This window comes from Streptomyces sp. NPDC050842, assembly GCF_044456565.1.
In the GTDB taxonomy this organism is placed as follows: domain Bacteria; phylum Actinomycetota; class Actinomycetes; order Streptomycetales; family Streptomycetaceae; genus Streptomyces.
The window spans coordinates 557229-613231 of record NZ_JBITGA010000005.1 but is presented as its reverse complement, the minus strand read 5'-3'; the positions used below and the strand labels follow the sequence as shown (position 1 = coordinate 613231).

General features: G+C 71.9%; 55 protein-coding genes and 1 tRNA gene (2 of these 56 cut by a window edge). 26 read left to right on the top strand and 30 right to left on the bottom strand.

From position 1 onward, the window contains the following. From ACIBG6_RS19920 to ssd, 7 genes are all read right to left on the bottom strand, one after another. Positions 1–155, bottom strand: partial view of an Rv3654c family TadE-like protein gene (locus tag ACIBG6_RS19920; RefSeq protein ID WP_399224030.1) — the 5' end (the start) only. The gene continues 157 nt to the left of window position 1, outside the view; only the first 155 of its 312 coding nucleotides appear in the window; the start codon lies at positions 153–155; its stop codon lies off the left edge, out of view. 29 nt (positions 156–184) lie between these two features. Then, the gene (locus tag ACIBG6_RS19915; protein ID WP_399223885.1) at positions 185–556 is read right to left on the bottom strand and encodes a TadE family type IV pilus minor pilin; all 372 of its coding nucleotides are present in this window, start codon (positions 554–556) and stop codon (positions 185–187) included. Then, on the bottom strand, positions 543–752 hold the full coding sequence (locus ACIBG6_RS19910; protein WP_399224029.1) for a DUF4244 domain-containing protein: 210 nt from the start codon (positions 750–752) through the stop codon (positions 543–545). Before ACIBG6_RS19910 ends, ACIBG6_RS19915 begins: the two co-directional genes overlap by 14 nt. A gap of 65 nt (positions 753–817) precedes the next feature. Next, a complete protein-coding gene (locus tag ACIBG6_RS19905; protein ID WP_399223884.1) occupies positions 818–1603 on the bottom strand; it encodes a type II secretion system F family protein in 786 nt (261 codons plus the stop codon). Beyond that, positions 1600–2493 carry a type II secretion system F family protein gene (locus ACIBG6_RS19900; RefSeq protein ID WP_399223883.1) on the bottom strand — a complete coding sequence of 298 codons (894 nt, stop codon included), beginning with the start codon at positions 2491–2493 and terminating at the stop codon, positions 1600–1602. The genes ACIBG6_RS19905 and ACIBG6_RS19900 overlap by 4 nt, the downstream gene beginning before the upstream one ends. Next, positions 2487–3674, bottom strand: coding sequence for a TadA family conjugal transfer-associated ATPase (locus tag ACIBG6_RS19895; RefSeq protein WP_399223882.1), 1188 nt, complete (start codon positions 3672–3674; stop codon positions 2487–2489). The genes ACIBG6_RS19900 and ACIBG6_RS19895 overlap by 7 nt, the downstream gene beginning before the upstream one ends. Next, positions 3671–4894 (bottom strand): septum site-determining protein Ssd, encoded by a 1224-nt coding sequence (gene ssd / locus ACIBG6_RS19890; RefSeq protein ID WP_399223881.1) that lies wholly within the window; start codon positions 4892–4894, stop codon positions 3671–3673. The genes ACIBG6_RS19895 and ssd overlap by 4 nt, the downstream gene beginning before the upstream one ends. 421 nt (positions 4895–5315) lie before the next feature. On the opposite strand from ssd, the gene ACIBG6_RS19885 reads away from it, so the two are divergent. Then, positions 5316–6167, top strand: a complete 852-nt coding sequence (locus tag ACIBG6_RS19885) for an HAD family hydrolase (protein WP_399223880.1) — start codon at positions 5316–5318, stop codon at positions 6165–6167. Between the two features lie 395 nt (positions 6168–6562). Here ACIBG6_RS19885 and ACIBG6_RS19880 read toward each other — a convergent pair whose 3' ends face one another. Beyond that, the gene (locus ACIBG6_RS19880; RefSeq protein WP_399223879.1) at positions 6563–7489 is read right to left on the bottom strand and encodes an oxidoreductase; all 927 of its coding nucleotides are present in this window, start codon (positions 7487–7489) and stop codon (positions 6563–6565) included. 102 nt (positions 7490–7591) lie between these two features. Here ACIBG6_RS19880 and ACIBG6_RS19875 point away from each other — a divergent pair, with 102 nt between their 5' ends. After that, positions 7592–8578: an ATP-binding protein gene (locus tag ACIBG6_RS19875; RefSeq protein ID WP_399223878.1), complete on the top strand. Its 987-nt coding sequence runs from the start codon at positions 7592–7594 to the stop codon at positions 8576–8578. Between the two features lie 184 nt (positions 8579–8762). Here ACIBG6_RS19875 and ACIBG6_RS19870 read toward each other — a convergent pair whose 3' ends face one another. After that, entirely contained in the window at positions 8763–10079 is a 1317-nt protein-coding gene (locus ACIBG6_RS19870; RefSeq protein ID WP_399223877.1) for a hypothetical protein, read from the bottom strand. A gap of 326 nt (positions 10080–10405) precedes the next feature. Here ACIBG6_RS19870 and ACIBG6_RS19865 point away from each other — a divergent pair, with 326 nt between their 5' ends. The 6 genes from ACIBG6_RS19865 to ACIBG6_RS19840 all read left to right on the top strand — a co-directional run bounded on the left by ACIBG6_RS19865 (position 10406) and on the right by ACIBG6_RS19840 (position 18534). Then, positions 10406–12883 (top strand): SulP family inorganic anion transporter, encoded by a 2478-nt coding sequence (locus tag ACIBG6_RS19865; RefSeq protein ID WP_399223876.1) that lies wholly within the window; start codon positions 10406–10408, stop codon positions 12881–12883. A gap of 229 nt (positions 12884–13112) precedes the next feature. After that, positions 13113–15068, top strand: coding sequence for an acetate--CoA ligase (acs, locus tag ACIBG6_RS19860; RefSeq protein WP_399223875.1), 1956 nt, complete (start codon positions 13113–13115; stop codon positions 15066–15068). 239 nt (positions 15069–15307) lie between these two features. Further along, a complete protein-coding gene (gene nhaA / locus ACIBG6_RS19855; RefSeq protein WP_399223874.1) occupies positions 15308–16711 on the top strand; it encodes a Na+/H+ antiporter NhaA in 1404 nt (467 codons plus the stop codon). A 75-nt stretch (positions 16712–16786) separates the two neighbouring features. Continuing rightward, positions 16787–17272, top strand: coding sequence for a phage holin family protein (locus ACIBG6_RS19850; protein WP_399223873.1), 486 nt, complete (start codon positions 16787–16789; stop codon positions 17270–17272). After that, a complete protein-coding gene (locus tag ACIBG6_RS19845; protein WP_399223872.1) occupies positions 17269–18204 on the top strand; it encodes an alpha/beta fold hydrolase in 936 nt (311 codons plus the stop codon). Before ACIBG6_RS19850 ends, ACIBG6_RS19845 begins: the two co-directional genes overlap by 4 nt. 135 nt (positions 18205–18339) lie before the next feature. Next, the gene (locus ACIBG6_RS19840) at positions 18340–18534 is read left to right on the top strand and encodes a hypothetical protein (RefSeq protein ID WP_399223871.1); all 195 of its coding nucleotides are present in this window, start codon (positions 18340–18342) and stop codon (positions 18532–18534) included. A gap of 48 nt (positions 18535–18582) precedes the next feature. On the opposite strand, the gene ACIBG6_RS19835 is transcribed toward ACIBG6_RS19840, so the two are convergent. The 3 genes from ACIBG6_RS19835 to nth all read right to left on the bottom strand — a co-directional run bounded on the left by ACIBG6_RS19835 (position 18583) and on the right by nth (position 21499). Next, positions 18583–19782: a MarP family serine protease gene (locus tag ACIBG6_RS19835; protein ID WP_399223870.1), complete on the bottom strand. Its 1200-nt coding sequence runs from the start codon at positions 19780–19782 to the stop codon at positions 18583–18585. A gap of 47 nt (positions 19783–19829) precedes the next feature. Next, positions 19830–20564 (bottom strand): NUDIX hydrolase, encoded by a 735-nt coding sequence (locus ACIBG6_RS19830; RefSeq protein ID WP_399223869.1) that lies wholly within the window; start codon positions 20562–20564, stop codon positions 19830–19832. Positions 20565–20677: 113 nt separating this feature from the next. Continuing rightward, positions 20678–21499 (bottom strand): endonuclease III, encoded by an 822-nt coding sequence (gene nth / locus ACIBG6_RS19825; protein ID WP_399223868.1) that lies wholly within the window; start codon positions 21497–21499, stop codon positions 20678–20680. Positions 21500–21781: 282 nt separating this feature from the next. On the opposite strand from nth, the gene ACIBG6_RS19820 reads away from it, so the two are divergent. After that, the gene (locus ACIBG6_RS19820; protein WP_015034542.1) at positions 21782–22456 is read left to right on the top strand and encodes a Crp/Fnr family transcriptional regulator; all 675 of its coding nucleotides are present in this window, start codon (positions 21782–21784) and stop codon (positions 22454–22456) included. Between the two features lie 85 nt (positions 22457–22541). Here the strand turns inward: ACIBG6_RS19820 and ACIBG6_RS19815 are convergent, their stop codons facing one another. From ACIBG6_RS19815 to ACIBG6_RS19795, 5 genes are all read right to left on the bottom strand, one after another. Beyond that, on the bottom strand, positions 22542–23426 hold the full coding sequence (locus ACIBG6_RS19815) for a prohibitin family protein (RefSeq protein WP_399223867.1): 885 nt from the start codon (positions 23424–23426) through the stop codon (positions 22542–22544). Between the two features lie 241 nt (positions 23427–23667). After that, on the bottom strand, positions 23668–24498 hold the full coding sequence (locus tag ACIBG6_RS19810) for an MBL fold metallo-hydrolase (RefSeq protein ID WP_329622622.1): 831 nt from the start codon (positions 24496–24498) through the stop codon (positions 23668–23670). Continuing rightward, a complete protein-coding gene (locus tag ACIBG6_RS19805; RefSeq protein ID WP_399223866.1) occupies positions 24495–25388 on the bottom strand; it encodes an NUDIX hydrolase in 894 nt (297 codons plus the stop codon). The genes ACIBG6_RS19810 and ACIBG6_RS19805 overlap by 4 nt, the downstream gene beginning before the upstream one ends. A 162-nt stretch (positions 25389–25550) precedes the next feature. Further along, positions 25551–26021, bottom strand: a complete 471-nt coding sequence (locus ACIBG6_RS19800) for a RidA family protein (protein WP_329622620.1) — start codon at positions 26019–26021, stop codon at positions 25551–25553. Then, positions 26018–26176: a DUF4177 domain-containing protein gene (locus ACIBG6_RS19795; RefSeq protein WP_015034547.1), complete on the bottom strand. Its 159-nt coding sequence runs from the start codon at positions 26174–26176 to the stop codon at positions 26018–26020. The genes ACIBG6_RS19800 and ACIBG6_RS19795 overlap by 4 nt, the downstream gene beginning before the upstream one ends. Before the next feature lie 73 nt (positions 26177–26249). Between ACIBG6_RS19795 and ACIBG6_RS19790 the strand changes: the two genes are divergently transcribed. After that, positions 26250–27212 carry an ArsA family ATPase gene (locus tag ACIBG6_RS19790; protein ID WP_399223865.1) on the top strand — a complete coding sequence of 321 codons (963 nt, stop codon included), beginning with the start codon at positions 26250–26252 and terminating at the stop codon, positions 27210–27212. Further along, positions 27209–28552 carry an ArsA family ATPase gene (locus tag ACIBG6_RS19785; protein WP_399223864.1) on the top strand — a complete coding sequence of 448 codons (1344 nt, stop codon included), beginning with the start codon at positions 27209–27211 and terminating at the stop codon, positions 28550–28552. The genes ACIBG6_RS19790 and ACIBG6_RS19785 overlap by 4 nt, the downstream gene beginning before the upstream one ends. A gap of 34 nt (positions 28553–28586) precedes the next feature. Here the strand turns inward: ACIBG6_RS19785 and ACIBG6_RS19780 are convergent, their stop codons facing one another. Further along, entirely contained in the window at positions 28587–28931 is a 345-nt protein-coding gene (locus ACIBG6_RS19780; protein WP_015034550.1) for a WhiB family transcriptional regulator, read from the bottom strand. A 416-nt stretch (positions 28932–29347) separates the two neighbouring features. Between ACIBG6_RS19780 and ACIBG6_RS19775 the strand changes: the two genes are divergently transcribed. Next, positions 29348–31588, top strand: coding sequence for a transglycosylase domain-containing protein (locus ACIBG6_RS19775; protein ID WP_399223863.1), 2241 nt, complete (start codon positions 29348–29350; stop codon positions 31586–31588). 76 nt (positions 31589–31664) lie between these two features. On the opposite strand, the gene ACIBG6_RS19770 is transcribed toward ACIBG6_RS19775, so the two are convergent. Beyond that, positions 31665–32129, bottom strand: a complete 465-nt coding sequence (locus ACIBG6_RS19770; RefSeq protein WP_399223862.1) for a GatB/YqeY domain-containing protein — start codon at positions 32127–32129, stop codon at positions 31665–31667. Positions 32130–32203: 74 nt separating this feature from the next. On the opposite strand from ACIBG6_RS19770, the gene ACIBG6_RS19765 reads away from it, so the two are divergent. From ACIBG6_RS19765 to ACIBG6_RS19730, 8 genes are all read left to right on the top strand, one after another. After that, positions 32204–33142, top strand: a complete 939-nt coding sequence (locus ACIBG6_RS19765) for a metallophosphoesterase (RefSeq protein ID WP_399223861.1) — start codon at positions 32204–32206, stop codon at positions 33140–33142. 17 nt (positions 33143–33159) lie between these two features. After that, complete coding sequence (locus ACIBG6_RS19760) at positions 33160–33924, top strand: Pr6Pr family membrane protein (protein WP_399223860.1); 765 nt, start codon at positions 33160–33162, stop codon at positions 33922–33924. Between the two features lie 38 nt (positions 33925–33962). Continuing rightward, positions 33963–34036: transfer RNA gene (locus tag ACIBG6_RS19755), tRNA-Pro, on the top strand. 533 nt (positions 34037–34569) lie between these two features. After that, the gene (locus ACIBG6_RS19750) at positions 34570–34773 is read left to right on the top strand and encodes a cold-shock protein (RefSeq protein ID WP_020133169.1); all 204 of its coding nucleotides are present in this window, start codon (positions 34570–34572) and stop codon (positions 34771–34773) included. Positions 34774–35114: 341 nt separating this feature from the next. Continuing rightward, a complete protein-coding gene (locus ACIBG6_RS19745; protein ID WP_399223859.1) occupies positions 35115–36617 on the top strand; it encodes a DEAD/DEAH box helicase in 1503 nt (500 codons plus the stop codon). A gap of 123 nt (positions 36618–36740) precedes the next feature. Further along, a complete protein-coding gene (locus ACIBG6_RS19740; protein ID WP_399223858.1) occupies positions 36741–37085 on the top strand; it encodes a hypothetical protein in 345 nt (114 codons plus the stop codon). A 6-nt stretch (positions 37086–37091) separates the two neighbouring features. After that, positions 37092–37403 (top strand): SCO5918 family protein, encoded by a 312-nt coding sequence (locus ACIBG6_RS19735; protein ID WP_399223857.1) that lies wholly within the window; start codon positions 37092–37094, stop codon positions 37401–37403. A 727-nt stretch (positions 37404–38130) separates the two neighbouring features. Continuing rightward, entirely contained in the window at positions 38131–38478 is a 348-nt protein-coding gene (locus ACIBG6_RS19730) for a MerR family transcriptional regulator (protein WP_399223856.1), read from the top strand. Between the two features lie 63 nt (positions 38479–38541). Here ACIBG6_RS19730 and ACIBG6_RS19725 read toward each other — a convergent pair whose 3' ends face one another. The 4 genes from ACIBG6_RS19725 to ACIBG6_RS19710 all read right to left on the bottom strand — a co-directional run bounded on the left by ACIBG6_RS19725 (position 38542) and on the right by ACIBG6_RS19710 (position 41023). Then, complete coding sequence (locus ACIBG6_RS19725; RefSeq protein WP_399223855.1) at positions 38542–38829, bottom strand: SHOCT domain-containing protein; 288 nt, start codon at positions 38827–38829, stop codon at positions 38542–38544. A gap of 33 nt (positions 38830–38862) precedes the next feature. Beyond that, entirely contained in the window at positions 38863–39324 is a 462-nt protein-coding gene (locus tag ACIBG6_RS19720) for a DUF6325 family protein (RefSeq protein ID WP_399223854.1), read from the bottom strand. Between the two features lie 129 nt (positions 39325–39453). Beyond that, positions 39454–40317 carry a glycosyltransferase family 2 protein gene (locus ACIBG6_RS19715; protein ID WP_399224028.1) on the bottom strand — a complete coding sequence of 288 codons (864 nt, stop codon included), beginning with the start codon at positions 40315–40317 and terminating at the stop codon, positions 39454–39456. A gap of 97 nt (positions 40318–40414) precedes the next feature. Further along, the gene (locus tag ACIBG6_RS19710; protein WP_399223853.1) at positions 40415–41023 is read right to left on the bottom strand and encodes a gamma carbonic anhydrase family protein; all 609 of its coding nucleotides are present in this window, start codon (positions 41021–41023) and stop codon (positions 40415–40417) included. Positions 41024–41160: 137 nt separating this feature from the next. Here ACIBG6_RS19710 and ACIBG6_RS19705 point away from each other — a divergent pair, with 137 nt between their 5' ends. After that, entirely contained in the window at positions 41161–42357 is a 1197-nt protein-coding gene (locus ACIBG6_RS19705) for a serine/threonine-protein kinase (protein ID WP_399224027.1), read from the top strand. Positions 42358–42426: 69 nt separating this feature from the next. Here ACIBG6_RS19705 and ACIBG6_RS19700 read toward each other — a convergent pair whose 3' ends face one another. Next, a complete protein-coding gene (locus ACIBG6_RS19700; RefSeq protein WP_399223852.1) occupies positions 42427–42708 on the bottom strand; it encodes a hypothetical protein in 282 nt (93 codons plus the stop codon). A 155-nt stretch (positions 42709–42863) separates the two neighbouring features. Here ACIBG6_RS19700 and ACIBG6_RS19695 point away from each other — a divergent pair, with 155 nt between their 5' ends. Beyond that, a complete protein-coding gene (locus ACIBG6_RS19695; RefSeq protein WP_399223851.1) occupies positions 42864–44702 on the top strand; it encodes an alkyl/aryl-sulfatase in 1839 nt (612 codons plus the stop codon). A gap of 46 nt (positions 44703–44748) precedes the next feature. Here the strand turns inward: ACIBG6_RS19695 and ACIBG6_RS19690 are convergent, their stop codons facing one another. Further along, the gene (locus ACIBG6_RS19690) at positions 44749–45756 is read right to left on the bottom strand and encodes a YdcF family protein (protein ID WP_399223850.1); all 1008 of its coding nucleotides are present in this window, start codon (positions 45754–45756) and stop codon (positions 44749–44751) included. A gap of 126 nt (positions 45757–45882) precedes the next feature. After that, positions 45883–47322: a tetratricopeptide repeat protein gene (locus ACIBG6_RS19685; RefSeq protein ID WP_399223849.1), complete on the bottom strand. Its 1440-nt coding sequence runs from the start codon at positions 47320–47322 to the stop codon at positions 45883–45885. Positions 47323–47655: 333 nt separating this feature from the next. Between ACIBG6_RS19685 and ACIBG6_RS19680 the strand changes: the two genes are divergently transcribed. Together ACIBG6_RS19680 and ACIBG6_RS19675 are read left to right on the top strand one after the other, a co-directional pair. Then, the gene (locus ACIBG6_RS19680; protein ID WP_399223848.1) at positions 47656–48645 is read left to right on the top strand and encodes an Lrp/AsnC family transcriptional regulator; all 990 of its coding nucleotides are present in this window, start codon (positions 47656–47658) and stop codon (positions 48643–48645) included. 76 nt (positions 48646–48721) lie between these two features. Continuing rightward, entirely contained in the window at positions 48722–49012 is a 291-nt protein-coding gene (locus tag ACIBG6_RS19675) for a DUF6191 domain-containing protein (protein WP_329622601.1), read from the top strand. A 33-nt stretch (positions 49013–49045) separates the two neighbouring features. Here ACIBG6_RS19675 and ACIBG6_RS19670 read toward each other — a convergent pair whose 3' ends face one another. Next, positions 49046–49876, bottom strand: a complete 831-nt coding sequence (locus tag ACIBG6_RS19670) for a class I SAM-dependent methyltransferase (protein WP_399223847.1) — start codon at positions 49874–49876, stop codon at positions 49046–49048. A gap of 62 nt (positions 49877–49938) precedes the next feature. Here ACIBG6_RS19670 and ACIBG6_RS19665 point away from each other — a divergent pair, with 62 nt between their 5' ends. Continuing rightward, positions 49939–51771: a prolyl oligopeptidase family serine peptidase gene (locus ACIBG6_RS19665; RefSeq protein WP_399223846.1), complete on the top strand. Its 1833-nt coding sequence runs from the start codon at positions 49939–49941 to the stop codon at positions 51769–51771. Between the two features lie 135 nt (positions 51772–51906). Continuing rightward, positions 51907–52647, top strand: coding sequence for an SURF1 family protein (locus tag ACIBG6_RS19660; protein WP_399223845.1), 741 nt, complete (start codon positions 51907–51909; stop codon positions 52645–52647). Between the two features lie 12 nt (positions 52648–52659). Here ACIBG6_RS19660 and ACIBG6_RS19655 read toward each other — a convergent pair whose 3' ends face one another. From ACIBG6_RS19655 to ACIBG6_RS19645, 3 genes are all read right to left on the bottom strand, one after another. Continuing rightward, on the bottom strand, positions 52660–54030 hold the full coding sequence (locus tag ACIBG6_RS19655) for a hypothetical protein (RefSeq protein ID WP_399223844.1): 1371 nt from the start codon (positions 54028–54030) through the stop codon (positions 52660–52662). Next, the gene (locus ACIBG6_RS19650) at positions 54027–54614 is read right to left on the bottom strand and encodes a SigE family RNA polymerase sigma factor (RefSeq protein ID WP_399224025.1); all 588 of its coding nucleotides are present in this window, start codon (positions 54612–54614) and stop codon (positions 54027–54029) included. Before ACIBG6_RS19650 ends, ACIBG6_RS19655 begins: the two co-directional genes overlap by 4 nt. Positions 54615–55019: 405 nt before the next feature. Further along, positions 55020–56003, bottom strand: partial view of an aspartate-semialdehyde dehydrogenase gene (locus ACIBG6_RS19645; protein ID WP_399223843.1) — the 3' portion only. Its footprint extends 93 nt past the window's final position; only the last 984 of its 1077 coding nucleotides appear in the window; the start codon falls outside the window, past its right edge; its stop codon occupies positions 55020–55022.

Genomic DNA, 56003 nt, shown 5'->3' with positions numbered 1-56003 from the left:
GCCTCGGCCTCGCCCCACAGGGCCCGGTCGGCCGCCGCGAGGGCGGCCAGATCGGCGGCGCCGCCGGCCCGGTGCCGGGCCGCCACCGCCTGCCCGAGCGCGAGCACCGCCCCGAACACCACACACAAGGCACAGGCCGCGAACGCCGCCCACACGGTCGCCGCCCCCCGATCACGACCCGCCGTCACGGCGGGCTCCCGGATGCCAGGCCCTCGCCCACCGTGTCCTCCGCGAGGGCCGCCGCGCCCGCCCGCAAGGTCAGTCCCATGCCCCGAGGGCCCGGGGCCGCCACCTCCACCGTCACCCGCCACAGCTCCCCCGACCGCGTCACCGACACCCGGGCGCCCTCGGGCGCGGCGGCCCGGGCGGCCCCCTCGGCGGCCGCGACCGGTTCGGAGCGGGCCGCGGCCCTGGCCCCCGCCCGCGCCGCGTCCACGCACCGGATCTGCGCGGCGGCCGCGGCCAGCGCCCAGAGCAGGGTCACCGTGAACAGCGCGAGGACGGGCAGGACCATCGCCGCCTCCACGGTCACGAACCCCCGGTCAGAACGGCGCATCGAGGGCCTTGCCGATCATCGACTCGAGCGCTCCCGAGACGGTCCCGCTCGTCACGATCTTGTAGAGCACCGCGGCGAAGGCGGCCGCGGCGATCGTGCCCACCGCGTACTCGGACGTCGTCATCCCCGCGTCGGTCCGGGAGGCCCGTCGCCGAGCCCTCCACCACCCCCGCACAGACGCCGCCTTGCCCGCCATCGCCCTGCCCGCCATGACCGCCATTCCCGCCATATCGATCTCCTTGTCTCGCCTTGCCGTTGCGTTCATCGATCCATCAGTCCCGTCGCCAGTCCGATCACCACGGGCGCCACCCCCACCGCCAGGAACGCGGGCAGGAAGCAGAGCCCCACGGGCGCGCTGATCAGCACCTGCGCCCGGCGTGCCCTCGCCGCGGCCGTCCGGGCCCGGGCGGCCCGCAGGCCGGCCGCGTGCCGGGCGACGGCCTCCGCCGCGGGCGCGCCCGAGGAACCGGCCCGCTCCATGCAGCGGGCCAGCCCTTCGGCGCCCGGTATCGCGCCGAACCTCCGCCACACCTCGGCCGGTTCACCCCCGAGCCGCAGTTCGGCCGCCGTGCGGATCAGCCGCTCGCCCAGCGGACCGCCGAGCGAGCGCCCCACGGCCTCCGCCGCCTCTCCCGGCCCGGCCCCCGCGGAGGCGCAGGACGCCAACAGATCCGCGGCGAGCGGAAGGTGACGTGCCGCCACCTCGCCGCCGTCGGACGGCGCGGACGGCGGCTTCCTGGCCCGCCGCCACCGCGCCCCGCAGGCCGCCAGGACCCCCGCGCACAGCCCGCCGAACGCACCGAGCAGCACCCAGCCGACAAGCGCCACGGCCATGGGCACCGCCCACCGCGTCACCCCGGTCGACCACCCGCCCCCGAGCCTCCGGGCCACCTGCTGCCCGGGCCGTGGCACGGGCGTCGCCAGCAGGTTCCCCACCCGCCGCCGCATCCGCCGCGCCCGCCGCTCACGCACCACCGCACGGACGGCCTGCTCACACAGCACCATCGCCAAGATCAGCAGCGCCACGACCTGACCGACCCCCCTCATGCCGGCTCCCCTCCCCGGACGATCCGCGCGGCCCACCACAGGCCGGCCGCCTCCAGCGCGCCGCCCACCACCAGGCACCCCAGACCCGCCGGCGTGTGCAGGAGCACCCGCAGCGGATCGGCGCCCAGCGCCGCGCCGAGGGCGAGTCCGGCCGCCGGCAGCACCGCGAGGACCGTCACCGTCGCCCAGGCCCCGGCCAGTTCGGCCCGCAGCCGCTCCCGCTGCTCGTGGTGGTCCCGCAGGGCCGCCTCAAGACGGTCGAGCCCGGCCGCCAGGCCCGCACCACCGTCCACGGCCACCTGCCAGCAGGCCGCCAGGCCGGCGAGCCCGTCGGCGCCGTCCTGCCGGGCCGCCCGCCGCAGCGCCTCCGGCACGTCCCCGCCGAACCGGGCCGCCGCGAGCACCACCGCCTCCTCGTCGCCCAGCGCGCCCGTCTGCCGGGCCGCGAACGACAGCGCCTGCGCGGGCTGCCAACCGGCTCTCAGCTCCCCCGATACGGCCCCGCACAGGGTCACCACCCGCTCGGCGCGCGCCTCCCGCTCCTTCCTCCGCTCGGCCGCCCGCAGCCTCCGGGCCACCAGCGGCACCGCGACCGCCCCGGCCCCCAGCGGCAGCGGCGACCCGCCCAGCAGCGCGACCGCCCCCGCCACCGGAAGACACAGCCATGCCCGCCGCCCGCGTGCCACGGCCCACCACCGCACGGCCATCGCCCGCCACGCACGGCGCTCGTCCCGCTCTCCCGCCCCGTCCGGCACGACACCCGCGAGCACCGCCCGGGCCCGGGCCGTCCCGCGCCGCCACTCGACCAGCCACCACAGGCCGAGCCCCGCGCAGAACAGCGCCGCCCCCTCCGCCACGGCCCGCACCGACACCAGCTCCGCGATCACCACGTCCCGCCTCCGATCAGCGACCGCAGCCGCTCCCAGCCCCGCTCCCGCTCGAACCCGGCCGCACCCCACGTCAGTGCGGGAACCGTCCGTACGAGCCCGTCCCGATCCCGCTCCAGGACGTGGATCTCGGCGATCCGCCGCCGCCCGTCCCGGTCCCGTACGAGGTGGAGCACGACGGACAGACCGGCGCCCAACTGGCTGTGCAGGGCGGCCCTGTCGAGCCCGGCCGCGGTCCCGAGCGCCTCAAGTCGGGCCGGTACGTCCGCCGCCGTATTGGCATGAACAGTGCAACAGCCGCCTTCGTGGCCGGTATTGAGGGCAGCCAGCAGGTCCACCGCCTCACCGCCTCTGACCTCGCCGACCACCAGCCGGTCGGGCCGCATCCGCAGCGCCTGGCGGACCAGGTCCCGCAGGGTCACGAGACCGGCGCCCTCCTGGTTCGCGGGCCGCGCTTCGAGCCGCACCACGTGCGGGTGATCGGGTCGCAGCTCCGCCGAGTCCTCGGCGAGCACGATCCGCTCCCGCTCCCCCACGAGCCCCAGCAAGGAGGCGAGCAGCGTGGTCTTCCCCGTCCCCGTGCCGCCACTGACGAGGTACGACACACGGGCGTCGATCAGCGCCCGCAGGACGCGGGCCCCGCCCGGCGGCACGGTGCCCGCGTCGGCCAGCTCGTCCAGGGAGTAGGCACGCGGACGCACGACCCGCAGCGACAGGCAGGTCGAGCCGACCGCCACCGGGGGCAGCACCGCGTGCATGCGGGTGCCGTCGGGCAGCCGCGCGTCCACCCAGGGCCGGGCGTCGTCGAGCCGGCGTCCGGCCACGGCCGCGAGCCGCTGCGCGAGCCTGCGGACGGCGGTGGCGTCGGGGAAGGACACCGGGGCCCGCTCCAGACCCGTACCCCGGTCCACCCACACCCGGTCGGGCGCCGAGACCAGGACGTCGGTGACCGCCGGATCGGCGAGCAGCGGCTCCAGCGGCCCGGTCCCGATCAGCTCGGACCTGAGCTCCTCTGCCGCGCCGAGCACCTCCGCGTCGCCGAGGAGCCGCCCCTGGGCCCGCAGCGCCGCCGCCACCCGCGCCGGAGTGGGTTCGGCGCCGCTCGCCGCGAGCCGCTGCCGCACGGCGTCGAGCAGCCCCACACCGCCGCCCCCGAGCCCGCCCGCGACGACGGTCCCGGTCATGCCGCACCGCCGGGGACGAGAGCGCGCTCCCAGAAGGCGGCGCAGAACCGGCCGAGCGCCCCGCGGGGCTCCGCGCCCGGCGGTACGCCGGCGTCCTGGTCGGCGACGATCCCCGGGTCGTAGGGCAGTTCGCCGGCGAGCGGCAGCCGCAGCGCGTCGGCGACCCAGCGCTCGTCGAGCCCCGCCGCGTACGGCCCGCGGACCACGGCCCGGAGGTCGCGGACGACCATGCCGAGGACCGAGGCCACCCGGTGGGCCGCCGCGACGGCCCTCAGCTCTCCCGGGACGACGAGCAGTCCGAGGTCGAGCTGGGCCAGGGCCTCGGCGGCCGCCTCGTCGGTCCCGCGCGGCAGGTCGACCACGACGACCCCGCCGCGACGGCGCGCGGCGGCGAGCACGGACCGCACGGCCTCGGGCGGCACCGGTGCCACGGGCTCCCTGCCCCAGCTGAGCACCCGCACACCACGCACGGCGGGCAGCGACTCCTCCAGGGCGCCGCCGGCCAGCCGTCCCTTCGAGGCGGCGAAGTCGGGCCAGCGTCTGCCGTCCTCGCGCTCGCCGCCGAGCAGGACGTCGAGCCCTCCGCCCAGCGGGTCGCCGTCGACGAGCAGGGTGCGCCGCCCGGTCCGCGCGGCGGCCAGCGCGAGGCCGCAGGCCAGGGTGGAGGCACCCGCGCCGCCCCGGCCACCGACGACCCCGACGGTCAGCGCCTGCCGCCCCACGCCCTCGGTCGCGTCGGCGATGCGGTCGACGAGGACGCTCTCGGCCTCCGGCAGCCGCAGCACGCACTCCGCGCCGACCTCGACGGCCAGCCGCCAGACCCCGGGATCGTCCTGGGCGCGGCCGACGAGGACGACTCCCGGACGACGCGCCGCCCCCCGGCAGCGGACCGCCGCGTCGTCACCGACCAGGACGAGCGGCGGGTCGGCCCAACCCGCCCGCCGCTCCGGCACCCGGTGGTGCACCTCGGGCTCGACTCCGGCCGCCGCGCACAGCCGGAGGAGGTCGTCGAGGAGCGCGAGGTCCTCGGTGACGATCAGCGGTCCCGCGCGGCGCGGCTCGTCGGCTGCCCCACCCGGGCCCGCGGCGCTCGCGGAAGCCCTCTCCCCGGCCCTCCCCGCAGCCCTCGCCGCAGTCGTCCCCGCGGTCCTCGCCGCGCTCCTGGCCCCGGAAGTCCTTGTTCCCTCCACCGCGCGCACCCCTCTCGTGATTCCTGCCATCCGCGAACTTCGCGTCAGGAATCACCGTGGGGCCGCAACGGAAATCTCGGAGATCTCACCGAAAAACTGTGGATAACCGCGGCCCTGTGAATATCCGCGCCACCCCTCCGGGGACTCCCCGGAACGCAACCCGCCGGTTACTCTGAGTGATGAATCGAGTGCTCGACGGCAGACCAGCCGGATCGCGGCCTAGGCGCGGGGAGAGAGGGGCTGACGATGACACGGAGGGCCAAAACGGCTCCGGACATGCGACGACCCCCGCCGGGGGGGAGAGCGGGGGTCGTCTTTCCGGCCGACTCGGGGGGGGGAGGAGCCGGACCGGGTTAGCACGGTCGCGAACGATCCGTGACTTCCATGGTGTACCCGAGAGCCTTCTCAGGCAAACCCACGCGCCCCAGCGTACGCCGAATGGCGGGCACCTATGCTCGGGCTTGTGGAAAACCACTCCTTGCCGCGCACAGCCGCCTTCTTTGACCTGGACAAGACGGTCATTGCGAAGTCCTCGACGCTGACCTTCAGCAAGTCCTTCTACCGGGGCGGACTGATCAGCCGCCGCGCCGCCCTGCGGACGGCCTACATCCAGTTCGTGTTCCTGGTGGGGGGAGCCGATCACGACCAGATGGAGCGGATGCGTGAATATCTCTCCGCGCTCTGCAAAGGCTGGAACGTCGCCCAGGTCAAGGAGCTCGTCGCCGAGACCCTGCACGACCTGATCGACCCGATCATCTACGACGAGGCCGCCTCCCTCATCGAGGAACACCACGCCGCCGGCCGCGACGTCGTGATCGTCTCCACGTCCGGCGCCGAGGTCGTCGAGCCGATCGGCGAGATGCTCGGAGCCGACCGCGTCGTCGCCACCCGGATGGTGGTCGGCGACGACGGCTGCTTCACCGGCGAGGTGGAGTACTACGCCTACGGGCCGACGAAGGCCGAGGCCGTCCGGGAACTCGCGGAGTCGGAGGGCTACGACCTTTCCCGCTGCTACGCCTACAGCGATTCGGCGACCGACATCCCCATGCTGGAGGCCGTCGGCCACCCGTTCGCCGTCAACCCCGACCGGACACTGCGCCGTGAGGCCGTCTCCCGCGAATGGCCGGTGCTCTCCTTCGACAAGCCGGTACGCCTCAAGCAGCGACTGCCGGAATTCCGGATGCCGCCCCGACCCGCACTCGTCGCCGCCGCGGCCGTGGGCGCGGCGGCGGTGACGGCCGGACTCGTCTGGTACGCCTCACGGCGCCGCCAGGCCGCGCTCCCCCATCGCCTCGCCGGGTGACTTTGCCCGAATTTGAGCAATGAGCAAAGAAGCGGAGCCAGCACTTTCGCTTCCCGGTCGACAGGAGTAGAAAGGAATCAGGCCCGCGAGACCGAGGACATCCGAGAGGATCACCTGTTGAGCATGAAGGCCCCACGGACCTAGCACAGAAGCCGAGCACCCACGCGACGTCGACCCGTCGATTACGGGCCAGCCGCACCAGGCCAAGGGCAAAGTTCCCGGCCTGATGGGCACTTATCGAGGACGCATGGTAACTGGGTAGACGTGCCAGCGGCGGTACCAGACCTGGTGCCGCCGCAACCCGTTTCCGGCCCGGCTCTGGATCGCAACCGGAGCCGGTGCCGGGTTCGGATCGTGACCGGCGTCGGCGTCGCCGGCGCCGGAAGCGGACCCGCTCAGGCCGCGCCGCGCTGAAGCGCCTCGCAGACGGCCGTCGACTCCCGGACCCCCAGCTCGACCGAGCGTCCGCAGTGCGCGATCCAGGCACCCACACCCTCCGGGGTGCCCGACAGATACCCCTCGAACGCGGCGAGGTACGCCGCCCGCCCCTGCTCTGCGTGGCCGACTTCCGCCGGGCAGATCGCCTTGGGGTCGAGGCCACTGCCCACCAGCACGATCCGCTCCGCCGCCCGCGCGACCAGGCCGTTGTACGAGGTGAAGGGGCGCAGCGCGAGAAGTTCGCCGTGCACGACCGCGGCCGTCACGAGCGCCGGTGCCTCGCCGCCGGCGACGATCAGCTCCGCGAGCCCGTCGAGGCGGCCGGCCACCTCGGAGGGCATCGGCAGCGGGGCCTCGATCAGCGGCTCGTCTACGGTCTCGCCGTCCAGCCGGGGCCGCCCGACCGAGTCGGCCGACCCGTCGGAACCGCCGGAACCGCCCGAACCGCCCGAGCCGACCGAACCGGCCGAGCCGCCCGAACCGCCCGAACCGGCCGCGAAGCCCGTGTCGCCCGAGATCCCCGCGTCGCCCGCGGCGACCAGGTGGAGCCGGGCGAGTACCCGCATCGGCGACTGGCGCCAGATGGACAGGAGCTGCCCGGCCTCCGCGCCCAGGCGCAGGGCGGCCCCGACGGTGCGGGCCTCGGCGTCGGCGCTGAAGTCGGTGCGGCGGCGGACCTCTTCCAGGGCCCAGTCGGCACCGGAGAGCGCGGCCGAGCCGCGCGCCCCGCGCAGCGCCGCCTCGGAGGAGATCTCGTTGCTGCGGCGCCGCATCACGCGGTGGCCGTAGACCCGGTCGACGGCCTTGCGTACGGAGTCCACCGCGTCGGCGACGCCCGGCAGGGAACCGAGGGCGGCCAAGGGGTCAGAGGCGTGCGTACTCATAAGTAGGGAGGCTACGCGCCCCGGCGGCCCGCCCCACGATGGAGTGGTCTTCTTCACGCACCTTGACCACACCACGCATTCATGCCACTACGCTAGGTGAACATGAAGATCGCTTTCGTGGGGAAGGGCGGCAGCGGAAAGACCACGCTGTCCTCGCTCTTCATCCGCCACCTCGCCGCCACCGAGTCCCCGGTCGTCGCCGTCGACGCCGACATCAACCAGCACCTGGGCGCCGCGCTCGGCCTGCCCGAGTCCGAGGCCGCCGCGATGCCCGCGATGGGCGCGCACCTGCCGCTCATCAAGGAGTACCTGCGGGGCTCGAACCCGCGGATCGTCTCCGCCGACACGATGATCAAGACGACGCCGCCCGGGGAGGGTTCGCGGCTGCTGCGCGTCCGCGAGGACAACCCGGTCTACGAGGCCTGCGCGCGCACGGTCGGGCTCGACGACGGCGACATCCGGCTGATGGCGACCGGGCCCTTCACGGAGTCGGACCTCGGGGTGTCCTGCTACCACTCGAAGGTCGGCGCGGTGGAGCTCTGCCTCAACCATCTGGTGGACGGGGCCGACGAGTACGTGGTCGTCGACATGACGGCGGGCTCGGACTCCTTCGCGTCGGGCCTCTTCACCCGCTTCGACATGACCTTCCTGGTGGCCGAGCCGACCCGCAAGGGCGTGTCGGTCTACCGCCAGTACAAGGAGTACGCGCGGGACTTCGGCGTCGCGCTCAAGGTCGTCGGGAACAAGGTGCAGGGCCAGGACGACCTTGACTTCCTACGCGCGGAGGTCGGCGACGACCTGCTGGTGACGGTGGGCCACTCGGACTGGGTCCGCGCGATGGAGAAGGGCCGCCCGCCCCGCTTCGAGCTCTTGGAGGCGGAGAACCGCATGTCGCTCCAGGCCCTCCAGGACGCGGCCGACGACTCGTACGTCCACCGCGACTGGGACCGCTACACGCGCCAGATGGTCCACTTCCACCTGCGCAACGCGGAAAGCTGGGGCAACGCCAAAACGGGGGCCGACCTGGCGGCGCAGGTCGACCCCGAGTTCGTCCTCGGCGAGCCCCTGGCCGTATCGCAGATCGGCTGACCGCGCCGGAACCGCTCGCCCGCCGGCAGCCCAAACCCGCACCCCGCCGGACGGAGTCCGGCGCAGCGACCCGAAGCCCGCGAGGCGCCCCCGGCGCCGAGCGGCGCGAGGGGCGCAAAGACAAAGGGGCCGGGGGCCGACCTGGCGGCGCAGGTCGACCCCGGGTTCGTCTTGTGCGAAGGGCTCAGTGCCGTTCAGCCTGCTTGACGCCGGTCGCCGGGGCGCGCGCCGGGGCGGGCGGCTGGGCGGCCAGGAAGGTCTGCCAGCCGCCCGCCGGGGCCTCGCCGACCTTCAGGGTGCGCATCTTGGCGACGACGTCGGGGTCCTGGGCGTCGAGCCAGTCGGCGAGCTGACGGAAGGAGACGCACTTGACGTCCTTCTGCACGCAGACCGTCGCGATGGTCTCCTCGATGGCGCGCATGTACGTGCCGCCGTTCCAGGACTCGAAGTGGTTGCCGATGATCAGCGGCGCGCGGTTGCCCTTGTAGGAGCGCTCGAAGGCCTGCACCAGGCCGTCCCGCATCTGGTCGCCCCAGTACCCGTGCCGGGACGGGTCGCCCTGGGTCGTGCCCGGGGACTGGTTGACCAGGAAGTTGTAGTCCATGGAGAGCGTCTGGAAGGCGCGGCCGGGGACCGGCACCAGCTGCATCGACAGGTCCCACAGGCCCAGGTCCTTCTTGGGCCAGATCTGGTCGTTGACGCCGCTCGTGTCGTAACGGAACCCCATCTCGCTCGCCGCCTGGAGGAAGTTCTTCCGTCCCTCCAGGCAGGGGGTGCGGGCGCCGACGAGCTCCTTGTCGTAGTCGAAGGGCAGCGGCTGCTCCGAGCGCAGGCCGGCGTTCGTCTTCCAGTTCTTGACGAAGGACTTGGCCTGGTTGATCTCGCTCTTCCACTCCTCGGGCGACCACTTGCCGACGCTGGTGTCCGTCCCGCAGAAGTGCCCGTTGAAGTGGGTGCCGATCTCATTGCCCTCCTGCCACGCCGCACGCAGTTCGCGGACGGTGGCACGGATCCCCTCGACGTCGTTGAAGCCGATGTCGGAGCGTCCCGCGCTGTGCCGCGGCGGGTCGTAGAGCTTCCGCTTCTCCTCGGGCAGCAGGTACACGCCGCTCAGGAAGTACGTCATGGTCGCGTCGTACTTCCTGCCGACCGAGCGGAAGTGCGAGAACAGCTTCTGGCTGTCCTCGCCCGCGCCGTCCCACGAGAAGACCACGAACTGCGGCGGCGTCTCCCCCGGCTTGAGCTTCTGCCAGACGGGCTGGTGGGGCTGGGCGCCGGTGAAGGCCGTGGAGCCGTCACCGATCAGGCGGACCGCGTTCGGCGGAGCCGCGGCCGGGCTCTTCTTGGCACCCGCGCCCCCTTGCACGCCCTTCGTGGCGGCGCCGTCGGAGCCCGAGCAGCCGGCGAGGCCGGTGATCAGGGCGACGGCGAGGGCACCGGCGGCGAGCGCCTTCCTGTGGACTGCCTTGTGGATTGCGGTCCTTCTCCCGGCGGCTGGCATCCGCCCACCTCTCCTCAGAGCACACGTTCCGTACGAGCGGCGTCCCGTACGAGCGGCGTCAACGTCGCACCACACGCGCCGGGGAGATGAAACGACAAGCGGCATTCCGCTCGTCTATCACCGGAACCGGTGAATCATTGCCCTGTTTGCCCCGAAAATAATGCCGGAGACTTTACTCTCCATTACGATCCATTTACCGAGCGTTGATCCTTCCCATCCCGTGGGTCGCGCCGGAATCCCGCCGCTGCACGCCGTGACCCACGGCCGCGACCCCCACGTTCGTCCCGCACGAGCCGCGACCGCGCTGCCCCGGAGGAGACGGGAACATGACCCTCTACACCCCTGCCCGCAAGACCGACCCCAAGACCACCCGCCGCAAAACCACCCGGCCCCACGTCCAGCGGCCCCACAGCCCGCCGGACGGCCCGCGCCGCTTCCGCATCGCCGGCGCGGACCTGTCCGCCTCGGTCGCCGTCTTCCTGATCGCCCTGCCGCTCTCGCTCGGCATCGCGCTCGCCACCGGAGCACCGCTCCAGTCCGGCCTGGTCGCCGCCGCCGTCGGCGGCATCGTCGCCGGCCGGTTCGGCGGCTCCCCCCTCCAGGTGAGCGGGCCCGCCGCCGGCCTCACCGTGGTGACCGCCGAGCTGATCCAGCGGTACGGCTGGCGCACCACCTGTGCCATCACCGTCCTCGCCGGACTGGCCCAACTCGGCCTGTCCGTCCTCCGCGTGGCCCGCTCAGCCCTCGCCGTCTCGCCCGCGATCGTGCACGGCATGCTGGCCGGCATCGGCGTCACCATCGCCCTCGCCCAGCTCCACATCGTGCTCGGCGGCACCCCCCAGAGCTCCGCCGTGGACAACGTCGTCGGACTGCCCGCCCAGTTGACGAACATCCACCCGTCCGCGCTCGTCATCAGCGCTCTCACCGTGACCGTGCTGCTGTCCTGGCCGAAGCTTCCGGGGCGGGCCGGCCGGCTCGTACGGAAGGTGCCGGCCGCGCTCGTCGCGGTGGCCGGCGCGACGGCGGTGGCCGTCGTCGCCGGGCTCTCCGTGCCGCGCGTCGACCTGCCCTCCTGGAGCAGCCACGCGCTGCCCGGCCTGCCCGAGGGGCCGGTCCTCGGCATCGCCGCCGGGGTGCTCACGATCACCCTGGTCACGAGCGTGCAGTCGCTGCTCTCCGCCGTCGCGGTCGACAAACTGGTCGCCGCCCGCCCGGACCGCGGCCGGACCATCCCCCGCTCCCACCTCGACCGTGAGCTCGCCGGACAGGGCGCGGCCAACGTCGTCTCCGGGGCGCTCGGCGGACTGCCGGTCGCCGGCGTCGCGGTCCGCAGCGTCGCCAACGTCTCGGCGGGCGCGGTGAGCCGCGCCTCCACCATGCTCCACGGCCTGTGGATCGTGCTGGCGGCCCTGCTGCTCGTCCCCGCGCTCGACCTGATCCCGCTGGCCGCGCTCGCCGCGCTCGTCATGGTGGTCGGCATCCAGATGGTCAGCATCACCCACATCCGTACGGTCACCCGGCACCGCGAAGTCGTCGTCTACGCCGTGACGGTGGCCGGTGTCGTCCTCGTCGGCATCCTGGAAGGCGTCGCCCTCGGGATCGCCGTCGCCATCGCCGTCGCGCTGCACCGGCTGGCCCACACGCGGATCACCCGCGAGGAGCGGGACGGACACCAACTGCTGCACGTACGCGGCCAGCTGACCTTCCTCGCCGTCCCCCGGCTGAGCCGGGCCCTCCACCAACTGCCCCAGGGTTCCCATGTCGTGGTCGAGCTGGACGGGTCCTTCATGGACCACGCGGCCTACGAGACGCTGAGCGAGTGGAGATCCGGGCATCTCGCCCGCGGCGGCACGGTCGAGACGACCGGGCCGTCCGGCGCCCGGATCGCCGAACCGGCCCCCGATACGACCTCCGGCCCCGCCGCGCCCGCCTGCTCCCGCCCCTGGACCCCCTGGCACAACCACCAGTGCGGGGAGCGGCCGGCCGAGGGGCTCGCCGAGACCACCGACGGGCCGGACGCGGCCACCGAGCCCTCCGAGAGCCGACGGACGTCGGGGCTGCACCTGGCCAGTGGCATCGGAAAGTTCCAGCGGAACACCGCCCCGCTCGTACGGGACGAGCTGGCCCGGCTCGCCCGCGAGGGCCAGAGCCCCTCCCAGCTCTTCCTGACCTGCGCGGACTCCCGCCTGGTCACGAGCATGATCACCTCCAGCGGCCCGGGCGACCTCTTCACCGTGCGCAACGTCGGCAACCTCGTCCCCCTCCCCGGCGAGGAGAGCGGGGACGACTCGGTGGCCGCGGCGATCGAGTACGCGGTGGACGTGCTCCGGGTCGAGTCGATCACCGTGTGCGGCCACTCCGGCTGCGGCGCGATGCAGGCCCTGCTGGGCAGCGGCCCGGACGATCCGGCGACACCGCCGACGCCGCTGCGGCGCTGGCTGCGCCACGGCCGGCCGAGCCTGGAGCGGATGGACAGCCGGCGGCACGCCTGGGCCCGTATCTCCGGACGGCTGCCGGCCGACGCGGTCGAGCAGCTCTGCCTGACCAACGTGGTGCAGCAGCTGGAGCACCTCAGGGCGTACGAGTCGGTGGCGCGCCGACTGGCCGACGGCAGCCTCACGCTGCACGGCATGTACTTCCACGTGGGCGAGGCGCAGGCGTACCTGCTCGCCGGCACGGACGAGGTGCACAGCTACGACGACGTCTTCACCCAGGTCCTGCCGACGGACCACGCGGAGACGGCCGATGGGAGGCAATCGGGCCACACGGAGGTCGTCCACCGGGAGACCGCCCGCGCGTCCTGAATCCTTCGGCCGGATCCCGCCCCCGCGCGTCCTGAACCATCGGCTCCTGCCGTCCGTGAGACTGTGTGGCCCCTTCTCCCACCCGCTCGGGAAGAAGGGGCCACCGCACGTCATCCACCTCACAGGTCTAAACCAATTTCCTGGATGCTCTTGTCACCCGGGCATCTGACTGGTGAGGTATGACACGGGACACATACGCACAGAGGACGCCCTGGGAAAGGGAGATGTCGTGAGCAACGAATCCTTGGCCAACCTGCTCAAGGAAGAGCGGCGGTTCGCGCCGCCCGCCGAGCTGGCCGCGGACGCCAATGTGACGGCGGAGGCGTACGAGCAGGCCAAGGCGGACAGGCTGGGCTTCTGGGCCGAGCAGGCCAAGCGCCTGACCTGGGCCACCGAGCCGACCGAGACGCTCGACTGGTCGAACCCGCCGTTCGCCAAGTGGTTCGCGGACGGCGAGCTGAACGTGGCGTACAACTGCGTCGACCGCCATGTCGAGGCCGGTCACGGCGACCGCGTCGCCATCCACTTCGAGGGCGAGCCGGGCGACAGCCGCGCCATCACCTACGCCGAGCTCAAGGACGAGGTCTCACGGGCCGCCAACGCCCTGACCGAGCTGGGCGTACGCAAGGGCGACCGCGTCGCCGTCTACCTGCCGATGATCCCCGAGGCGGCCGTCACGATGCTGGCCTGCGCCCGCGTCGGCGCCGCCCACTCGGTGGTCTTCGGCGGCTTCTCGGCCGACGCCGTGGCCTCCCGCATCCAGGACGCCGACGCCAAGCTGGTCGTCACCGCCGACGGCGGCTACCGCCGCGGCAAGCCGAGCGCCCTGAAGCCGGCCATCGACGAGGCAGTCGCCAAGTGCCCGCAGGTCGAGCACGTCCTCGTGGTCCGCCGCACGGGCCAGGACACCGCCTTCACCGAGGGCCGCGACGTGTGGTGGGACGACATCGTCGCCCGCCAGTCCGCCGAGCACACCCCGGAGGCCTTCGAGGCGGAGCACCCGCTCTTCATCCTCTACACCTCCGGCACCACGGGTAAGCCGAAGGGCATCCTGCACACCTCCGGCGGCTACCTCACCCAGGCCGCGTACACGCACCACGCCGTCTTCGACCTGAAGCCGGAGACCGACGTCTACTGGTGCACCGCCGACATCGGCTGGGTCACCGGGCACTCGTACATCGTCTACGGCCCGCTGGCCAACGGCGCGACGCAGGTCATGTACGAGGGCACGCCGGACACCCCGCACCAGGGCCGGTTCTGGGAGATCGTGCAGAAGTACGGCGTCACGATCCTCTACACGGCGCCGACCGCGATCCGCACGTTCATGAAGTGGGGCGACGACATCCCCGCGAAGTTCGACCTGTCCAGCCTCCGCGTGCTGGGCTCGGTCGGCGAGCCGATCAACCCCGAGGCCTGGGTCTGGTACCGCGAGCACATCGGCGCGAACAAGACCCCGATCGTGGACACCTGGTGGCAGACCGAGACCGGCGCGATGATGATCTCGCCGCTGCCGGGCGTCACCGAGACCAAGCCGGGCTCCGCCCAGCGCGCGCTGCCCGGCATCGCCGCGACCGTCGTCGACGACGAGGCGAACGAGGTGCCGAACGGCGGAGGCGGCTACCTGGTCCTCACCGAGCCGTGGCCGTCGATGCTCCGCACGATCTGGGGCGACGACCAGCGCTACATCGACACGTACTGGTCCCGCTTCGAGGGCAAGTACTTCGCCGGTGACGGCGCCAAGAAGGACGAGGACGGCGACATCTGGCTGCTCGGCCGGGTCGACGACGTCATGCTCGTCTCCGGTCACAACATCTCGACCACCGAGGTCGAGTCGGCCCTCGTCTCGCACCCGGCCGTGGCCGAGGCGGCCGTCGTCGGCGCCGCCGACGAGACCACCGGCCAGGCCATCGTCGCCTTCGTCATCCTGCGCGGTACGGCCAGCGAGGACGAGAACCTGGTGGCCGAGCTCCGCAACCACGTCGGCGCGACCCTCGGCCCGATCGCCAAGCCGAAGCGGGTCCTGCCGGTCGCGGAGCTGCCGAAGACCCGCTCGGGCAAGATCATGCGCCGCCTGCTGCGCGACGTGGCGGAGAACAGGGAGCTGGGCGACGTCACGACGCTCACCGACTCCTCGGTCATGTCGCTCATCCAGACCCAGCTGCCGACGACGTCCAGCGAGGACTGAGCCGAAGCAGTCGTACGCCGCGAAAAGCCCGCCCCGATCCGTTCGGGGCGGGCTTTTCGCGTGTCGGACCCCGAAGGGACGAAAGCCGCGGATATCCATAAAGTGAATCCCGCCGGACACAACCCGCGCTCGTTAGGTAAAGTAAGGATCGCGTCAGGAACGCGACAGAAACACCTAGGTGCGCCGGGAAGTCTGGTCGGCATGTGCTTCGCCCTGCCCGCCCGACGGAGGTTTCCCCCGTGTCCGCACCCACGCCCACACCGACCGACCGCAAGTTCCTCGGCCGGCTCTCCCTGCCCGAGCGGCGGTATCTCACCGACGCCCTGCGCACCGAGACCGTGGGCGGCGTGCTGCTCCTCCTCGCCGCCGTCGCCGCCCTCATCTGGGCCAACACCCCCGCGGCCGAGAGCTACAAGTCCGTCCAGAACTTCCACATAGGCCCCGCCGCCCTCGGCCTCGACCTGTCGATCCAGCACTGGGCGGCCGACGGCCTCCTCGCGATCTTCTTCTTCGTCGCCGGCATCGAGCTCAAGCGCGAGCTCGTCGCGGGCGAGCTGCGCGACCCCAAGGCCGCCGCGCTCCCCGTCATCGCCGCGATCTGCGGCATGGCCGCACCCGCCCTCGTCTACGCCCTGGTCAACGTCCTGGGCAACGGCTCGATGGACGGCTGGGCCGTGCCCACCGCGACCGACATCGCCTTCGCGCTCGCCGTCCTCGCCGTCATCGGCACCTCGCTGCCGTCCGCGCTCCGGGCCTTCCTGCTCACCCTCGCCGTCGTCGACGACCTCTTCGCGATCCTGATCATCGCGGTCTTCTTCACCAGCGACCTGAACTTCGCCGCGCTCGGCGGCGCCGTCGCCGGACTCGTCCTCTTCTGGGTCCTGCTCCGCAGGAACGTCCGCGGCTGGTACGTGTACGTCCCGCTGGCCCTCGTCATCTGGACCCTGATGTACAACAGCGGCGTCCACGCCACCATCGCCGGTGTCGCCATGGGCCTGATGCTGCGCTGCACCACCCGCGAGGGTGAGAAGCACTCCCCCGGCGAGCACATCGAGCACCTCGTACGCCCGCTCTCCGCCGGCCTCGCCGTACCGCTGTTCGCGCTCTTCTCCGCCGGCGTCAGCGTCTCCGGCGGGGCGATCGGCGACGTCTTCACCCAGCCGGTCACCCTCGGCGTCGTCCTCGGTCTCGTCGTCGGCAAGGCCCTCGGCATCTTCGGCGGCACCTGGCTCGCCGCCCGCTTCACCAAGGCCGAACTCAACCCCGACCTGACCTGGCCGGACGTCTTCGCCGTCGCCTCCCTCGCCGGCATCGGCTTCACCGTCTCGCTGCTCATCGGCGAACTCGCCTTCGCCGGCGACGCCGCCCTCACCGACGAGGTGAAGGCCGCCGTCCTCATCGGCTCCCTCATCGCGGCCGTCCTCGCCTCCGTCCTGCTGAAGCTCCGGGTCCGCAAGTACCAGACGCTCATCGCCGACGAGGAGCGCGACGACGACCACGACGGCATCCCCGACATCTACGAGCAGGACAACCCGGCGTACCACCTGCGCATGGCGGAGATCTACGAGCGGAAGGCAGCCGAACACCGCGAGCACGCCCGAGCGGCGGGGGCATCGCGCGACGAGGCCGACCGTCCGGCATGATCTGATTCGGACCGTGGAAGAGGACTCGCACCGTAGAAGAGAACCTCTGACCGCAGCAGAGAAGAGGGAGCAGCGATGAGCGACCCGTTCGACGGAACCGAGCGCAGCCTCGGCCAGCTGGTCGCCTCGGCGACCGCCGAGATGTCCGCGCTGGTGCACGACGAGATCGCCCTGGCCAAGGCCGAGGTCAAGCAGGACGTCAAGCGCGGCGCGATCGGCAGCGTCGCGGGCATCGCCGCCGGCGTCGTGCTGCTGTTCTCGCTGCCGATGCTGAGCTTCGCGCTCGCGTACGCCATCAACACCTGGACCGGCGGGCACAACGGCGACGGGGGCTGGAACCTCGTCTGGTGCTTCCTGCTCTCCTTCGCGGCGAACGTGCTGATCGCGGGGCTCCTCGGCCTCCTGGCGTACGCCAAGTTCAAGAAGGTCAAGCCGCCGGAGAAGTCCATCGCCTCCGCCAAGCAGACGGCAGCGATCATGCAGAACGCGAAGCCGCACCCCCGTCCGGAGCAGCGCCCGGCGCTGGACAAGGCCCCCGCTGTGGCACGCTCGTCCGTATGACCCTTCCCGACAGCAGCAACGGCAACGGCGGGCCCGTCCGGCTCGACGGGCCGTGGACCCATCGCGACGTGGCCGCCAACGGTGCCCGCTTCCACATCGCCGAGATGGGTGACGGCCCGCTGGTGCTGCTCCTGCACGGCTTCCCGCAGTTCTGGTGGACCTGGCGCCACCAGCTGCCGGCCCTCGCCGACGCGGGGTTCCGGGCCGTCGCGATGGACCTGCGCGGGGTGGGCGGCAGCGACCGCACGCCCCGGGGTTACGACCCCGCCAACCTGGCCCTCGACATCACCGGCGTGATCCGCTCCCTCGGGGAACCGGACGCGGCGCTCGTCGGGCACGACCTGGGCGGCTACCTCGCCTGGACGGCGGCCGTGATGCGGCCCAAGCTGGTGCGCCGCCTGGCCGTCTCCTCGATGCCGCACCCGCGCCGCTGGCGCTCGGCGATGCTCGCCGACTTCTCCCAGTCGCGGGCCGGCTCGCACATCTGGGGCTTCCAGCGGCCGTGGCTGCCGGAGCGCCGGCTCGTCGCGGACGACGCGGCGCTCGTCGGGGAGCTGATCCAGGAGTGGTCGGGGCCGCGCCCCGCCGACGAGGACGCCGTCGAGGTGTACCGGCGGGCGATGCTGGTCCCGTCGACGGCGCACTGCTCGATCGAGCCGTACCGCTGGATGGTGCGGTCGCTGGCCCGCCCCGACGGCATCCAGTTCAACCGGCGCATGAAGCGGCCCGTACGCGTGCCCACGCTGCACCTCCACGGCTCCCTGGACCCGGTGATGCGCACCCGCAGCGCGGCCGGCTCGGGCGAGTACGTGGAGGCGCCGTACCGCTGGCGGCTCTTCGACGGCCTCGGTCACTTCCCGCACGAGGAGGACCCGGTGGCCTTCTCGACGGAGCTCGTCAACTGGCTGAAGGATCCCGAGCCCGATCGCTGACGCTTCGTCTGCACCCGTGCCCGGCCCTTCTTCTGACGCACAGGCATCCGTCGAACGGCCATGTGCCCGGCGCATACTCCAATTGGCGGGCCCCCGGGCGGTTACCGACCTTGGGGCACGGGCAGACGTCGAGGTATGGGCTGGACGCACGACTACAGTGACACAGCACGCGACCGCCGCTCGGCCGCCGGGCCGGGCTCCCGAGAGAGGGGCGGCCCGCAGGACCAGGGCCGCGCGCACGCCGTGCAAGGGGTGGGGATCTCGCGCATCCTGCGCCGCCGGGCCCGCTGGGTCTCGGCCCGGCTCCGGCATCCACGCGACACCCCTTAGGGGTATCCGAGGGGATCCGAGGGGATCCGCAGCGGATCCCAGGGGCACCTAGAGGGCGCAACCCTGGGTGTCGACCTGCTGGCCGGCGGTCAGGCCGCGCTCGATGTCCTCGCGGATCTCGTCGACCGTCAGGGCGTAGCCCGTGTTCACGTCGTCGAGGGAGCGGGCGAAGATCACGCCGTACACCTCACCGTCCTCGGTGAGGAGCGGGCCGCCGGAGTTGCCCTGGCGCACCGTCGCGTACAGCGAGTACACGTCCCTGCGCACCTCGCCCCGCTGGTAGATGTCGGGACCCTTGGCGCTGATACGGCCCCGCACGCGCGCCGATCGCACGTCGTACGAGCCGTTCTCCGGGAAGCCGGCGACGATCGCGCCGTCGCCGCTGCGGGCGTCCTCCTCGGTGAAGCGCAGCGGCTCCGCCTCGAGGTCCGGCACGTCCAGGACGGCGATGTCGCGCTGCCAGTCGTAGAGGACGACCTTGGCGTCGTAGAGCTTGCCCTCGCCGCCTATCTGGACGGTCGGCTCGTCGACTCCGCCGACGACATGGGCATTGGTCATGACCCGGCGGTCGGAGAAGACGAAGCCGGTGCCCTCGAAGACCTTGCCGCAGCTCTGCGCCGTGCCGACGACCTTCACGATGGAGCGCTGGGCGCGGGCGGCGACCGGGCTGTCGGCAAGCGCCGGGTCGGGCGGTGTGACCTGGGTGATCGGCTCGTCGGCGAAGGGACTGAAGACCGGGGGGAAGCCGCTGCGGGCCAGGGTCCTGCTGAAGTCGTCGAACCAGCTGGACGCCTGATCCGGCATCACCTGTTCCACGCCGAGCAGGACCTTCGAGTTCCGCACCTCCTTGCCCACGGTGGGCAGCGAGGTCCGGGCCAGGGCCGAGCCGATCAGCCAGGCCACGAGCAGCATCGCGACGACGTTGACCAGCGCGCCGCCGGTGGCGTCCAGGGCCCGCACCGGTGACCAGGTGATGTGCCGGCGCAGCTTGTTGCCGAGGTGGGTGGTGAACGCCTGGCCGACCGAGGCGCAGACGATGACCACCATCACGAAGACGACCGTCGCCGTGGTCGAGACCTCGCTGTTGTCCGTCAGCTGGTCCCAGAGGATCGGGAGCAGCAGAACCGCGACGAGACCGCCGCCGAGGAACCCGATCACCGACAGGATGCCGACCACGAATCCCTGGCGATATCCGATGACGGCGAACCACACGGCGGCGAGCAGCAACAAGATGTCCAGCACGTTCACCGTCGATAGCCTCGCAAATTCGTTTCGGTCGCCCGGGGGTCAGCCTGTCATGAGCGCCAGTCGAGCGGGACCTGCTTGGCCCGGTCCCAGGGGCGCTCCCAGCCTGCGTAGTGCAGTAGCCGGTCGATCACTCCGGCCGTAAAACCCCAGACCAGGGCGGACTCGACCAGGAACGCCGGGCCCTGGTGGCCGCTCGGGTGGACGGTCGTCGCGCGGTTCGCGGGATCCGTGAGATCCGCCACGGGCACGGTGAAGACGCGGGCGGTCTCGCCGGGGTCGACGACCCCGACCGGACTGGGGGCGCGCCACCAGCCGAGGACGGGGGTGACGACGAAGCCGCTGACCGGGATGTAGAGCTGCGGGAGCACGCCGAAGATCTGGACGCCCGCCGGGTCGAGCCCGGTCTCCTCCTGGGCCTCCCGCAGGGCCGCGCGCAGCAGCCCGCCGTCCGCCGGGTCGCCGTCCTCGGGGTCGAGGGCGCCGCCGGGGAAGGAGGGCTGGCCGGCGTGCGAGCGGAGGCTGCCGGCGCGCTCCATGAGGAGCAGCTCGGGGCCGCGCTCGCCCTCGCCGAAGAGGACGAGGACGGCGGACTGGCGGCCGGCGCCGCTCGCGGGCGGCAGGAAGCGGCTGAGCTGCTCGGGCGCGACCGTGCGGGCGGCCCGGTCGACGGGGCCGAGCCAGCCCGGCAGCCCGTCCCTGTCGAGCAGGCCACCGGTCCCAGGGCGGTGACCCTCCCCGTTACGGACGTGCTCGTCGTGGATGTCTTCGTCAGTGCGCGTCATAGGCACCCCGTGTTTCACAACGCGATCGATGGACGGGTTCGTTCCCCTGCGGAGCTGCTGAGTGGCTGAGCTGCTGAGTGGCTGAGCGGCTGAGCGGCTGAGCGGCCGTAGTCTCAGCCGCTCGCGCCCAGCGGCGGCGCGGGGCGGCCCGGGTAGCCGGGTGGCGGGTCGAGCCGCTGGCCGGGGAAGCCGCCCATCTCGTACTTGAGGAGCTTCCTGGCCTTCTCCGGGTCCGTCTCGCCCTCGCCGTACGAGGGGCAGAGGTGGGCGATCGGGCAGGCGCCGCACGCGGGCTTGCGGGCGTGGCAGATCCGGCGGCCGTGGAAGATCACCCGGTGCGAGAGCATCGTCCACTCGCTCTTCGGGAAGATCTCGGCGATCTCCGCCTCGATCCTGACCGGGTCCTCCTGCTCGGTCCACTTCCATCGCCGGACGAGGCGCATGAAGTGGGTGTCGACGGTGATGCCCGGGACCCCGAACGCGTTGCCGAGGACGACGAAGGCGGTCTTGCGGCCGACGCCGGGGAGCTTGACGAGGTCCTCGAGGCGGCCGGGGACCTCTCCGCCGAAGTCGTCCCTGAGGGCGGCGGCCAGGCCCATGATCGACTTGGTCTTGGCCCGGAAGAAGCCGGTCGGGCGGATCAGCTCCTCGACCTCCTCCGGCACGGCGGCGGCGAGGTCCTCGGGCGTGGGGTACTTCGCGAAGAGGCCGGGGGTGGTCTGGTTGACCCTCAGGTCGGTGGTCTGCGCGGAGAGGACCGTGGCGACGAGGAGCTCGAAGGGGTTCCGGAAGTCGAGCTCCGGATGGGCGTACGGGAAGACCTCGGCCAGCTCGCGGTTGATCTTCCGCGCCCGCCGGACCATCGCGAGCCGCGACTCGGGCTTGGCGGACACCCTCTTCGAAGCGCCCGTAATCTTCCGATTTGAGGCTTTCACCTGTTTCGACACGCCGTGTTCGCCCACAGCGGAATTACCTTCGGCCGACACTCTTTCAGCCCCCTTGGCCTGCGCTCTCACCGGCGAGTTGGACACCCGGCCAGCCTAGGGGCCACCACCGACATCCGCCCCGGGCACGGCCGATCGCACCCCAATCGGGCCCCTGCCGTACGCACGGGTAGCCACGTACGTCAAACTTGTTGTGATTGATCGCACTGTTTTGTGCGTCCGGCATCATGGGACCCAGGTCCTTTGAGCAGGTCGACAGTATGGAGAGAACTCGTGGACGACGTTCTGCGGCGCGCCCCGCTCTTCGCGGCGCTCGATGACGAGCAGGCCGCCGAGCTGCGCGCCTCGATGAGTGAGGCGACGCTCGCCCGTGGCGACGCGCTGTTCCACGAAGGCGACCCAGGTGACCGCCTGTACGTGGTCACCGAGGGCAAGGTGAAGCTGCACCGCACCTCCCCCGACGGCCGCGAGAACATGCTGGCGGTCCTCGGCCCAGGCGAGCTCATCGGTGAGCTGTCCCTCTTCGACCCGGGCCCGCGCACCGCGACCGCGACGGCGCTGACCGAGGTCAAGCTGCTCGGCCTCGGCCACGGCGACCTCCAGCCCTGGCTGAACGCCCGCCCCGAGGTGGCCACCGCGCTGCTCCGCGCGGTCGCCCGCCGGCTGCGCAAGACCAACGACCAGATGTCCGACCTGGTCTTCTCCGACGTGCCGGGCCGCGTCGCCCGCGCGCTCCTCGACCTGTCGCGCCGCTTCGGCGTGCAGTCGGAGGAGGGCATCCACGTCGTCCACGACCTCACCCAGGAGGAGCTGGCCCAGCTGGTCGGCGCCTCCCGCGAGACGGTCAACAAGGCGCTCGCCGACTTCGCCCAGCGCGGCTGGCTGCGCCTGGAGGCCCGCGCCGTGATCCTGCTGGACGTGGAGCGCCTCGCGAAGCGCTCGCGGTAAGCACCTCCGTACGCATACGGAAAAGGCCGCCCCGGTCATCGGACCGGGGCGGCCTTTCCGTGTACGGGTACGCGTACGGGTGCGATCAGCGCTTCGAGCCGTCCACGATCACCGGGGCGGAGCTGCCGTTCGCGCAGGGCACGGTGTAGATCGGGTTCTTCGCCGCCGCCTCCTTGAACGCGTCGATGCACTGGTTCATGAGGACCTTGTCCGTCAGCGAGTCGTTGAGGATCTTGTTGGCGCGGGCGATGCCCTCCGCCTCGATCCGGCGCCGGTCGGACTCGGCCTGCGCGGTACGGGCGGCCTCGAGGGCGCGCTCGGTCGCCTGCTGCTGCTGGATCTTGCGGTCGATCTGGCCCTGGAGCGAGTCCGAGGGCTTCACGTTGCGCAGGTTGACCGTGGTCACGTCGATGCCGCGCGGGACGAGGCGCTCCTTGATCAGGGTGCCGATCTCGGCATTGATCTTCTCGCGGTCGGAGGCGTACCCCTGCTCGCTGGTGTAGCGGGCGAAGACGTTCCGGACGATCTCCCGGCTGTCCGGGTAGACGAGCCGCTGCTGGATGGCGTCCTCGCTGCCCGCGAGCTTGTACAGCTCGACGGACTTGGCCGGGACGACGGCCCACTTCACCGTCACCTCTGCGTACATGACGCCGCCCTGCGAGGAGCGGACCTCGACCACGTCCTTGTCGGAGAGGTTGAGGTCGACGGGGCGGGTGGAGAAGGTCGTGACGTCGGTGAACGGCGACTTCACGTGCATGCCCGAGGTCATGGGCGAGCCCACCTTGCCGAAGGCGACCGGCACACCGACCTCGTACGCGCTGATCACGTACGTCATGCTGACGACGAGCGAGAAGAGGCCGGCGACGACCGCGCCGACGGCGCCGAGCTTCAGCCCCTTCGAGTCCTGCGAGCGGGCGACGAAGAAGAGCACCACTGCGGCGATGAGCAGCAGAATGGCGATGACGAACACGGGCGATCCCCCCGAAAGCTACGGCCAGAAGTAAGCGGAGCGTAAAGCACGGGTCAAGAGCTCCGAAGGGTCGGGGTCAGCGTCGGGACAGGATCGTGACGTCCCCGAAACCGGGCCTCGCGCCCCGGCCCCGCCCCGGCCCCGCCCCGCCCGGCCCCGCCCCGCTCCGCCCGGCCCCGCCCGGGGCCCGCCCCGCCCGGCCCCGCCCCGCCCGAGCCCGGCCTGACCGGCAGGACACCCCCTAGACCAGGCCGCGCTCCCGCAGGTACTCCAGCTGCGCCCGTACGGACAGCTCCGCGGCCGGCCACAGCGAGCGGTCCACGTCCGCGTACACGTGCGCGACGACCTCGGCCGCCGTCCGGTGGCCGCTCTCGACCGCCGTCTCGACCTGGGCGAGCCGGTTCGCCCGGTGCGCCAGGTAGAACTCCACGGCCCCCTGCGCGTCCTCCAGGACCGGCCCGTGCCCCGGCAGGACCGTGTGCACCCCGTCGTCGACGGTGAGCGAGCGCAGCCGCCGCAGCGAGTCCAGGTAGTCGCCGAGCCGCCCGTCCGGATGCGCGACCATCGTCGTGCCGCGCCCCAGGATCGTGTCCCCCGTCAGGACCGCCCGGTCGGCGGGCAGATGGAAGGAGAGCGAGTCCGAGGTGTGCCCGGGCGTCGGGACGACCCGCAGCTCCAGGCCGCCGACCGTCACCACGTCCCCCTCGCCGAGCCCCTCGTCGCCGAGCCGCAGCGCCGGGTCGAGGGCACGCACGGCGGTCCCGGTCAGCTCGGCGAAGCGGCCCGCGCCCTCCGCGTGGTCCGGGTGGCCGTGGGTGAGCAGGGTGAGCGCGACCCGCTTGCCGAGCTTCTCGGCGGTCTCGACGACATGGCGCAGATGGCCCTCGTCGAGCGGCCCCGGGTCGACGACGACGGCGAGGTCGGAGCCGGGCTCGGAGAGGAGCCAGGTGTTCGTGCCGTCGAGGGTCATCGCGGACGGGTTCGGCGCGAGGACGTTCACGGCGCGGGCGGTCGCGGGCCCGGAGACGACGAGCCCGCGCGGCTGCCCGGGCAGGGCGGCGGCGTCGCTCATCGCGTACCCCCGGCCGGGATGATCTTGGTGAACTCCTCGTGCCCCGGCCAGCTCAGGACCAGCTCGTCGCCCTCCAGGCGCGCCTGTGCGAGCACGGGGGTCATGTCCTGGACTCCTGCCGCCTCCAGCGCCTCGGCGGCCGTGCCGTACGGCTCCAGGGTGCGCAGGGTCGAGATCGTCGGCGGCATCATCGTCAGCTCGCCGCGGTCATAGCCGGCGGCGGCCTCCGCCGGGCGGATCCAGACCGTGCGGTCCGCCTCCGTGGAGGCGTTCCGGGTGCGCTGCCCGGCCGGCAGCGCGGCCACGAAGAACCACGTGTCGTACCGCCGCTGCTCGAACTCCGGGGTGATCCAGCGGGCCCACGCGCCGAGCAGGTCCGAGCGCAGGACGAGCCCGCGCCGGTCGAGGAAGTCGGCGAAGGACAGCTCCCGGGCGACGAGCGCCTCCCGGTCCCGCTCCCAGTCCTCGCCGGTGGTGTCGCCGACCACGCTGTCCGCGGTCTCCCCGGCGAGCAGGACGCCCGCCTCCTCGTACGTCTCGCGTACGGCGGCGCAGACCACGGCCTGGGCCTGCGCGGCGTCGCTCTCGTCGAACCCGAGGCGCCCGGCCCACTCGGCGAGCGAGGGCCCCGCCCAGCGCACCGGGTGCTCGTCGCGCGGGTCGACCCCGCCGCCGGGGTAGGCGTACGCGCCGCCCGCGAAGGCCATCGAGGTGCGACGGCGCAGCATGTGCACGTCGGGCCCCGCTGCCCCGTCCCGCAGGAGGAGCACGGTGGCGGCGCGCCGGGGGCTCACCGGGGTGAGCTCGCCCGCGGCGAGGGCGCGGATGCGGTCGGGCCATTCCGGCGGGTACCACTGACCGTTCGGCTGAGCATTCGACTTGGGCGGCATGGGCGGATGCTATGCGCAAGCACCGAAATCCACGAGGGCCGGAATGGCCGCCCGCCGGCCGGAAGACCGGGGAGCGGCGGGAACGCACGAGAGCCGGTTCCCTCGCACGAAGGAACTCGCACGAGGGGACCGGCTCTTCACGAACGGTGGGAGGCCAGGGGGTCAGGCCTCGACGAGCTCCACCTGGACCTCGACCTCGACGGGCGCGTCGAGCGGCAGCACGGCCACGCCGACGGCGCTGCGCGCGTGCACGCCCTTGTCGCCGAGGACCGCGCCCAGCAGTTCGCTGGCGCCGTTGATGACGGCCGGCTGCCCGGTGAAGTCGGAGGCGGAGGCGACGAAGCCCACGACCTTCACGACCCGCTTGATCCGGTCCAGGTCACCGGCGACCGACTTCACGGCCGCGAGGGCGTTCAGCGCGCAGGTGGCCGCGAGCTGCTTGGCCTCCTCGGCGGTGACCTCGTCGCCGACCTTGCCGGTCACCGAGAGCTTGCCCCCGACCATCGGGAGCTGGCCCGAGGTGTAGACGTACACGCCCGACTGCACGGCCGGCTGGTACGCGGCCAACGGGGGCACGACCTCCGGCAGGGTCAGGCCGAGCTCGGCGAGCTTCGCCTCCACGGCCCCGCTCACGACTTGGCCCGCTTCAGGTAGGCCACGAGCTGCTCGGGGTTGTTCGGCCCGGGCACGACCTGGACGAGCTCCCAGCCGTCCTCGCCCCAGGTGTCCAGAATCTGCTTCGTCGCGTGCACCAGAAGCGGCACGGTGACGTACTCCCACTTGGTCATGGAGGCGACTGTATCCGCTGCGGTGGGGCGGCCTCCTGATTGGGCGCCGCCGCCAGTGGTTAGGCTCGACAGCGTGAGCAGGCTCCAGGTCGTCAGCGGAAAGGGCGGTACCGGTAAGACGACGGTCGCCGCCGCCCTCGCGCTCGCCCTCGCGACGGAGGGCAAACGCACCCTCCTCGTCGAGGTCGAAGGCAGACAGGGCATCGCACAGCTCTTCGAGACGGAAGCGCTTCCGTACGAGGAACGCAAGATCGCCGTCGCGCCGGGCGGCGGCGAGGTGTACGCGCTGGCGATCGACGCCGAGCGCGCGCTCCTCGACTACCTCCAGATGTTCTACAAACTGGGGAGCGCGGGGCGGGCCCTGAAGAAGCTCGGCGCGATCGACTTCGCGACGACGATAGCGCCGGGGGTACGGGACGTCCTGCTGACCGGCAAGGCGTGCGAGGCGGTCAGGCGGCGCGAGAAGCACGGCGGGCACACCTACGACCACGTGGTCATGGACGCGCCGCCCACCGGCCGCATCACCCGCTTCCTCAACGTCAACGACGAGGTGGCGGGCCTGGCCAGGATCGGCCCGATACACAACCAGGCGCAGGCCGTCATGCGGGTCCTCAAGTCGCCCGAGACGGCGGTCCATCTGGTGACGCTCCTGGAGGAGATGCCGGTCCAGGAGACGGCGGACGGCATCGCGGAGCTCCGAGCCGCGGAACTGCCGGTGGGGCGGGTCGTGGTGAACATGGTCCGCCCGCACGTCCTCGACGAGGCGGCGGTACGGGCCGCCTCTGGCGACCACCGGGACGCGATCGCGCGGAGCCTGACCTCCGTCGGCGTCGCGGGCGGCACGCGGCTCGTCGAACCGCTCCTCGACCAGGCGGCCGAGCACGCCCGGCGGGTGGAGCTGGAGCGGGAGCAGCGGGCGGTCCTGGACGGCATCGACGTGCCCTCGTACGAGCTCCCCTTCCTCGGGGACGGCGGGGACATCGCGGGGCTCTACCGGCTGGCGAAGGAACTGCGGAAGCAAGGGGTGGGCGCGTGACGGAGAAGGCGACCGACACGAACGGGCTCGACGCCGTCCCCGTCCTGGAGCTCGATCCGCTCATCGACGACCGGGGCACCCGCATCATCGTCTGCTGCGGCGCGGGCGGGGTCGGCAAGACGACCACGGCGGCGGCCCTCGGCGTCCGGGCGGCGGAGCGCGGCCGGCGCGTCGTCGTCCTCACCATCGACCCGGCGCGCCGCCTCGCCCAGTCCATGGGCATCGACTCCCTCGACAACACGCCTCGCAAGGTGGACGGGATCAAGGGGTCCGACGGCGGCGAACTGCACGCCATGATGCTCGACATGAAGCGGACCTTCGACGAGATCGTCGAGGCGCACGCGGACCCCGAGCGGGCCCGGGCGATCCTGGAGAACCCCTTCTACCAGTCCCTGTCGGCCGGATTCGCCGGTACGCAGGAGTACATGGCGATGGAGAAGCTGGGCCAGCTCCGGGCGCGCGACGAGTGGGACCTGATCGTGGTCGACACGCCGCCGTCCCGCTCCGCCCTGGACTTCCTGGACGCGCCGAAGCGGCTGGGGTCCTTCCTCGACGGGAAGTTCATCAAGCTGCTCATGGCCCCGGCGAAGGTGGGCGGCCGGGCCGGCATGAAGTTCCTGAACGTCGGCATGTCGATGATGACGGGGACGCTCGGGAAGCTGCTCGGGGGTCAGTTCCTCAAGGACGTGCAGACCTTCGTCGCGGCGATGGACACGATGTTCGGCGGCTTCCGGACCCGCGCCGACGCCACGTACCGGCTGCTCCAGGCCCCGGGCACGGCCTTCCTCGTCGTCGCCACGCCGGAGCGGGACGCGCTGCGCGAGGCCGCGTACTTCGTGGAGCGGCTGGCGGCCGAGGAGATGCCGCTGGCGGGCCTCGTCCTCAATCGCGTCCACGGCAGCGGCGCGGCCGGCCTCTCGGCCGAGCGGGCGCGGGCCGCCGCGGAAAATCTTGACGAGGGGCGCATGACGGATCGGGGGGACGGGAAGACTTGGCGGAGTGGCTCCCCGGCCACGTCGCCCGAGCTGTCCGACCTCGCCACCGCCGCCGTATCTTCCGTACCCGAGGCTGCCCCCACAGCCGAACCGGCCGCACAGCACCCAGACGTAGACGCTTTCACCGACACGGACGTACGACACCTCACCGCGGGACTTCTGCGCCTGCATGCCGAGCGCATGCGGGTGCTCGCGCGTGAGCAGCGCACCCGAGACCGCTTCACCGCGCTCCACCCCGAGGTGGCGGTGGCCGAAGTGGCCGCCCTGCCCGGCGATGTGCACGACCTCGCCGGGCTGCGGGCCATCGGTGACCGGCTCACGGCCGGGCGGATGCCCTCGGCCTGAGCTGAGCCACCGTCCCGTACCTGCCGGTCGGGGACTAGCCGACCGCGGCGTACGCCTCGTACGTCGCGTCGTCCTCGATCGCCACGGGCAGCAGGCCCGCGCCACGCTCGTACTCCGTCCGCGCGGTCTCCAGGAGCCGGCGCCACGAGGTGACGGTCGGCCGTCGGCGCAACAGGGCACGGCGCTCGCGCTCCGTCATGCCACCCCACACGCCGAACTCCACGCGGTTGTCGAGGGCGTCGGCGAGGCACTCGGTCCGCACCGGACATCCGGTGCACACCGCCTTTGCCCTGTTCTGCGCCGCTCCCTGCACGAAAAGTTCATCCGGATCGGTAGTGCGGCAGGCCGCCTGCGCACTCCAGTCAGCTACCCAGCCCATACCGGCGCCGTCCTCTCCCGAATCGAGGCTCCCCCACGGCGGCAGCGGCATATTCACCGCTGCCAGTTGGGACGTTACGGAAGGTGGACACAGCGCAACACCCCCTTCGGGCCCAATCTTGAATGGCCCGAACGGACTATGCGTACGCGTCAGATCACCCAGGGGAGTGACCGAAGGACATGCGTGTCATAGCGGACATATCTCCATGGATACGCCCTTCTTCACCAGCGCCACTTCGGGCACCGGGTGACGCATGATCCGGAAACGGACACGAGCTTCCCGTGTTTCGGGTCACGGGAATTCATGCCGATGTCACGCACGGGTCTTGATGCGAGACCGCACTGCTGTGACAGTTGTGAGCAGCTTAGGCCAAGGCATATACGCGTGTCCGGCGAATGAGAACGTAGGCTGCCCCCATGGCAAAGAAGCGCTCGGGCGGTGGTCTGACCGGGACCCAGCAGGCCGCCAAGTTCCTCGGTGTCAGTGTGCTCTCCGGAGCCGTGCTGGCGGGCATCGCCCTGCCCGCGGCCGGAGCACTCGGCTTGGCCGCGAAGGGCACGGTCGAGGGATTCGACGAGATTCCCTCCAACCTGAAGACCCCGCCGCTGAGTCAGCGCACCACCATTCTCGACGCCGAGGGCGGGCTCCTCGCCACGGTGTACTCGCGGGACCGGAAGGTCGTCCCGCTGGACAAGATCTCCCCGTACATGCAGAAGGCGATCGTCGCGATCGAGGACGGCCGCTTCTACGAGCACGGGGCGATCGACCTCAAGGGCGTGCTGCGCGCGATCAACCGCAACGCGCAGTCGGGCGGGGTCGCGCAGGGCGCGTCCACGCTCACCCAGCAGTACGTGAAGAACGTCTTCGTCGAGGAGGCCGGTGACGACCCCGAGAAGGTCGCGCAGGCCACCCAGCAGACCATCGGCCGCAAGGTCCGCGAGCTGAAGTTCGCGATCCAGGTCGAGGAGGAGCTGGGCAAGAACAAGATCCTCGAGAACTACCTCAACATCACGTTCTTCGGGCAGCAGGCATACGGCATCGAGGCCGCCTCCCAGCGGTACTTCTCGAAGGCGGCGGCCGACCTGAGCCTGGGCGAGGCGGCGATGATGGCCGGCCTCGTCCAGTCGCCGAGCCGCTACGACCCGATCAACGACATCCAGGAAGCCACCAAGCGCCGGAACGTGGTCCTCCAGCGGATGGCCGACGTGAAGGACATCAGCCAGGCCGAGGCGGACAAGGCGAAGGCCGCGCCGCTGAAGCTGAAGGTCAAGACGCCGAAGAACGGCTGCATCACCGCCGTCGACGGCGCCGGCTTCTTCTGCGACTACGTCCGCAAGACGATCCTGAGCGACCCGGTCTTCGGGAAGACGGCCGAGGAGCGGCAGAAGCTGTGGAACCTGGGCGGTCTCACCGTCAGGACCACGCTCTCCCCGAAGGCGCAGGCGGCGGCCAACGAAGCCGCCGTGGCCAAGGTCAACAAGGACGACGGGGTCGCGACCGCCGTCGTCCAGGTCCAGCCCGGTACCGGCAAGATCCTGTCGATGGGTCAGTCCCGCCCGTACGGCCTGGACCAGAAGCAGCACCAGACGACGCTCAACCTCGCCGTCGGCAGCAAGATGGGCGGCACCACGTACGGCTTCCCGGTCGGCTCGACCTTCAAGCCGATCACGGCCGCCGCCGCCCTGGAAAAGGGTCTGAGCCCGGCGCAGAGCTTCGACACGCCGTGGAAGATCACCATGAAGGAGAACGACTACACGCGCTGCGACGGCAAGCCGGCGGGCTACGCCGACTGGCCCGTCCAGAACGAGCTCAAGTCGGAGAAGGGGGCGTACGACATGACGAGCGCCCTCGGCAAGTCCATCAACACCTACTTCGCCAAGCTGGAGCAGATGGCCGGCCTCTGCGAGACGCTGACGATGGCGAAGAAGGTCGGCTACGAGCGCGAGCTGGGCAAGCGCATCGCGCAGACCCCGTCGGCCACCCTCGGCAGCCTGGAGAGCACCCCGCTCGACATGGCCTCCGTCTACGCCACCTTCGCCAACCGCGGCATCTACTGCCTTCCGGTCGCCATCGAGTCCATCAAGGGCGCCAACGGCGACAAGCTGAACGTGCCGCAGACCAAGTGCACGCGCGCGATGTCCGACCGCACCGCCGACACCATCAACCAGATGCTGAAGGGCGTGGTCGAGGACGGCACCGGTACGCGGGCCGGTCTGAGCGACCGGGACAACGCGGGCAAGACCGGTACCACCGAAGGCCGCAAGGACGCCTGGTTCGTCGGCTACACGCCGGACCTGTCCACCGCCGTCTGGGTCGGCGACGACGTCGGCAAGCGCGACGAGATGTTCGACCTCACCATCGGCGGCGTCTACTACGACAAGGTCTGCGGTGGCTGTCTCCCCGGTCCCATCTGGCGGATCGCGATGACGGGCGCTCTGGGCGACGAGAAGCCGCGCTTCAACGCCATCTCCGTACCGCGGGCCGAGAAGCCCAAGGACAAGGAGAAGGAAGGCGACGAAGGCCCGAACAAGCCGAAGAAGCCGGGCGACAGCAAGCCGGGCGACACGAAGCCGCCGACGAACCCGTTCCCCGGGATCACGATCCCGCCGGACATGTTCGGCGACGGCAACGGCAACCGCCGCGGCGGAAACCGCTGACGCACCCGTGGACACGAGGAAGGGCGCCCCACTCCCGGTGGGGCGCCCTTCCTCGTACGTGCTCCGCGGCGGCGGATCAGCCCGCGAGCAGCTTCTTCACCGAGGCGGCGACGCGGCCGCCCTCGGCCTGGCCGGCCACCTTCGGGTTCACGATCTTCATGACGGCGCCCATGGCACGCGGCCCCTCGGCACCCGCCGCCTTCGCCTCCTCGACGGCCGCCGCGACGATCCCGTCGAGCTCCTCGTCGCTGAGCTGCTTCGGCAGGTACGCGTCGAGGAGGACGCCCTCCGCGCGCTCCCGCTCGGCGGACTCGGCACGGCCGCCCTGGGCGAAGGCCTCCGCGGCCTCGCGGCGCTTCTTCGCCTCCTTGGCGATCACCTTCAGCACCTCGTCGTCGGAGAGTTCGCGCTTGGACTTGCCCGCGACCTCCTCCATGGTGATCGCGGTGATGGTCAGCCGCAGGGTCGAGGAGCGCAGTTCGTCGCGCCCCCTGATCGCGGCGTCGAGGTCGGCCTTGAGCTTCTCCTTGAGCGTGGTCATGGGGTCAAGTGTGGCAGGTGCCCCACCCCACCCGCCCGCACATTTCCGCCCGCCGGGTCTGCGACGATGGTGCGATGCGCGCACGGTACGGGATCCCCCTGAAGGTCACGGCAGGTCTCACGGCGACGGCCGCGGCCGGAATCGTCTACGCGGCCGGCTTCGAGGCCCGCTCCTTCCGGCTCCGCCGGGTGACCGTGCCCGTACTCCCGCGCGGCATGCGCGACCTGCGGGTCCTTCAGGTCTCCGACATCCACATGGTCAGCGGGCAGCGGAAGAAGCGGGCATGGCTCCAGTCGCTCGCGGGGCTCCGCCCGGACTTCGTCGTCAACACCGGCGACAACCTCTCCGACCCCGACGCCGTGCCCGAGGTCCTGGACGCGCTCGGCCCGCTGATGGAGTTCCCGGGCGTGTACGTCTTCGGCTCCAACGACTACTACGGGCCGAAGCTGCGCAACCCCGCCCGCTACCTGATGGAGAAGGCGCAGGGCCGCCACGGCCTCAACGGCAACAAGCCCGCGGTCGGCGCCGTCCACAACCCGTGGGAGGGCATGCGGGACGCCTTCGACGCGGCGGGCTGGGTGAACCTCACCAACACCCGCGGCACGCTCAAGCTGCCCGAGGCCGAACTGGCCTTCACCGGCCTGGACGACCCGCACATCAAGCGCGACCGGTACGAGCGGGTGGCCGGCGGCCCCGACGCCTCGGCCGACTTCACCGTGGGCGTCGTCCACGCCCCGTACCTGCGCTCGCTCGACGCGTTCACGGCGGACGGGTACGAGCTGATCCTCGCCGGGCACACCCACGGCGGCCAGCTGTGCATCCCCTTCTACGGGGCGCTCGTCACCAACTGCGACCTGGACACGGACCGCGTGAAGGGGCTCTCCACGCACACGGTCGCCGACCACACCTCCTATCTGCACGTCTCGGCGGGCTGCGGCACCAACCGCTTCACCCCGGTCCGCTTCGCCTGCCCGCCCGAGGTCACCCTGCTCACGCTGACGGCGCGCGCGTAACCACCTACGGTGGGGCAATGCTCACGCCCCGCTCCGTCGGCTCCGTCGGCTCCGCCGGCTCGTCGGCCATACCGGCCTCCGCCGTCACGCCGCCCGCCGAGCGGCGCCCCTTCGCGGCGGCGTTCCGGGGCCTGATCGCCCTGTCCGCGGCGACGGGACTCGTCATCGAGTGCGTCCACGGGAACGTCCTGGTCGTCCTGAGCTTCTTCACGATCTGGTCGAACATCCTGGTCGCCGTGGTCTTCGGCTGGAGCGCCGCCCGCGCCTGGAACCGCCGCCCGCCGCTCCCCGCGCTCTGGACCGGCGGAGTCCTGCTCTGCGTCTCGGTGGTCGGCCTCGTCTTCCACCTGGTCCTCGACAACGAGGCGAGCGAGTTCAACCAGGCCGCCGAGATCGCCCGCCTCACGGGCGCGAAGGCCGTCGCCAACCAGCTGCTGCACACCGTCACCCCGATCGGCGCGGTGCTCGACTTCCTCCTCCTCACCCTCCCCGGCGCCCTCCGCCGGCGCCACGCTGCCCAGTGGCTCGCGGCCCCGGCCGTCTACTTCGCCTTCGCCCTGATCCGCGGCGCACTGATCTCCCCGGACGCCCCCACCCGCTACACGTACCCGTTCCTCGACGTCACCGTCCACGGCTACGCCGGCGTCCTCACCAACGCGGTCGTGCTGGGCGCGGCCTTCTACGCCCTGGGCCTCGCGATCATCGGCCTCGACCGCGTCCGACCTGCGGTGCGGCTCTCCGAAAACCGGATTTCGCCTCAGCGCGCGCGTGGGCTAAAGTAAGCGATGTCGCCGCGACGTGAAGAACAGAGCAGCGACATCGGGGTGTAGCGCAGCTTGGCAGCGCGCTTCGTTCGGGACGAAGAGGTCGTGGGTTCAAATCCCGCCACCCCGACAGCCGTTAGACCAGTTCAGGGGCCTGATCCGCGAAAGCGGGTCGGGCCCCTGAGTGGTTTCCGGGGTTCCTCGGGGGACGTGCGGGAGAGCACCGCGCCTCGCTGATCGCTTGCGCGATCCCCCTCCGGGTCGCGCCGGATCGGCAGCGGAGCCCGCTGCCCGTACCGATCACCGTGGTCCACGCCCCTGCGGGCCGCTGACCGCCGTCGATGCGGCCCGCGCTTCCGAAATGCTGCACTCGGGGTGAATCACTATCTATGACCGCGGGAACAGACTTTGCCGGGCCCCGCAGGGAGAGTTTTTGCCGCAACGCGCAGAGAGGGATTTTCCTCCACGCAGAAGCCGCTGCGGCATGCTACTGTCGATATCAGTTGCAGTTTTGGTACCCAAAGACTTCAAGCGTCTCCAGGTGGCTCTCCGCCACGTAGGAGCGCTTTTTATTTCCGGTCATTTTCCGGTCAGGGCATCATCGCGGCGACACGGCGTCCGTAAAGTGCGGATGCCGGTGTACTGCCCCAAAGGAGATATGACATGGCTGCTGGCACCGTGAAGTGGTTCAACGCGGAAAAGGGCTTCGGCTTCATCGAGCAGGACGGTGGCGGCCCCGACGTCTTCGCCCACTACTCGAACATCGCCGCCCAGGGCTTCCGCGAGCTGCAGGAAGGCCAGAAGGTCACCTTCGACATCGCGCAGGGCCAGAAGGGCCCGACGGCCGAGAACATCGTTCCCGCCTGAAGCTGACGCGTAGTTCGTAGCCGGGACCCGCATCCCTCGGGGTGCGGGTCCCGGCTACACGCATTTTCCGGCAGCGGTTCCGTCCGCGGACGACCGCCGATGACCGCCGCCCACGGATCCTCCAGGGACGCCTGCCGCTTCGAATCCGTGTCCCGCCGTCGTCCTGGATCTCGACGTCCGTTCGACGTCACTCCATCTCAGATTTCAGCGCCTGCGCCGATACAGATTCCATGCGGGCGAGATTCGCTTTCGCATTCCCTCGGCCCGTTCTTTTGGTTCCCCGCGCTTTTCCACGACTGCGGGAATTCCTTGACGGCGTGCCGCATCAAGGAAGGTTCTGAATGAACCCCACACGTACGAACAGCCGCTCCTCCCGCGACCGCCGCCGCACCGGCGGCTCCGGTTTCGGCTCCACCGCCGCTCCGGTTCGGGCCGGCCGCTTCGGCTCCTCCGCCCCCAGCCGTACAGGAGGCGGCCCGAGCCGCTCGGGCGGCCACGGCCGCCGGCCCGCCGCGGTGCAGGGAGAGTTCGCCCTCCCGAAGACGATCACCCCCTCGCTGCCCGCCGTCGAGGCGTTCGACGAACTCGACATGCCCAGGGAGCTCCTGGCCGCCCTCACCGCGCAGGGCGTGTCCGTGCCGTTCCCGATCCAGGGCGCGACCCTGCCGAACTCCCTCGTAGGCCGTGACGTGCTGGGCCGCGGCCGGACCGGCTCCGGCAAGACCCTCGCCTTCGGCCTGGCCCTCCTGGCCCGCACCGCCGGGCAGCGCGCCGAGCCCCGCCGACCGCTCGCCCTCGTCCTCGTCCCCACCCGCGAGCTGGCCCAGCAGGTCACCGACGCGCTCACGCCGTACGCCCGCGCCGTCAAGCTGCGTCTGGCGACGGTGGTCGGCGGCATGCCCATCGGACGCCAGGCCGGCGCCCTGCGCGGCGGCGCCGAAGTCGTCGTCGCCACCCCCGGCCGCCTCAAGGACCTCATCGACCGAGGTGACTGCGGGCTGAGCCAGGTCGCGATCTCCGTCCTGGACGAGGCCGACCAGATGGCCGACATGGGCTTCATGCCCCAGGTCACCGCCCTCCTGGACCAGGTCCGCCCCGAGGGCCAGCGGATGCTGTTCTCCGCCACCCTGGACCGCAACGTCGACCTGCTGGTCCGCCGCTACCTCACCGACCCCGTCGTCCACTCCGTCGACCCCTCCCAGGGCGCGGTCACCACGATGGAGCACCACCTCCTGCACGTGCACGGCACCGACAAGCACCGGGTGACGACGGAGATCGCGGCGCGCGAGGGCCGGGTGATCATGTTCCTGGACACCAAGCACGCCGTGGACCGGCTCACCCAGGACCTCCTCGACAGCGGAGTCCGCGCCGCGGCACTCCACGGCGGCAAGTCCCAGCCCCAGCGCACCCGCACCCTCGCCCGGTTCAAGACCGGACACGTCACCGTGCTGGTCGCCACGAACGTCGCCGCCCGCGGCATCCACGTCGACAACCTCGACCTCGTCGTCAACGTGGACCCGCCGACCGACCACAAGGACTACCTCCACCGCGGCGGCCGCACCGCCCGTGCGGGCGAGTCCGGCAGCGTCGTCACCCTGGTCACCTCCAACCAGCGCCGCGGCCTGACCCGCCTCATGGCCGACGCCGGCATCGTGCCCCAGACCACCCAGGTCCGCTCCGGCGAGGAAGCACTCCACCGGATCACCGGCGCCCGGACCCCCAGCGGCGTCCCGGTCACCATCACCGCGCCGGCGACCGAGCAGCGTAAGCGCGCCCCCGTGTCCCGCGGTCGCCGCAGTGCCGCCTCGGCGGCCCGGCGCGCCGGGCGGCAGTCCGGCGCGTGAGCGTGCGGCAGTCCGGCGCGTGAGCGTGTGGCGGTCCGGCGCGTGGGCGTGCGGAGTCCGCCGTCTGCCCGGCGGTCCGTACGCCATGAACAGGCAACCGAACCATCTCCGCAGGAGGCACTTTTGACGCTGGTCCAGACGCAGCCCCGCTCGGCGAACGTCACCCCCGCGGACAGGTCGGTGACCGACGCCATGGACACGACCGCACCGCGGGTCTGCGACGACATGACCGTGGAAGTGGCCCTGTCCGTCGTGATCAGTGCCCGCGCGGGGCATCTGATCATCTGCGACGACGACGGTCTGTGTACCCGACTGGTCACCCGGGCCCAGCTCGCCGCCGTCCGTGACAGCAGCGCGTACACGGACCGCATCCGGCTGCGCGACGTCCCCGGCGACCGCGGGCCGTTCACCTCATCCCGCACCCCGATAGGCCACCGTCGGAGCACCTTCTCCCCCTTCTCCCTGTGAGGCACCATGCGTTGTGTCATCGCCCGGTTCCCGTTCGATCTGACCAGGAGCGGCGTCCTGGATTCGATGAAGGGCATCAAGCCCGAGCCGGTCACCGGCGAATCCGTGATCATCGGCCGCCGCACCTACCCCGTGAAGCAGGTCGGCCAGGTCATCACGCGCCAGGATCGCCGTGACTTCAGCGCCGGCGAAGTCCTGAGGGCCATGACCCGGCTCGGCTTCACCTGCCGCGGACTTCCCGACGCCGACGCCACCGCACACGGCCTCACCCCGGTCCAGCACGCATCCGCACTGCTCGGCACCCCGGTCGCCGTCTGACCGACGGGACCGGCGCGAGCCACCGGAACAGCCAGAAGGGCCCGACCAGCACACTTGCTGGTCGGGCCCTTCCGCGTACCGGCTTCGACAGGGGAACCGCTCGGCGGCTCTCCACATCCTGGACCGGCCAGGAAGATTTACCTCTCCTCAAGGCCAACAAAAATCTATCTCAGCCAGAGTAGACATTGGGCAGTGGCGTGGTTATGGTTTCTCTCGTAACCCAGCGAGACAAGAGGGCCTGGCAGAGACGAACTGCCGGGCAGCAGTACCCGCAGGTGTAGTTGGCAGGACGGTGCGGTGGTGGAGTTCCGAAGCCAGGGCTGTTGCAGGACGGCGACGGGACTGACGACCGGACCGGGGGGCCCGCAGTGATCAGGGGCCGCCGCGAGCAGTACGCAGTACCGGCAGTACGCAGTACCAGCAGTACCAGCAGTACGCAGTCCCCCGTTGGGTATGCAGTTGATCACCGAGGGAAGAGCGGAGGAGCAAGGCGCCATCAGGATCGCCCGGGCGGAACTCTTGAGTCCGGGTACCGCAGGACATCGATAGTGAGGTGGTCTCCGGTCAAGCAACCGCGATCCCCGCGCACCCGACAGCGTCTCGGTCGGGTCGGTGGAAACAGAAGGCCGGTGCAGTATCAGGACCGGCGGATGGTGTAGTAGTTCCTTCGGGGCCCTGGTGCCGTACGGCACCAGGGCCCCTCAACGCGTTCACCAGAGAGGTGCAAGTGACAGCAGACGACTCCTCCGACCGTCTCGACCGTCTCGACGACGACGACTACCCCGCCTACACGATGGGCCGGGCCGCCGAGATGATCGGTACCACCCAGGGATTCCTGCGCGCCCTCGGTGAAGCGCGCCTCATCACTCCGCTCCGCTCCGGCGGCGGCCACCGCCGGTACTCCCGCTACCAGCTGCGCATCGCCGCCCGCGCCCGGGAGCTGGTCGACCAGGGCACCCCCATCGAGGCCGCCTGCCGCATCATCATCCTCGAAGACCAGCTCGAGGAAGCCCAACGCATCAACGCCGAGTACCGCCGCGCCGCCGAATCATCCCCTCCGCCGGCCACGGACTGAGTCGAGCGCGCCCGTCGGCATCGGCCGGACGCGATCGCCGGTGGCTCCGCGGAGGCGCGGTGGTCAGGAGGCGAGGATCCGGCTCTTCTGGGTCGCGAATTCCTCCTCGGTCAGGACACCTTGTTCCTTCAGCTGTCCGAGTTCCTTGAGCTGAGCGATCTTGTTGCTCATGTCGTCGGCCGGAGCGGCGGGCGGCGGTGGCGGGGGAGGCGCCGGGGCGCGCTGTTCGGCTGCCGCCGATTCCTGGCCGGCCCAGCGGCCCGCCTGGCGCCGTGAGACCCGGTTGGAGACCGCGGTCGCCGTCCCGGCCACCACGGCGGTGCGTGCCACCCCTCGAAGCAGTCCTGGCATGTCGCTCCTCCTTGCTTCCGTCGACTGGATCCGTCAGGCGGCAGGCCCGTCGTCCTCTGTCGCCTCCGCGGCGTCGAGCGAGGCCAGGAGGGCTTGTACGGGGATCCGTCCGCCCGCCACGAGCTGCGCGCCTCCGCGCCGCAGGGCTCGCGCGAAGGGAGCGGCCCAGAGGTTCTCGTAGACCAGGATTCCGGCCGCGTTGCCGGGTTCGAGCGCCATCCCGGCCTCTTCGATGTCGTCCTGGCCCAGAAGTCCGGACGACACTCCCTCGAACACGGACAGGTCGAGCCGTCCGTCACCGTCCAGATCCGCCAGCTCGAGACCGACGACACTCCCGTCGTCGTCCTTCCGTACGAACAGGAGGTCGAGGATGCGGATGACGCCGCGGTCGACCAGGTCGAGAAGGAGGGGGAAGCCCTCCCCCGTCATGCGGTTGCCCGGGAACTCGACGACCAGGTAGTCGACCGGTCCCATGTCCTCGATGTCGTCGCTCATGACCACTCCAATCCCTGCACACCGCCCGCTGGCCCGCGCAAGGCATGGTCGGACCGAGGCCTCCATCAATTGCAGCATTCGCCGGAGGCCTTCGCATGTTCACGGCCCCGCCGGGCCGTGCTCGTGGTGCTAGATGATCGGCGGGCGGCCCAGGCGGGTCATGCGGCCCACCGTGGACCAGCGCATGGGGCGGCGGGGGCCGCAGGGGCGGCGGACGCCTTCCGCGAAGCCGGCGAACCAGGCCGCGAGGCCCGGGACGGAGCGGGTGCGGGCCAGGGTCAGGAGGGTCCAGACGCCGAGGTAGACGGGGACCAGCGGGAGGGGCAGGTTGCGCTTGGCCAGCCAGACGCGGTTGCGGGCGGTCATGCGGTAGTAGACGGCGTGCCGGGCGGGGCTGGTCTTCGGGTGCTGGAGCAGGAGCTCCGGCGCGTACAGGACCTTCCAGTCCGCGTCGAGGGCCCGCCACGCGAGGTCGGTCTCCTCGTGCGTGAAGAAGAAGTCCTCCGGCCAGTCGCCGATCCGGTCGAGCATCGGCATCGACAGGCCGTGGCCGCCGCCGAGGAACGTCGTCACCTCGCCGCCGAGCAGCGGGTCCTTCGCCCCGAGGCGGGGGACGTGGCGGCGCTGCGTCTCGCCGGTCTCGTCGGCGATGCGGAACGAGACGATCCCGAGGGCCGGGTCGGCCTCGTAGAGGTCGGCGAGGCGGCGCAGGACGTCCGTGTCGACCAGCAGGCCGTCGTCGTCGAGGTCCACCACCACGTCGACGTCGCCGTACGCGCGCAGCGTGTCGATGGCGACGTTCCGGCCGCCCGACACTCCCCTGTTCTCGGGGAGTTCCACCCCGGTGACGCCTTCGGGGAGCTCCGGGAGCGAGCCCGTGCCGTTGCCGACCACGACGATCCGGGCGGCCGGTTCGTCCTGCCGTGCCACGGCGTCGAGCAGGGCCCGCAGCTCGTCGGGGCGCGTGCCCATCGTCAGTACCGCCACACCCATACGCGGTCGTGTCACGACCCACTCCGTCCCACGCTCAGAGACAACGCCGTGATGCTAACCGTCGGGCGTCATCTTCCGTTCATCCGCATCACAGACCTCATACATCGAGCCGGCGGTCGTTGCGGTGGTGGCCCAGGGCGCGGCCGTAGCGTTCGGAGACGGCCGGCATGAGGCTCTCCCCCTCCGCCGGACGGTCCAGGCCGAAGACGTAGCCGGGGAAGTCCAGGTCCTTCTGCGTCTCCCAGATCTCGCCGTGGTCGTTCGGCGGGAGGATCCGTGCCGGGTCGCCGACCGCGACCCAGCCGATCGGGACGGTCGCGTCGGGAGGGAGCACCGTCCTCAGGTGCACGATTCCGTTCACGCGGACCTCCGAACGCCTTCCGATCCTCGCCCCGTTGAACACGCGGCTGCCCGTGGCGAGGAAGACCTCGTCCTCCACCGTGCAGCCCGCGAGGGAGGAAGTCGGTCCGATCAGTACGTGCCGGCCCAGGGTCAGGGGGTCGCGGCGGGTGCCGCGCAGGACCGCGTTCTCCATGACGATGCAGCCCTCGCCGAGCTCCACCGGGCCGCCCTCGGCGGTCAGTACGGCTCCGAAGAGGATCCGGCAGCCGGCGCCGACGCGTACGTCGCCGGAGAGCGTCGCCGTCGGGGCGACGTACGCGGTCGGGTGGACGGTCGGCGCGTGGCCGTCGTGTTCGATCAGCATCCCGCCATCATCTCGGGCGGGAAGGGAGAAGGGTGGGAGGCGGTCCGGAGGGGACGCGCGGCGAAGGGCGCCTCCGCGCGGCTCTACGCTGGTTCCCTTCCGTCAAGTTGATCGATCGTCGAAAGGGTGGTCTCCAGGTGCTGGTCGCGGACCGATATCGGCTTCATGTGTGTATCGGCCGGGGCGGCATGGGCGAGGTGTGGCAGGCCACCGACGAGGTCCTCGGCCGGTCCGTGGCCGTGAAGCTGATGCTGGGCCACGGCTCCGACCCGTCCGCGAGCGACCGCTTCCGGCTGGAGGCGCAGACCGCCGCCCGGCTGAGCCACCCGCACGTCGTCGGCGTCTTCGACTTCGGTACGTGGGACGGGAAGCTGTTCCTCGTCATGGAGTTGGTCGAGGGCGACAGCCTCGCGGGCAGCCCGTCCGATCCGCTGGTCCTGCCGGCCGAGCGGGTCGCCGTGGTCGCCGCCCACGCCGCCGCCGGGCTCGCGGCCGCCCACCGGCAGGGGGTCGTGCACCGCGACATCAAGCCGGGGAACCTGCTGGTCGACGCCGAGGGCACCGTGAAGCTGGCCGACTTCGGCATCGCGCGGTTCGTCGACGACCCCTCCGGGGCGCTCACCACGACGGGCCAGATCGTCGGCACCGGGCTGTACCTGGCGCCCGAGCGGGCCCTCGGGCAGTCCGCGTCGTCCGCCTCCGACGTGTACTCGCTGGGCTGCGTGCTCTACCAACTCCTCACCGGGCGCCCGCCGTTCCGCGCGGACACCGCCACGGCCCTGCTGTACCAGCACATCGACACGGCACCCATGCCGCCCGGGCGGCTGGGGGTGGCGCTGCCGCCCGTCTTCGAGACGTACCTGCTGAGCCTCCTCGCCAAGCAGCCCGAGCAGCGGCCCTCGGCGCAGGCCATCGCGGACTGGTTCTCCTCCGGCGCCTGGCGCGGCTATCCGCAGCCGGTCGCCCATCAGACTCACCCGTCGCATCAGTCCCACCCGTCGCAGCAGCCGCACCAGTCACAGCAACCGCATCCGTCGCATCAGCCTCAGCAGGCGTATCAGCCGCCTCAGCCCCATCAGCCTCAGCAGTCGCAGCAGCACGTGCCTGCGCCGCACGCCCCACAGCAGCACGTGCCCGCCCACCAGCCCGCGCCCCGTCACGTACCGCCCACCGCGCCCGTCTCGCGGCGGCGCGAGCGCCCCGCGGCCGGTGTGGGTACGAGCACCGGCGGCCTCGCCGAGCTGTCCCGGCGCCGTCCCCGCAAGACCGCCGCCGTCGCCGGGGCCATCGCCTTCGTCGTCTTCCTGATCATCGGCATGGCCTGGCTCTCCTGAGCCGTCGGTACGGGCCGTGAGTGCAGGCCGTCAGTACAGGCCGTCAGTACAGGCCGTCAGCTCAGATCGTCAGTACAGTCTCGGCGCCATCACCTGCGGCTCCCCGTCCGCCGTCGCGAGCAGCAGGCAGCGCGGTACGCCGGGCCCCAGGGTCGCCCGTACGGACACGGCCGTCGGCGGGTCGGTCGGCAGCTCGATCGGGACGGTCACCGGCCGGTCGTCCTTCGTCGTGGCGTACCCCGTCTCCTTGCCGTCGACGAGCACCTCCACGACAGGCGTGTGCCCGGTCTGGACGGTCGCGGAGACCGAGTGCCCGAGGTAGTCGATGTGGAAGTGGTGGCGTCGCCTCATGGGTCACCTCCGTACCTCCAGAGTAGGTACGGAGCGCCGCTCCCGCCGCTCCCCGCGTCTGGTGCGGATCTTCTCCGAAGTGCGGTCGTAGTGCCCCGGTGTTCAGATGGATCGGATAGCCGATCACCGCCCTCGCGGAACGGAGCACCCCGTACATGAGCGACACCCTGCCCTCCTTCGAGGACACCACCGACTTCGAGAACGCGGACCGGGGCTTCATCGGCGCCCTGGTCCCCGGCACGGTCACGGCCGCCGACGGCCGGACCGTCTGGGACGCCGACGTCTACGACTTCCTCAAGGCGGACTGCCCCGACACCGCTCATCCGAGCCTGTGGCGTCAGGCGCAGCTCTGCTCCCGGCAGGGTCTGTACGAGGTCACCGAGGGCATCTACCAGGTGCGGGGCCTCGACCTGTCGAGCATGACGATCGTCGAGGGCGACACCGGGATCATCGTCATCGACCCGCTCATCTCCACGGAGACCGCCGCCGCCGCGCTCGCGCTCTACAAGGAGCACCGCGGGGACCGGCCCGTCACCGGCATGATCTACACCCACTCGCACGGCGACCACTTCGGCGGCGCCCGCGGGATCCTGCCGCACGGCACCGAGCGCGGGATCCCGATCATCGCCCCGGTCGGCTTCCTGGAGCACGCGGTCAGCGAGAACGTGTACGCGGGCAACGCGATGACCCGCCGCGCGGCCTACATGTACGGGGCGAACCTCCCCAAGGCGCCGGACGCCCAGATCAGCGCCGGCCTCGGCCAGACCACCTCGCTCGGCACCATCAGCCTCATCCCGCCGACCGTGGACATCACCGACACCGGCCAGGAGGTGACGGTCGACGGCGTGCGGATCGTCTTCCAGCTGACGCCGGGCACCGAGGCACCGGCCGAGATGAACTTCCTCTTCCCCGACCTCCGTGCCCTGTGCCTGGCCGAGAACGCCACGCACAACATGCACAACATCCTGACCCTGCGCGGGGCGGTCGTCCGCGACTCCCGCATCTGGTCCGTGTACCTCGACGAGGCGATCGAGTACTTCCACGGGATGTACGACGTCGGCTTCGCCTCCCACCACTGGCCGACCTGGGGCCACGACAACGTCGTGCGGTTCCTGACCGAGCAGCGGGACCTCTACGCGTACATGCACGACCAGACGCTGCGGCTGCTCAACGAGGGCCTCACGGGCCCGGAGATCGCCGAGCGGATCGAGCTGCCGCCCGCCCTGGCCACGTCCTGGCACGCGCGCGGCTACTACGGCTCGCTGAGCCACAACACCAAGGCGATCTACCAGCGCTACCTGGGCTGGTTCGACGGCAACGTCGCCCATCTCTGGGAGCACCCGCCGGTCGAGACCGCGAAGCGGTACGTGGCCCTGGCCGGCGGCCCGGCCGAGATGCTCGTCAAGGCCCGCGAGTACGTCGACGCCGACGACCTGCGGTTCGCGGCAACGCTGCTCAACCACCTGGTCTTCGCCGAGCCCGGGAACGTCGAGGCGAAGGAGGCCCTGGCCTCGGTCTACGACCGGCTCGGGTACGGCTCCGAGAACGGCACCTGGCGCAACTTCTACCTCACCTCGGCGCTGGAGCTCCGCGAGGGCATCGTCAAGACGGATCTCGACACGTCCAACCCCGAGATGGCGATGGCCCTCACGGTCCCCATGCTCCTCGACTCGATCGCCGTACGGATCGACGGGCCGCGCGCCTGGCACGAGGAGCTGACCGTCGACCTGGTCCTGACGGACGGCCCCAAGGGTGCGGGGACCCGCCGCCGGCTCACCCTGCACAACGGCGCTCTCACCCACCGGGAGATCTCCGATCCCCGGACCCCAGCCGGGCTCACGCTCACCCTGGCCAAGGCCCAGCTCCTCGGCCTGCTGGCGGGCCAGAGCGTCCAGGAGCTCGGGGTCGGCGTGGAAGGCGACCCGGCGCTGCTCGGGCGGCTCTTCTCGTACGTGACGACGCCCGACCCGCAGTTCCCGATCGTCACCCCGTGAGCCGCGTGAGCCGCGTGGGCCACATGAGTGACGCGAGCCGTGCCGGTCAGCGGGCGAACCACGCCACGACGCCCAGCAGGATCAGCGCCGCGCAGATCCCGAGGTTCACCACCTTGTACTGGAGGAAGACCGCGACGAACTCGCGCATGATCGCCGACGGCCAGAAGTAGGCGGCGGTGGGCGAGCCGACGACCTGGCCGTCCACCCCCGCCCGCCGGGCCATCAGCGCGGCCCGGAAGGCGTGGAAGTTGTTGGTGACGATCACGCAGGAGGAGCCGGGTCTGTCCCGCTCCATCAGCTCCTTGCTGAAGAGCATGTTCTCCTCGGTCGTACGCGAGCGGTCCTCGCGCACGACCGCCCCGGCCGGAAAGCCCCGCTCGACGAGGTAGTCGGCCATCGCGTGGGACTCGGGCACCTCCTCGTCGGGGCCCTGGCCGCCCGAGGCGATCAGGACGGGCGCGTCCCCGCCGCGCGCGGCCAGCGTCTCGTACACCTGGCGGCCCCGGTCCAGCCGGCTCGCGAGGAGCGGCGGCACCCGGCGGCCTCCGATCAGCCCGGAGCCGAGGACCACGACGTAGTCGGCGTCGCGGCGCAGCCGCATCCGTCCGTACAGGAACGCGTACCCGACGAAGCAGAGGAACAGGAACGAGACGTAGCCGAGCACGAGCAGCGTGGTGACGGCGATCAGGCCCAGGGCCCGCGAGTGCGTGACGCCCGCCGCCACCATCAGGCCCATCACCCCGAACATGCCGAGGCCCGCCAGGAGCGAGAGCAGGTTCGCCGGGCGTCTGCCCTCCTTGCGGACCATCTTCACGCCGTTCGCGCAGAGCAGGCCGGCGAGCACGACCGGGCCGAGGCCGAGCACGAGCAGCACCAGGATCATCACGGTCTCGGAGACCCCGGGCGGGGCGGCGTCGATCTCCGCGAGGAGACCGAGCCCGAGGAACGTCACGGCCAGGCCCAGGTACACGGCATTGCCGAAGCGGCGCCGGTCGCGCAGCACACCGGCCCCGAAGAGCAGCAGGAAGACGGCGGCCACGACGAAGGCGAACATTCCGACATCGTAGACACCGCGACTGACAATCCGACTGTCGACGGAGCCGGTGCCTGTGCCCGTGCCGGTGCCTGTGCCCGTACCTGTGCCTTTGCCTGTGCCTGTGCCTGTGCCGACGGGCCTCGGCTACTCCTCGCCCGCCAGGGCGAACAGGCCCAGCCGCGCGCCCTCTTCGTACGCACGGCGCAGTTCCCGGTCGTCGAGCAGCCGCCGCAGAAGCGTTTCGCTGCGGTCGCGGGAGGTCGCGCAGTACTCCGCCGGGCGGTACGACTCCTCGAAGACCGAGGACCGCAACAGGTCCGCCGCGCCTAGGAGATGGGCGGCGGAGGTCATCCGGCCGACCATGACCCGCATCTGGGCGAGGAGTTCGGCCGCGCAGGCCGCCCCGACCGCCGTGCCGAGGGCCAGATGGGCGCGGAGCGCGCGCCGGGCGTGCTCGGCGGCCCGCTCGCGCTCCCCGTCCCAGGCGAGGAGTTCGGCCCGCGCGTGGTGCGCCCAGGCGTCGGCCCACAGGTCGCGCCCCGTCCAGGCCTGCCGGGCCGCCGTGTCGAGGACGGCCTGGTCCAGGGCCTCCTGCGCGGCCTCCGGATCGGTCCGGCTGAGGGTGAGGGCGAGGGCGACCCAGCACAGCTCCCGGCTCGGCCCGAACTCCGGGTGCTCCTCCATGAGCGTGAGGGCCTCCCGGAACTCCGCCGCCGCCACGCGCGAACGCCCCTGGAAGAGGGCGGTCGCGCCCCGCAGATGGGCGAGCATGCCCAGGCACCGGTCGTCCCCGTCGCGTACTGCCGCCGCCCAGCCCTGGACGAGGAGCGGGTCGGCGTCCTCGGGGCGGCCCGACTCCAGCTCCAGGTAGGCGGCGAGCCACAACGCGCGGGCGGGCGGCGGGCCGGAGTGCAGGGAGAGGGCGTGCCGCAGTCGGGTCCGGCCCTCGGCGACCCGCCCGCAGGCCACCCACAGGAACCACAGGGAGATCGCGATCTCGACGGACGTGTCGGCCTCGGCGTGCGGCGAGAGCGGGGCGGTCGTCGGGTCCATCGCGGCTGCCAGGTCCGGGAGTTCCCGCAGGGCGAGGTTCCTGGCGTCGATCTGGCGGCCGCTCTGCCACCAGTCGGCGGCCTGCCGGGCCAGCTTCACGCACCACCTCCGGTGGTGCAGGACGACGGTCCAGCGGTCGCCGCGTTCGGTGAGGCGGCGGGCGCCGACGGCCCGCATCGGGTGCGGCATCCAGTAGCGGGGCGCGCCGTCCTCGCCGTCGAAGAGGTCGTCGACGGCGAGGAGCGCGAGGGGGGCGAGCCGGTCGAGGACCGCCTGGACCTCCCCCGCGGGCAGCGTGTCGGAGGCGCAGACCTCGTGGACGGCGTCCCGGCCGAAGGCGCCCTCGAAGACGGAGAGCCGTTCCCACAGGAGTCGCTCGGCGGGGCCACAGCGCTCGTAGCCCTGCTCGGCGGCGGCCAGTTGGTCGGGACTGACCGGTTCGCCCCACAGCAGCTCCGCCTCCGGCGACTCCTCCGCCGCCGCGCACACGGGGCTCGCCGTGCTCCCCGTGTTCCCCGATCTCCCCGCCATGCGTGTACTCGCGGAGAGCCTCGTACTTCCCGCGCTCTCCCTTCCCCTGGCACTCCTCGTACCCCTCGTACTCCGCGGGCTCTTCGGATTCCCCATGTGCCCCATGGATTCCATCCCCCGTACCACCCTGTCCTGTTCTGTCCTGTTCTCTTTCTGTCCGAATCCGGGACTTATGCCGGCCTTAATGGCAAACAATCGCCACTACGGCTTGAATGCATATGCCCCAGTCCACATCCTGGGGCGCCCTGGCACCCACACCCACGGTTTCCCAGGGATCGGCCAAGGAGGCATATGCATACCGGGGAATCCGTCCTGGGAGAGGCCGATCTGTCATTGATCCACGCATTACAGATCGCACCGCGCGCCAGCTGGACCCAGCTCTCGGCCGTGCTGGGGTCGAGCCCCGACACGCTCGCCCGGCGCTGGGACCACCTCACCACGGGCGGCTGGGCCTGGAGTTCACTGATCGTCGCCCACGGCGGGGACACCACGCTGTACGCCTGGGTCGAGCTGGAATGCGCCGCGGGCGCCGCCGAGGCCACCGCGATCGCGCTCACGGACGATCCGTACACCCTCGGCGTCCACCAGGTGACCGGCGACGCCGACCTGGTGCTGCTCGTGGCCTGCCCGGATCTCTACGCCCTCGACGCCTACCTCGCGGGCCGGGTGCGACCCCTGCCCGGAGTGCTCCGCTCCCGTACGCAGGTGGTGACCCGGCTGCACAACCGCCCGTACCGGTCACGGATCGAGCAGCTCGCCCCGGGACAGGTCCAGCACCTCGCGGAGGCCACGGGCGGGGACCGGCGGCTGCGTACGCCGGGCCGCGCGCAGCCTCCCCTCACGGACCTCGACCTCAGGATGGTCGCGGAACTGGCCGGGGACGCCCGCCGCAGCGCCGCCGAGCTGGCCCGGCAGTGCGACACGAGCGAGTCGACGGTACGGCGCAGGCTCGACGCCCTCATGGCGGCCGGCGCGCTGCACCACCACTGCCTGCCGGCCCCGAGGTTCTCCGGGCGCCCGGTATGGGCGCTGGTCACGGCGGACGTCCCGCCCCTCGAGGTCACGGCGACGGTGGCGGCGCTGGCCCGGCTGCGCCACAGCCGTGTGATCACCTCGGTGACGGGACCGCACAACCTGGCGCTCGCGATGTGGCTCCGTACGGTCGAGGAACTGCACGAGGTGACGGCGACGCTCGTACGGGCCGCCCCCACGCTGCGGATCACGGGCACCCAGGTCTCCCTGCGCACCCACAAGATCGGGGCGCAGGTCCTCGGCCCGGACGGACGGCGCACGCACCACATACGGCCCGACGTGACGATCTGAGGCCGGCCGGCCCCGGCCCCGTTCCCGTCCGTTCCCGTCCGTTCCCCCGTACCGTCCCCCGTGGTCTCATGGGCCCATGGAGTTCGCCGTGTTCGTGACGCTGCCCGGCCTCGTCATCCTGCTGACGGTGGTGGCCTTCGCCGACCAGCTGCTGCGGGCGACCGGGCGCGGCAAGCGCACGGGCCAGGTCTCCTCCACCGGCTTCGAGCAGCTGCACGCGACGTTCTCGCAGGGCAAGCAGAACGAGCTCAAGGAGCGGCAGAGCTCTCTCGTGATGCGCGACGACGAGCTGGACGGCGCCCCGCCGCACCACTCGACGGTGGATCTGACGGGCGGGCGCGCCGTCATCAGGCTCGGCCGGTCGTAGAGGACTCCCTCCGACCGGTCCGGGGGACGCCCTCTAGGCGGGGCGGGTCGCCTTGATCGAGTACATCAGCGGGATCCGGGGGCGGTCGGCCGGGAAGCGGTAGTAGCCGTCCTCGTGCCGCTGGAGCGCGCCGTAGCGGGGGTACAGCGAGGCGTCGTGCTCGCGCAGCGACTCGATGCGCAGGCCGGCCCGGGCGAGGGCCGTGACGACCTCGCCGACCGGGTGCACCCACTCCACGCTGCGGTTGTGGACGGTGTCGGCGTCGAGGTCCGCGTACGTGCCCGGGGTGGTGTCCACCCACGGCTCTCGGACGAAGTAGTCGTTCACGATCCGGCTGCCGGTCTCGTCGTCGAGGGAGTCCGTCAGCGGATGGAACTCGGCCACGTAGAGGAAGCCGCCCGGGGCGACGAGGGAGGCGGCGGTCTCCGCCCAGCGCTCGATGTCGGGCAGCCAGTTGAGCGCCCCGCAGCCCGTGTAGACGATGTCGTACGCGCTGTCCGGGACGGCCTCGGCGGCGTCGTACACGTCGGCGGCGACGAAGGCGGCACGGTCCTGCGAGAACCCCAGGTCGGCGGCGAGCGAGCGGGCGGTCTCGACGGCCGGCTCGGAGAAGTCCAGGCCGACGACGTGCGCGGCGCCGTGCCGGGCCCAGGACAGCGTGTCCAGGCCGATGTGGCACTGGAGGTGGAGCAGGGAGCGTCCGGTGACGTCACCGACCTCCGCGAGCTCGAAGTCCCGCAGGGCGTCCTTGCCCGCGCGGAAGGAGTCGAGGTCGTAGAAGGAGCCGGCGGCGTGGATCGGGACGCGCTCGTCCCAGCGGGCGCGATTGGCCTCGCGCCAGTCCTCAGGGGTCGGGGAGTACATGATCGCGAGGTTATCCACAGGTTGCGGACGACGCGACCGGATTGTCGGCCGGGCGGAGCATGATGGGTGTCATGACTGAGAGCAAGGACTTCGCCCAGATCCCGGCATGGGAGCAGACCCCTGTGTGGGAGCAGCGGTTCCGCGCACCGCGCGTCTCCCTGCCCGAGTGGGCCGAGGAGGCCCCGGACCGCTCGCTGTTCGTCTCCAACGCCACGGGGACGTACGAGCTGTACGCCTGGGACCGGGCGAGCGGTGAGCAGCGGCAGGTCACGGACCGGCCGAACGGGACGACGGACGGCACGCTCTCCCCGGACGGCGCGTGGATCTGGTGGTTCGCGGACACCGACGGGGACGAGTTCGGGGTGTGGATGCGCCAGCCGTTCGCGGGCGGCGCGGACGAGCCCACCGTGCCCGGCCTGGACGCCTCCTATCCGGGGGGTCTCGCCATCGGGCGGGAGGGCACGCTGGTGATCGGCCGTTCCACGGACGAGGACGGCTCGACGGTCCATCTCGTACGCCCGGGGGCGGGCGCCCCGGTCGAGATCTACCGGCACCGGGAGTCGGCCGGGGTCGGCGACCTCTCGCACGACGGGTCGCTGATCGCGATCGAGCACACGGAGCACGGGGACGCGATGCACTCGGCGCTGCGGGTGCTGCGCGCCGCCGACGCGAGCGTGCTGGCCGAGCTCGACGACACCAAGGGCGGCACGGAGGAGCTCGGGCTCGCGGTCCTCGGCTTCGCGCCGATGGCGGGCGACTCGCGGCTGCTCGTGGCGCACCAGCGGCGCGGCCGCTGGGAGCCGATGCTCTGGGACGTGGCGGCGGGCACCGAGACCGACCTGCGGCTCGACCTGCCGGGCGACGTGTCGGCCGAGTGGTACCCGGACGGCTCCGGCCTGCTGATCGTGCACAGCTTCGAGGCCCGCAGCGAGCTGTTCCGGTACGAGATCGCCACGCGCGCCCTGGTCCGGGTGGACACCCCGGCCGGTTCGGTGTCGAGCGCGACGGCCCGGCCCGACGGCAGCGTCGAGTACCTGTGGTCCTCGGCGGCCGAGCCGCCGGTCGTGCGCTCCACGGCCGGCGGGATCGTCCTCGACCCGCCCGGCCCCAAGGCGCCGCCGTCGGTGCCGGTGGAGGACGTGTGGGTGGACGGGCCCGGCGGCCGGGTCCACGCGCTCGTGCAGCGCCCCGCCGCGGGCGAGGGGCCGTTCCCCACGGTCTTCGAGGTGCACGGCGGCCCGGCGTGGCACGACAGCGACGCCTTCGCCTCGGGCCCGGCGGCCTGGGTGGACCACGGCTACGCGGTGGTGCGGGTCAACTACCGGGGCTCGACGGGCTATGGCCGGGAGTGGACGGACGCCCTCAAGCACCGGGTCGGCCTGATCGAGCTGGAGGACGTCGAGGCGGTCCGCGAGTGGGCGGTGGCGAGCGGGCTCGCCGACCCGGCGCGGCTGGTCCTGTCCGGCGGCTCGTGGGGCGGCTACCTCACGCTCCTCGGTCTCGGCACGCGGCCGGACGCCTGGGCTGTCGGTCTCGCCGCGGTCCCGGTCGCGGACTACGTCACGGCGTACGAGGACGAGATGGAGGCCCTCAAGGCGCTGGACCGGACGCTGCTCGGCGGCTCGCCCGAGGAGGTGCCCGAGCGGTACGCGGCCTCGTCGCCGCTGACGTACGTGGACGCGGTGAAGGCCCCGGTGCACATCTCGGCGGGCGTCAACGACCCGCGCTGCCCGATCCGGCAGATCGACAACTACGTGGACCGGCTCGCGGCCCGGGGCGCCGTCCACGACGTGTACCGGTACGACGCGGGCCACGGCTCGCTCGTGGTGGAGGAGCGGATCAAGCAGGTCGCCCTGGACCTGGCCTTCGCCGCGAAGCACCTCGGGACCGCCTAAGGATCGTCTGGGGATCGCCCTGGGACCCGTCCAGGGACCGCCTAGGCACCGCCCAGGGACCGCCCAGGGACCGTCCAGGGGCCCCCTGGGGACCCGGCCGTCGGGGAGCGGGGCGCGCTTGCGTACCGTGGGGGTGTGTACCGGTTCCTGGCAACGCCCCGCTGGTGGGGGATCAACGTCTTCGTCCTGCTGGCGATCCCGTTCTGCGTGTTCATGGGGACCTGGCAGCTGGGCAAGTTCGAGGATCGCGTCGACTCCCATCAGGAGGCCGAGCAGCGGCCCGCCGCGAGCTCGCTGAAGGCGGCTCCGCTGGACACGCTCCTGCCGGTGGACCAGGAGACCTCGGGGCGGCCCGCCGAGGCGCGCGGCCGGTTCGGGGAGCAGTTCCTCGTCCCGGAGCGCGACCTGGACGGCCGGACCGGTTCGTACGTCCTGACGCTGCTGAAGACGGACGACGGCTTGTCCCTGCCGGTGGTCCGGGGCTGGCTCCCCACGGGCGCGAAGGCCCCGGCCCCGCCGTCCGGCGACGTCACGGTGGTCGGCGCGCTCCAGGCCTCGGAGAACCCGGGGACGAAGGGCGTCCGCACCGCGGGCGGCCTGCCCGAGGGCCAGCTCGGCATGATCAGCGCGGCGGCCCTGGTGAACGTGGTCACCGACGACGTCTACGACGCCTGGATCACCCTCACCGACTCCCCCGCCGGTCTCACACCGGTCCCGGCGGCGGCCGCCGCGGGGACGAGCCTGGACGTGAAGGCCTTCCAGAACCTCGGCTACACGGCGGAGTGGTTCGTCTTCGCCGGCTTCGTCCTCTTCATGTGGTTCCGCCTCGTGCGCCGCGAGGCGGAGGCGTCCCGGGACGAGGCGCTGGGCCTGTAGGGCCGAAGCCTCTCAGGAGCCCGCGAGGATGCCGGTCCGGTAGATCGTGCCCGCGCAGGCGTTCGGGACGGTCGCCACGGCGACCGGGCCGCCCGGCTCCGCGGTGTGGCTGACCGAGACGCTGCCGTCCGCCGGTGCGCCGTCCTCGTGGAGCAGCTGCGGCGCCGGACCGCTCTCCGCGTCCGTGCCGGTTCCGGTGTCCCCGCCGGTGCCCGTCCCCGTGCCCGTACCGGGGTCCTGGGTGGCAGGTTCCGTCGTCGGGGGCGTCGTGGTCGGCGGCTCCGTCGGCGTCGGCTCCGTCGGGGGCGGTGTGGTCGGCGGCGTGGTCGGCGGCGTCGTCGGAGTCGGCTCCGTCGTCGGGGTCCCCCCGGTCGTCGGACAGGTCGAGCTCGGCAACCAGGCGAACCGGACCTCGTAGGAGCCGTCGGGCTTCAGGAGCAGAGCGGACGCCTCCTGGGCGGGATCGGGCAGCCCGCTGCCGTCGCCCGCGGTGTGCCGGACGACCGAGATCCTGCCCGGGTCGGCGGCGCCCCTGGCCTCGAAGCTGACGATGCCGCTGCCGTCCACGACGCAGTTCTGCCCGGAGACGTTGGCGACGCGGAATGTGCCGTACACGCTCCCCGAGCCGTCGGGCCCGCTCGTCTGGGTCACGCTGACGCCGAGCTGGTCGGGCTCGCACCGCGGCGAGTCGCCGATCACCGGGATCTCGGAGACCCGCGGTCCGGTGGTGCTCGTGCCGCTCTCCGTCCGCTCCGGCTTGCCCGTGGCCCCGTCGACCGTGCCCTGACTGGGGGACACCTGGCTCGCCGGGGACTGGGGGGAGGACTTGCCCCCCTCGACGCCCGTCTCGGCTCCGGTGCCGCCCTGGGCGTCCTGGCCGTGGCCCGCGTTCACGGGGTTGGCGGCGGTGATCCCGCCCGAGTTCGCGACGTGCACGAAGGCGGGCACGGCCGTCCCGATGAGGACGGCGGCAGCGGCGGCGCCGACGACGGCCTGCCGCTTGCGGGCGCGCCTCGCGGGCACGGCACGGCGCAGGTGGTCCAGCGAGCCGGTGGTGGGCTCCAGGCCCGCGACGGCGCCGTGGAGCAGCCGACGCAGCGCGAGCTCGTCACCGAGGTCGCTCTCGTCACCCAGGCCGCCCAGGCCACCCGGACCAGCAAGGCCACTCAGACCACGAAGGGCACCCACGACGTCCGCGCTCGACTGTGCCTCGGAGCCGGCCTCGGAGCCGGCCTCGGAGTCGATCTCGGCGTCCGCCTCTGGATCCGGATCCGGATCCGGCTCGGAATCGCGCTCGATGTTCAGCATCCGTCGTCCACTCAGGTCGTCACGTTCATCACCGGCGTCGCGCTCGGCATGGGGCTCGTCCTTCTCGTGGCTCATGCGTTCGCCTCCATCACGACGCGCAGCGCCGCGATGCCCCGCGAACCGTACGCCTTCACCGAACCCAGCGATATCCCGAGCGTCTCGGCGACCTGGGCCTCCGTCATGTCCGCGAAGTACCGCAGCACGAGCACCTCGCGCTGCCGCCGCTGAAGGCCCTTCATCGCCTTGATGAGGTCGTCCCGCTCCAGTTGGTCGTACGCCCCCTCCTCCGCGCTGGCCATGTCCGGCATCGGCTTGGACAGCAGCTTGAGGCCGAGGATGCGTCGGCGCAGCGCGGACCGGGAGAGGTTCACGACGGTCTGGCGCAGATAGGCGAGCGTCTTCTCGGGCTCGCGGACGCGCTTGCGGGCGGAGTGGACGCGGATGAACGCCTCCTGGACCACGTCCTCGCAGGAGGCCGTGTCGTCCAGGAGGAGCGCCGCGAGGCCCAGCAGCGACCGGTAGTGGGCGCGGTAGGTCTCGGTCAGGTGGTCGACGGTGGTGCCGGCGGCCATGGCCCCTTCAGCGCTCGTACGGGGAGAGGGGATGCCGTCCATCGCTCTCGTGCGGGATCCGGCGGGCACGGGGGCGATCACGGGCATCCCGCCGAGTCCGCGCGGACGTCCGAACGGACGGACCGCGGAGCCGCGTACGGGGATGACGGCGGCGCTCCGCACGGGGAGCACCGCTGTGCCCGCGCCGCGCAGCGGAGCGATGGTCGCGATGTCGAGTACCTCTGCCACGCCTGTTGGACACGCCTCGCCCCGTCAGGGTTGTACGCGTACGCCACCGAAATCGACGGTGACCCGTATGTCCTCATGCGTAACCGTTCTCCCCCGATACCCCGCTTTCGCAGCGTGTTCCGCGCCACACGATGGTGAGTGAACGCAGAGACGCGCCCCAGCCAACTCGTGGTTGCAACGCGGGGGAAGAGCATCGTCGAACACGGAATCACCGCAGTTCAAGAGGTATCTGACGCCTTTTTGCTCACAGCACCTTCACAGATCCTACAAATCTGTGACAACCGATTCCGCGATCTGCAGCGCATTGAGCGCCGCGCCCTTGCGGAGGTTGTCGGCGCAGACGAAAAAGTCCAGCGCGCGCTCGTCGTCCATCGAGCGCCGCACCCGTCCGACCCACGCGGGATCGGTGCCGACGACATCGGCCGGGGTGGGGAAGTCGCCCGCCGCGGGATCGTCGTACAGCACGACGCCCGGTGAGGTGGCCAGGACCTCGTGCGCGCGCCCGACGGTGACGGGGTGTTCGAAACGCGCGTGGACGGAGACGGAGTGGCCGCTCACGACGGGAACGCGCAGACAGGTCGCGGCGATCCGCAGCCCGGGCAGCCCGAGGACCCTGCGGGTCTCGTCCCGGACGCGCTCCTCCTCCGAGGAGGCGCCGTCCTCCCCCGCCGTGCCCGACCAGGGCAGGACGTTGAGCGCGAGCGGCCCGGGGAACGGCCCGTCGTGCTCGCCGACGGCCCGGCGTACGTCGCCGGGCTGCGTGCCGAGCTCGCCGCCGCCGGCCACCAGGCCCAGCTGCGCGCGGAGCGCGTCGACGCCCGCCTGCCCGGCGCCGGCGCCGCTCGCCGCCTGCTGGGCGGTGACGACCAGTTCGGCGACCCCGAACTCGGCGTGCAGGGCGCCCACGGCGGCGATCAGCGCGAGGGTGGTGCAGCCGGGGCTCGCGACGATGCCCCGGGGGCGTACGCGCGCGGCGTGCGGATTGACCTCGGGGACGACGAGCGGCACGTCCGGGTCGCCCCGGAAGGCCGTGGAGGTGTCCACGACGACGGCGCCCTTGGCGACGGCGACGGGCGCCCACCGCGCCGCCACCGCCTCGGGCACGAGGAAGAGCGCCAGGTCGACGCCGTCCAGGGACTCCTCGGACCGCTCGTCGAGCGCGAGGATCTCGCACTCGACCCCGCGGACGGCGGCCTTGGAGCCGACCGCCGTCCCCGGGCCCGGGATGTCGAGCAGGCGTATCTCGCC

Coding starts and splice junctions, on each gene's coding strand:
- ACIBG6_RS19865 (WP_399223876.1), top strand. CDS start 10,406: ATGACCCTCTACACCCCTGCCCGCAAGACCGACCCCAAGACCACCCGC.
- ACIBG6_RS19830 (WP_399223869.1), bottom strand. CDS start 20,564: ATGACGCGCACTGACGAAGACATCCACGACGAGCACGTCCGTAACGGG.
- ACIBG6_RS19765 (WP_399223861.1), top strand. CDS start 32,204: ATGCGCGCACGGTACGGGATCCCCCTGAAGGTCACGGCAGGTCTCACG.
- ACIBG6_RS19750 (WP_020133169.1), top strand. CDS start 34,570: ATGGCTGCTGGCACCGTGAAGTGGTTCAACGCGGAAAAGGGCTTCGGC.
- ACIBG6_RS19840 (WP_399223871.1), top strand. CDS start 18,340: ATGGGCTGGACGCACGACTACAGTGACACAGCACGCGACCGCCGCTCG.
- ACIBG6_RS19710 (WP_399223853.1), bottom strand. CDS start 41,023: ATGCTGATCGAACACGACGGCCACGCGCCGACCGTCCACCCGACCGCG.
- ACIBG6_RS19850 (WP_399223873.1), top strand. CDS start 16,787: ATGAGCGACCCGTTCGACGGAACCGAGCGCAGCCTCGGCCAGCTGGTC.
- ACIBG6_RS19650 (WP_399224025.1), bottom strand. CDS start 54,614: ATGCCCGTGATCGCCCCCGTGCCCGCCGGATCCCGCACGAGAGCGATG.
- ACIBG6_RS19770 (WP_399223862.1), bottom strand. CDS start 32,129: ATGACCACGCTCAAGGAGAAGCTCAAGGCCGACCTCGACGCCGCGATC.
- ACIBG6_RS19910 (WP_399224029.1), bottom strand. CDS start 752: ATGGCGGGCAAGGCGGCGTCTGTGCGGGGGTGGTGGAGGGCTCGGCGA.
- ACIBG6_RS19780 (WP_015034550.1), bottom strand. CDS start 28,931: ATGGGCTGGGTAGCTGACTGGAGTGCGCAGGCGGCCTGCCGCACTACC.
- ACIBG6_RS19775 (WP_399223863.1), top strand. CDS start 29,348: ATGGCAAAGAAGCGCTCGGGCGGTGGTCTGACCGGGACCCAGCAGGCC.
- ACIBG6_RS19870 (WP_399223877.1), bottom strand. CDS start 10,079: ATGCCAGCCGCCGGGAGAAGGACCGCAATCCACAAGGCAGTCCACAGG.
- ACIBG6_RS19720 (WP_399223854.1), bottom strand. CDS start 39,324: ATGAGCGACGACATCGAGGACATGGGACCGGTCGACTACCTGGTCGTC.
- ACIBG6_RS19895 (WP_399223882.1), bottom strand. CDS start 3,674: ATGACCGGGACCGTCGTCGCGGGCGGGCTCGGGGGCGGCGGTGTGGGG.
- ssd (WP_399223881.1), bottom strand. CDS start 4,894: ATGGCAGGAATCACGAGAGGGGTGCGCGCGGTGGAGGGAACAAGGACT.
- ACIBG6_RS19670 (WP_399223847.1), bottom strand. CDS start 49,876: ATGTACTCCCCGACCCCTGAGGACTGGCGCGAGGCCAATCGCGCCCGC.
- ACIBG6_RS19810 (WP_329622622.1), bottom strand. CDS start 24,498: ATGAGCGACGCCGCCGCCCTGCCCGGGCAGCCGCGCGGGCTCGTCGTC.
- ACIBG6_RS19905 (WP_399223884.1), bottom strand. CDS start 1,603: ATGAGGGGGGTCGGTCAGGTCGTGGCGCTGCTGATCTTGGCGATGGTG.
- ACIBG6_RS19725 (WP_399223855.1), bottom strand. CDS start 38,829: ATGCCAGGACTGCTTCGAGGGGTGGCACGCACCGCCGTGGTGGCCGGG.
- ACIBG6_RS19915 (WP_399223885.1), bottom strand. CDS start 556: ATGCGCCGTTCTGACCGGGGGTTCGTGACCGTGGAGGCGGCGATGGTC.
- ACIBG6_RS19880 (WP_399223879.1), bottom strand. CDS start 7,489: ATGAGTACGCACGCCTCTGACCCCTTGGCCGCCCTCGGTTCCCTGCCG.
- ACIBG6_RS19655 (WP_399223844.1), bottom strand. CDS start 54,030: ATGAGCCACGAGAAGGACGAGCCCCATGCCGAGCGCGACGCCGGTGAT.
- ACIBG6_RS19700 (WP_399223852.1), bottom strand. CDS start 42,708: ATGAGGCGACGCCACCACTTCCACATCGACTACCTCGGGCACTCGGTC.
- ACIBG6_RS19675 (WP_329622601.1), top strand. CDS start 48,722: ATGGAGTTCGCCGTGTTCGTGACGCTGCCCGGCCTCGTCATCCTGCTG.
- ACIBG6_RS19735 (WP_399223857.1), top strand. CDS start 37,092: ATGCGTTGTGTCATCGCCCGGTTCCCGTTCGATCTGACCAGGAGCGGC.
- ACIBG6_RS19690 (WP_399223850.1), bottom strand. CDS start 45,756: ATGTTCGCCTTCGTCGTGGCCGCCGTCTTCCTGCTGCTCTTCGGGGCC.
- ACIBG6_RS19745 (WP_399223859.1), top strand. CDS start 35,115: ATGAACCCCACACGTACGAACAGCCGCTCCTCCCGCGACCGCCGCCGC.
- ACIBG6_RS19665 (WP_399223846.1), top strand. CDS start 49,939: ATGGGTGTCATGACTGAGAGCAAGGACTTCGCCCAGATCCCGGCATGG.
- ACIBG6_RS19805 (WP_399223866.1), bottom strand. CDS start 25,388: ATGCCGCCCAAGTCGAATGCTCAGCCGAACGGTCAGTGGTACCCGCCG.
- ACIBG6_RS19695 (WP_399223851.1), top strand. CDS start 42,864: ATGAGCGACACCCTGCCCTCCTTCGAGGACACCACCGACTTCGAGAAC.
- ACIBG6_RS19795 (WP_015034547.1), bottom strand. CDS start 26,176: ATGACCAAGTGGGAGTACGTCACCGTGCCGCTTCTGGTGCACGCGACG.
- ACIBG6_RS19845 (WP_399223872.1), top strand. CDS start 17,269: ATGACCCTTCCCGACAGCAGCAACGGCAACGGCGGGCCCGTCCGGCTC.
- ACIBG6_RS19885 (WP_399223880.1), top strand. CDS start 5,316: ATGCTCGGGCTTGTGGAAAACCACTCCTTGCCGCGCACAGCCGCCTTC.
- ACIBG6_RS19685 (WP_399223849.1), bottom strand. CDS start 47,322: ATGGCGGGGAGATCGGGGAACACGGGGAGCACGGCGAGCCCCGTGTGC.
- ACIBG6_RS19715 (WP_399224028.1), bottom strand. CDS start 40,317: ATGGGTGTGGCGGTACTGACGATGGGCACGCGCCCCGACGAGCTGCGG.
- ACIBG6_RS19875 (WP_399223878.1), top strand. CDS start 7,592: ATGAAGATCGCTTTCGTGGGGAAGGGCGGCAGCGGAAAGACCACGCTG.
- ACIBG6_RS19760 (WP_399223860.1), top strand. CDS start 33,160: ATGCTCACGCCCCGCTCCGTCGGCTCCGTCGGCTCCGCCGGCTCGTCG.